This window comes from Kitasatospora sp. NPDC001603, assembly GCF_040298365.1.
Classification (GTDB): domain Bacteria; phylum Actinomycetota; class Actinomycetes; order Streptomycetales; family Streptomycetaceae; genus Kitasatospora.
Genome location: NZ_JBEPAA010000022.1, coordinates 1 through 55,741, shown reverse-complemented (window position 1 = coordinate 55,741; position 55,741 = coordinate 1). Strand labels below are relative to the sequence as shown.

General features: G+C 75.8%; 53 protein-coding genes (1 of these 53 cut by a window edge). 29 read left to right on the top strand and 24 right to left on the bottom strand.

Features of this window, described 5'->3' with window-relative positions:
• Positions 1-290 carry the 5' portion of a flavin-containing monooxygenase gene (locus ABT263_RS16455; RefSeq protein WP_352291117.1) on the bottom strand. The gene continues 1,345 nt to the left of window position 1, outside the view, so the window shows 290 of its 1,635 coding nt (coding positions 1-290); it begins with the start codon at positions 288-290; its stop codon lies beyond the left edge, outside the window.
• 189 nt (positions 291-479) lie between these two features.
• On the opposite strand from ABT263_RS16455, the gene ABT263_RS16450 reads away from it, so the two are divergent.
• From ABT263_RS16450 to ABT263_RS16425, 6 genes are all read left to right on the top strand, one after another.
• On the top strand, positions 480-1,331 hold the full coding sequence (locus ABT263_RS16450) for a MerR family transcriptional regulator (protein ID WP_502885811.1): 852 nt from the start codon (positions 480-482) through the stop codon (positions 1,329-1,331).
• A gap of 349 nt (positions 1,332-1,680) precedes the next feature.
• Complete coding sequence (locus ABT263_RS16445) at positions 1,681-3,051, top strand: MFS transporter (protein ID WP_352291115.1); 1,371 nt, start codon at positions 1,681-1,683, stop codon at positions 3,049-3,051.
• Between the two features lie 113 nt (positions 3,052-3,164).
• Positions 3,165-3,503, top strand: a complete 339-nt coding sequence (locus tag ABT263_RS16440; protein ID WP_329490535.1) for a type VII secretion target — start codon at positions 3,165-3,167, stop codon at positions 3,501-3,503.
• Positions 3,500-5,059, top strand: a complete 1,560-nt coding sequence (locus tag ABT263_RS16435; protein ID WP_329490534.1) for a hypothetical protein — start codon at positions 3,500-3,502, stop codon at positions 5,057-5,059. Before ABT263_RS16440 ends, ABT263_RS16435 begins: the two co-directional genes overlap by 4 nt.
• Positions 5,056-5,445 carry a hypothetical protein gene (locus ABT263_RS16430; RefSeq protein WP_329490533.1) on the top strand — a complete coding sequence of 130 codons (390 nt, stop codon included), beginning with the start codon at positions 5,056-5,058 and terminating at the stop codon, positions 5,443-5,445. The genes ABT263_RS16435 and ABT263_RS16430 overlap by 4 nt, the downstream gene beginning before the upstream one ends.
• On the top strand, positions 5,442-5,939 hold the full coding sequence (locus ABT263_RS16425) for a hypothetical protein (protein WP_352291114.1): 498 nt from the start codon (positions 5,442-5,444) through the stop codon (positions 5,937-5,939). The genes ABT263_RS16430 and ABT263_RS16425 overlap by 4 nt, the downstream gene beginning before the upstream one ends.
• Positions 5,940-6,074: 135 nt before the next feature.
• On the opposite strand, the gene ABT263_RS16420 is transcribed toward ABT263_RS16425, so the two are convergent.
• Both ABT263_RS16420 and ABT263_RS16415 read right to left on the bottom strand, forming a co-directional pair.
• Positions 6,075-6,476 (bottom strand): VOC family protein, encoded by a 402-nt coding sequence (locus tag ABT263_RS16420; protein WP_352291113.1) that lies wholly within the window; start codon positions 6,474-6,476, stop codon positions 6,075-6,077.
• A gap of 58 nt (positions 6,477-6,534) precedes the next feature.
• Complete coding sequence (locus ABT263_RS16415; RefSeq protein ID WP_352291112.1) at positions 6,535-7,341, bottom strand: (2Fe-2S)-binding protein; 807 nt, start codon at positions 7,339-7,341, stop codon at positions 6,535-6,537.
• Positions 7,342-7,515: 174 nt separating this feature from the next.
• Here ABT263_RS16415 and ABT263_RS16410 point away from each other — a divergent pair, with 174 nt between their 5' ends.
• From ABT263_RS16410 to ABT263_RS16365, 10 genes are all read left to right on the top strand, one after another.
• Entirely contained in the window at positions 7,516-8,514 is a 999-nt protein-coding gene (locus ABT263_RS16410; protein WP_352291157.1) for a FecCD family ABC transporter permease, read from the top strand.
• The gene (locus tag ABT263_RS16405; protein WP_352291111.1) at positions 8,511-9,563 is read left to right on the top strand and encodes a FecCD family ABC transporter permease; all 1,053 of its coding nucleotides are present in this window, start codon (positions 8,511-8,513) and stop codon (positions 9,561-9,563) included. The genes ABT263_RS16410 and ABT263_RS16405 overlap by 4 nt, the downstream gene beginning before the upstream one ends.
• Positions 9,560-10,408, top strand: coding sequence for an ABC transporter ATP-binding protein (locus ABT263_RS16400; RefSeq protein ID WP_352291110.1), 849 nt, complete (start codon positions 9,560-9,562; stop codon positions 10,406-10,408). Before ABT263_RS16405 ends, ABT263_RS16400 begins: the two co-directional genes overlap by 4 nt.
• Before the next feature lie 125 nt (positions 10,409-10,533).
• Positions 10,534-11,538, top strand: a complete 1,005-nt coding sequence (locus tag ABT263_RS16395; protein ID WP_352291109.1) for an ABC transporter substrate-binding protein — start codon at positions 10,534-10,536, stop codon at positions 11,536-11,538.
• A gap of 146 nt (positions 11,539-11,684) precedes the next feature.
• Positions 11,685-12,899 (top strand): ATP-grasp domain-containing protein, encoded by a 1,215-nt coding sequence (locus tag ABT263_RS16390; RefSeq protein ID WP_352291108.1) that lies wholly within the window; start codon positions 11,685-11,687, stop codon positions 12,897-12,899.
• Entirely contained in the window at positions 12,896-14,701 is a 1,806-nt protein-coding gene (locus ABT263_RS16385; protein ID WP_502885810.1) for an IucA/IucC family protein, read from the top strand. Before ABT263_RS16390 ends, ABT263_RS16385 begins: the two co-directional genes overlap by 4 nt.
• Positions 14,698-15,951 (top strand): MFS transporter, encoded by a 1,254-nt coding sequence (locus ABT263_RS16380; protein WP_352291107.1) that lies wholly within the window; start codon positions 14,698-14,700, stop codon positions 15,949-15,951. Before ABT263_RS16385 ends, ABT263_RS16380 begins: the two co-directional genes overlap by 4 nt.
• Positions 15,948-17,678, top strand: a complete 1,731-nt coding sequence (locus tag ABT263_RS16375) for an IucA/IucC family protein (RefSeq protein WP_352291106.1) — start codon at positions 15,948-15,950, stop codon at positions 17,676-17,678. The genes ABT263_RS16380 and ABT263_RS16375 overlap by 4 nt, the downstream gene beginning before the upstream one ends.
• A gap of 92 nt (positions 17,679-17,770) precedes the next feature.
• A complete protein-coding gene (locus ABT263_RS16370; protein WP_352291105.1) occupies positions 17,771-18,991 on the top strand; it encodes a type III PLP-dependent enzyme in 1,221 nt (406 codons plus the stop codon).
• A gap of 140 nt (positions 18,992-19,131) precedes the next feature.
• Positions 19,132-19,932 carry an inositol monophosphatase family protein gene (locus ABT263_RS16365; protein WP_329492330.1) on the top strand — a complete coding sequence of 267 codons (801 nt, stop codon included), beginning with the start codon at positions 19,132-19,134 and terminating at the stop codon, positions 19,930-19,932.
• Positions 19,933-20,002: 70 nt separating this feature from the next.
• Here ABT263_RS16365 and ABT263_RS16360 read toward each other — a convergent pair whose 3' ends face one another.
• The 4 genes from ABT263_RS16360 to ABT263_RS16345 form a co-directional block, all read right to left on the bottom strand.
• Positions 20,003-21,190 (bottom strand): cytochrome P450, encoded by a 1,188-nt coding sequence (locus ABT263_RS16360; RefSeq protein ID WP_352291104.1) that lies wholly within the window; start codon positions 21,188-21,190, stop codon positions 20,003-20,005.
• A gap of 163 nt (positions 21,191-21,353) precedes the next feature.
• Positions 21,354-22,112 carry a tRNA-dependent cyclodipeptide synthase gene (locus ABT263_RS16355; protein WP_352291103.1) on the bottom strand — a complete coding sequence of 253 codons (759 nt, stop codon included), beginning with the start codon at positions 22,110-22,112 and terminating at the stop codon, positions 21,354-21,356.
• A gap of 494 nt (positions 22,113-22,606) precedes the next feature.
• Complete coding sequence (locus ABT263_RS16350) at positions 22,607-24,160, bottom strand: pyridoxal phosphate-dependent decarboxylase family protein (protein WP_352291102.1); 1,554 nt, start codon at positions 24,158-24,160, stop codon at positions 22,607-22,609.
• Positions 24,157-25,554 carry a diaminobutyrate--2-oxoglutarate transaminase family protein gene (locus tag ABT263_RS16345; protein ID WP_502885809.1) on the bottom strand — a complete coding sequence of 466 codons (1,398 nt, stop codon included), beginning with the start codon at positions 25,552-25,554 and terminating at the stop codon, positions 24,157-24,159. The genes ABT263_RS16350 and ABT263_RS16345 overlap by 4 nt, the downstream gene beginning before the upstream one ends.
• A 145-nt stretch (positions 25,555-25,699) precedes the next feature.
• Between ABT263_RS16345 and ABT263_RS16340 the strand changes: the two genes are divergently transcribed.
• Positions 25,700-26,359 carry a class I SAM-dependent methyltransferase gene (locus ABT263_RS16340; protein ID WP_352291101.1) on the top strand — a complete coding sequence of 220 codons (660 nt, stop codon included), beginning with the start codon at positions 25,700-25,702 and terminating at the stop codon, positions 26,357-26,359.
• 48 nt (positions 26,360-26,407) lie between these two features.
• Here the strand turns inward: ABT263_RS16340 and ABT263_RS16335 are convergent, their stop codons facing one another.
• Positions 26,408-27,157 (bottom strand): response regulator, encoded by a 750-nt coding sequence (locus ABT263_RS16335; RefSeq protein ID WP_352291100.1) that lies wholly within the window; start codon positions 27,155-27,157, stop codon positions 26,408-26,410.
• The gene (locus ABT263_RS16330) at positions 27,154-28,785 is read right to left on the bottom strand and encodes an ATP-binding protein (RefSeq protein ID WP_352291099.1); all 1,632 of its coding nucleotides are present in this window, start codon (positions 28,783-28,785) and stop codon (positions 27,154-27,156) included. The genes ABT263_RS16335 and ABT263_RS16330 overlap by 4 nt, the downstream gene beginning before the upstream one ends.
• A 182-nt stretch (positions 28,786-28,967) precedes the next feature.
• On the opposite strand from ABT263_RS16330, the gene ABT263_RS16325 reads away from it, so the two are divergent.
• The gene (locus ABT263_RS16325; protein ID WP_352291098.1) at positions 28,968-30,365 is read left to right on the top strand and encodes a cation:dicarboxylate symporter family transporter; all 1,398 of its coding nucleotides are present in this window, start codon (positions 28,968-28,970) and stop codon (positions 30,363-30,365) included.
• A gap of 136 nt (positions 30,366-30,501) precedes the next feature.
• On the opposite strand, the gene ABT263_RS16320 is transcribed toward ABT263_RS16325, so the two are convergent.
• Positions 30,502-31,458, bottom strand: coding sequence for a hypothetical protein (locus ABT263_RS16320; RefSeq protein ID WP_352291097.1), 957 nt, complete (start codon positions 31,456-31,458; stop codon positions 30,502-30,504).
• Between the two features lie 45 nt (positions 31,459-31,503).
• A complete protein-coding gene (locus tag ABT263_RS16315; RefSeq protein ID WP_352291096.1) occupies positions 31,504-32,283 on the bottom strand; it encodes an RNA polymerase sigma factor in 780 nt (259 codons plus the stop codon).
• Between the two features lie 203 nt (positions 32,284-32,486).
• On the opposite strand from ABT263_RS16315, the gene ABT263_RS16310 reads away from it, so the two are divergent.
• Positions 32,487-32,858 (top strand): hypothetical protein, encoded by a 372-nt coding sequence (locus tag ABT263_RS16310; protein ID WP_352291095.1) that lies wholly within the window; start codon positions 32,487-32,489, stop codon positions 32,856-32,858.
• A gap of 104 nt (positions 32,859-32,962) precedes the next feature.
• On the opposite strand, the gene ABT263_RS16305 is transcribed toward ABT263_RS16310, so the two are convergent.
• A complete protein-coding gene (locus ABT263_RS16305; protein ID WP_352291094.1) occupies positions 32,963-33,766 on the bottom strand; it encodes an MHYT domain-containing protein in 804 nt (267 codons plus the stop codon).
• A 288-nt stretch (positions 33,767-34,054) separates the two neighbouring features.
• Positions 34,055-35,122: an RNA ligase (ATP) gene (locus ABT263_RS16300; RefSeq protein WP_329490510.1), complete on the bottom strand. Its 1,068-nt coding sequence runs from the start codon at positions 35,120-35,122 to the stop codon at positions 34,055-34,057.
• 434 nt (positions 35,123-35,556) lie between these two features.
• Between ABT263_RS16300 and modA the strand changes: the two genes are divergently transcribed.
• The 3 genes from modA (at position 35,557) to ABT263_RS16285 (ending at position 38,463) form a co-directional block, all read left to right on the top strand.
• Positions 35,557-36,411: a molybdate ABC transporter substrate-binding protein gene (gene modA, locus ABT263_RS16295; protein ID WP_352291093.1), complete on the top strand. Its 855-nt coding sequence runs from the start codon at positions 35,557-35,559 to the stop codon at positions 36,409-36,411.
• On the top strand, positions 36,408-37,277 hold the full coding sequence (locus tag ABT263_RS16290) for an ABC transporter permease (RefSeq protein ID WP_352291092.1): 870 nt from the start codon (positions 36,408-36,410) through the stop codon (positions 37,275-37,277). The genes modA and ABT263_RS16290 overlap by 4 nt, the downstream gene beginning before the upstream one ends.
• A 118-nt stretch (positions 37,278-37,395) precedes the next feature.
• Positions 37,396-38,463, top strand: coding sequence for an ABC transporter ATP-binding protein (locus tag ABT263_RS16285; protein WP_352291091.1), 1,068 nt, complete (start codon positions 37,396-37,398; stop codon positions 38,461-38,463).
• A 37-nt stretch (positions 38,464-38,500) separates the two neighbouring features.
• On the opposite strand, the gene ABT263_RS16280 is transcribed toward ABT263_RS16285, so the two are convergent.
• Both ABT263_RS16280 and ABT263_RS16275 read right to left on the bottom strand, forming a co-directional pair.
• Complete coding sequence (locus ABT263_RS16280) at positions 38,501-39,181, bottom strand: response regulator transcription factor (protein WP_352291090.1); 681 nt, start codon at positions 39,179-39,181, stop codon at positions 38,501-38,503.
• On the bottom strand, positions 39,178-40,425 hold the full coding sequence (locus tag ABT263_RS16275; protein ID WP_352291089.1) for a sensor histidine kinase: 1,248 nt from the start codon (positions 40,423-40,425) through the stop codon (positions 39,178-39,180). Before ABT263_RS16275 ends, ABT263_RS16280 begins: the two co-directional genes overlap by 4 nt.
• Before the next feature lie 131 nt (positions 40,426-40,556).
• Here ABT263_RS16275 and ABT263_RS16270 point away from each other — a divergent pair, with 131 nt between their 5' ends.
• From ABT263_RS16270 to ABT263_RS16260, 3 genes are read left to right on the top strand one after another with little or no spacing between them, the layout of a single operon-like run.
• Positions 40,557-41,465: an ATP-binding cassette domain-containing protein gene (locus ABT263_RS16270; protein ID WP_352291088.1), complete on the top strand. Its 909-nt coding sequence runs from the start codon at positions 40,557-40,559 to the stop codon at positions 41,463-41,465.
• Positions 41,462-42,277, top strand: coding sequence for an ABC transporter permease (locus tag ABT263_RS16265; protein ID WP_352291087.1), 816 nt, complete (start codon positions 41,462-41,464; stop codon positions 42,275-42,277). Before ABT263_RS16270 ends, ABT263_RS16265 begins: the two co-directional genes overlap by 4 nt.
• A 45-nt stretch (positions 42,278-42,322) precedes the next feature.
• Positions 42,323-43,069, top strand: coding sequence for a hypothetical protein (locus ABT263_RS16260; protein WP_352291086.1), 747 nt, complete (start codon positions 42,323-42,325; stop codon positions 43,067-43,069).
• A gap of 37 nt (positions 43,070-43,106) precedes the next feature.
• Here ABT263_RS16260 and ABT263_RS16255 read toward each other — a convergent pair whose 3' ends face one another.
• The 3 genes from ABT263_RS16255 to ABT263_RS16245 form a co-directional block, all read right to left on the bottom strand.
• Complete coding sequence (locus ABT263_RS16255) at positions 43,107-43,823, bottom strand: aminoacyl-tRNA hydrolase (RefSeq protein ID WP_352291085.1); 717 nt, start codon at positions 43,821-43,823, stop codon at positions 43,107-43,109.
• 97 nt (positions 43,824-43,920) lie between these two features.
• Entirely contained in the window at positions 43,921-44,532 is a 612-nt protein-coding gene (locus tag ABT263_RS16250; protein WP_352291084.1) for a hypothetical protein, read from the bottom strand.
• A 65-nt stretch (positions 44,533-44,597) separates the two neighbouring features.
• Positions 44,598-45,533: a hypothetical protein gene (locus ABT263_RS16245; RefSeq protein ID WP_352291083.1), complete on the bottom strand. Its 936-nt coding sequence runs from the start codon at positions 45,531-45,533 to the stop codon at positions 44,598-44,600.
• Between the two features lie 122 nt (positions 45,534-45,655).
• Here ABT263_RS16245 and ABT263_RS16240 point away from each other — a divergent pair, with 122 nt between their 5' ends.
• Positions 45,656-46,027, top strand: coding sequence for a YbjQ family protein (locus tag ABT263_RS16240; RefSeq protein WP_329490498.1), 372 nt, complete (start codon positions 45,656-45,658; stop codon positions 46,025-46,027).
• Between the two features lie 200 nt (positions 46,028-46,227).
• Positions 46,228-47,319 carry an NAD(P)-binding domain-containing protein gene (locus ABT263_RS16235; protein WP_352291154.1) on the top strand — a complete coding sequence of 364 codons (1,092 nt, stop codon included), beginning with the start codon at positions 46,228-46,230 and terminating at the stop codon, positions 47,317-47,319.
• Here the strand turns inward: ABT263_RS16235 and paaE are convergent.
• From paaE to ABT263_RS16205, 6 genes are all read right to left on the bottom strand, one after another.
• The gene (gene paaE, locus ABT263_RS16230) at positions 47,307-48,416 is read right to left on the bottom strand and encodes a 1,2-phenylacetyl-CoA epoxidase subunit PaaE (RefSeq protein ID WP_352291082.1); all 1,110 of its coding nucleotides are present in this window, start codon (positions 48,414-48,416) and stop codon (positions 47,307-47,309) included. The genes ABT263_RS16235 and paaE overlap by 13 nt on opposite strands.
• A complete protein-coding gene (gene paaD, locus ABT263_RS16225; RefSeq protein WP_352291081.1) occupies positions 48,417-48,923 on the bottom strand; it encodes a 1,2-phenylacetyl-CoA epoxidase subunit PaaD in 507 nt (168 codons plus the stop codon).
• A complete protein-coding gene (gene paaC, locus ABT263_RS16220; protein ID WP_352291080.1) occupies positions 48,917-49,798 on the bottom strand; it encodes a 1,2-phenylacetyl-CoA epoxidase subunit PaaC in 882 nt (293 codons plus the stop codon). Before paaC ends, paaD begins: the two co-directional genes overlap by 7 nt.
• A 17-nt stretch (positions 49,799-49,815) precedes the next feature.
• Positions 49,816-50,109, bottom strand: coding sequence for a 1,2-phenylacetyl-CoA epoxidase subunit PaaB (gene paaB / locus ABT263_RS16215; protein WP_329490494.1), 294 nt, complete (start codon positions 50,107-50,109; stop codon positions 49,816-49,818).
• A complete protein-coding gene (gene paaA / locus ABT263_RS16210) occupies positions 50,106-51,149 on the bottom strand; it encodes a 1,2-phenylacetyl-CoA epoxidase subunit PaaA (protein WP_502885808.1) in 1,044 nt (347 codons plus the stop codon). The genes paaB and paaA overlap by 4 nt, the downstream gene beginning before the upstream one ends.
• 518 nt (positions 51,150-51,667) lie before the next feature.
• The gene (locus ABT263_RS16205) at positions 51,668-52,999 is read right to left on the bottom strand and encodes a M20/M25/M40 family metallo-hydrolase (protein ID WP_352291078.1); all 1,332 of its coding nucleotides are present in this window, start codon (positions 52,997-52,999) and stop codon (positions 51,668-51,670) included.
• Between the two features lie 1,096 nt (positions 53,000-54,095).
• Between ABT263_RS16205 and ABT263_RS16200 the strand changes: the two genes are divergently transcribed.
• Both ABT263_RS16200 and ABT263_RS16195 read left to right on the top strand, forming a co-directional pair.
• Positions 54,096-54,398, top strand: coding sequence for a GNAT family N-acetyltransferase (locus ABT263_RS16200; RefSeq protein ID WP_352291077.1), 303 nt, complete (start codon positions 54,096-54,098; stop codon positions 54,396-54,398).
• Between the two features lie 205 nt (positions 54,399-54,603).
• Positions 54,604-55,599 (top strand): aldo/keto reductase, encoded by a 996-nt coding sequence (locus ABT263_RS16195; protein WP_352291153.1) that lies wholly within the window; start codon positions 54,604-54,606, stop codon positions 55,597-55,599.
• Positions 55,600-55,741 lie beyond the last annotated feature (142 nt).

Sequence of the window (55,741 nt, the reverse complement as noted above, 5' to 3'; positions counted from 1 at the left end):
TCGCAGGCGCAACCGGGGTAGCTGTTGTCCCGCCAGGTGCCGCCGACCGAGTCGGCGCGCTCCAGGATGACGAAGTCGGTGATCCCGGCGCGGCGCAGCCGGACGCCGGCGCCGATGCCGCCGAAGCCGGAGCCGATGACGGCCACCCGGACGTGCGGGGCGTCGGGTGCGGCCGGGGTGGCTTCCGGGGCCGGGGTGGTGTCCGGGGCGGTGTCGGCCGGGCCGGTCGAGGCGTCGAGCGGCGCCCGGTCGGACGCGTCGGGGCGGGGGCGCTTCGTGCTGGATGCCATGCGGCGTCCTCCTGAGGGTGGGGGCCGTGAGGTGCGCACTGCCGCGACGTGCCGTCGTGCGTCCTGCCATCGTGCCGTCATGCCGTCGCGATAACCATGCCAGCAATCACTGGCACGATTGGCAGAGTAGCCCCTGTCGCCGACGGGGGGAAGAAGCCCGGCCACGTCACTTCGGCGATCGCCAGTCCTATGCTGAGCGCCGTGGACAAGGTCAGAGCGGGTGCGGGCGACGGACGACGCGAGTACCGGGTGGAGGAGCTGGCCGAGGCGGCCGGCATCACCACCCGGACGCTGCGTTTCTACCGCGAGCGCAAGCTGCTCCAGCCGCCGCGCAAGGAGGGCCGGATCGCCTGGTACGGCGAAGCCCATCTGCACCGGCTGGGGGTGATCGCCGAACTGCTGGAGCGCGGCCACACCCTGGGCGGCATCGCCGAGCTGATCGGCGCCGGGGAGAGCGGCCGGGACGTCGCCGAGCTGATCGGCCTGGAGGCCGCGATCATCGCGCCCTGGTCGGACGAGACGCCCGTCCACCTCGACTGGGACGAGCTGAAGACCGCCTTCGGCGACCAGCTCACCGAGGAGAACACCGCCGAGTCCGTCGCCCAGGGCTACATCTCGGTCGAGGAGGACGGGATCACCCACGTCAGCCGGCGGCTGATGGACGCCACCACGGCCCTGGTCGCCGAAGGCGTGCCGCTCGCGGTCGTGCTGGAGGCCAGCCGCCGCGCCCAGGAGCACGTGGACGCGATCGCCGAGATCTTCACCGCGCTGGCCCGCGACCAGCTCCTGGGCCCGCTCGCCGCCGACACCCCGCTGCCCCCCGGTGAGGCGGCCCGCCTCACCGAGCAGATCCTCCGGGTGCGGCCACTGGCCCGGACGGTCACGGACGCCCAGTTCGCCCTGGCCATGGACCGGCGGGTGCACGCCGAGTACGACGGGCTGCTGCGCCAGCGCCGGGAGCAGCGGGAGGACGGCGGAGCGGACGACCGGCCGGACGCGCACGGCCAGGGCGACCCCGGCGCGCCCCGCGCGCAGGCGTAGCCGCACCCTCCCGCGGGCAGGGATCCGGGCGCCGCGCCGCCTTCCGGATCGGAGTCGCCCGATGCTCCCCGCGCTCACCCGCCGCACCGTGCTCACGCTCGCCTCCGGGCTCGCACTCGCCGCCTGCGGCTCGGGCGGGTCGCGCCGCTGCGGGCGACCCCCCGGCCGCCCTTGGGCGGTCCTCCAAGGTGACCGAACGCCGCGATCCGACTGCGCTGGGTGATCGTACGGTTATCCGGGTGATCGTCCGGGTCGTACGGTCGGAGCTCACCCGCGGGCCGCCGGTACCGGCTCGGGCCGGTGGTGGGAGGCGGGCGCCCACCCCGGCTCCGCGTGGGGGTGCAGCACGATGTCCGTGGTCACGAGGTTCCGTTCGGCGGCGCAGCTGACGGGTGGTGGGGTGCTGCTCTGGTCGCTGCTCGGCCGGCTGCCGAACGCGATGTGCCCGATCGGCACCCTGCTGCTGGTCACCCGGAACACCGGCAGCGTCTGGCGCGGCTCGGTGGTGGCCGGGGCGCTGGCCCTCGGTCAGGCGGTCGGCGGGCCGCTGGTCGGCCGGCTCGCGGACCGGCGCGGGCAGCGCACCGTCGGCCTGGTCACCGCGCTCGTCAACACGGTCGCGGTGCTCGCCCTGGTGGCCGCGTCCGAGGGAGGCCTGCCGCTCGCCGCGCAGATCGCGCCGGCCGCGCTGATCGGCCTCTCGGTCCCGCTGGTCGGGCCGCTGTCACGCAGCCGCTGGGTCCGGCTGGCGGGCGGGGACGCGGAGTTGACGTCCTCGATGCTCTCGCTGGACGGCATCGTGGACGAGGTCAGCTTCACCACCGGGCCGGCCCTGGTCGGTCTGCTCGCCACCCTGGTCTCCCCCGCCGCCGGGCTGCTCACCGCGGCGGCGCTGGTCGGCGTCGGCGCCACCCTGTTCGCGCTGCACCCGACCGCGCCGCCCGGTACCGGGCCGGACGCCCGGCGGCGCTCCGCCGAGCCCCTGATGAGCCCTCCGTACGTGCTGCTGCTCGCCGGGATGGCGCTGCTGGGCGCCTGCTTCGGCTCGGTGCAGGTCGGGGTCACCGCCACCACGGACGCGCTGGGCCGGCCCGGTGCGGCCGGGTTGATCTACGGCTTCATGGGATTCACCAGTGCCTTCGCGGGCATCGCCACCGCCGCGCTGCCGGCCCGTTGGGAACTGGCGGCCCGGTTGCGGGCCGGGACGGTCCTGCTGTTCGCCACCTCCGTCCTGCTGCTCTTCTCCGGCGGCGGCGTACTCGCCCTGGCCGGGGCCGTCGGGTGCCTGGGCATGGCCGTCGCACCTCAGATGATCACCATGTTCGGCCTGGTGGAGCGGACCGTGCCGACGGCGCGGCTCGGCGAGGCGATGGCGGCGCTGGTCAGCGCGATCATCCTGGCCCAGTCGGCGGGGACGTTCCTCGGCGGCTGGGCGGCCGGCCACCTCGCGCCAGAAGCGCCGTTCCGGATCACCGTCGTCGCCGCGGCGGCCGCCCTGCTGCTCGCCGCCGCGACGGCCACCGACCGCCGCTACCCGCGCCGTTCGGCGCTGCCGGTACCACTGCCGGCACCGGTACCGGTGAAGACGGACACCCTGGACCCGGCGGTCGAGCCGGTCCCGGCCCGTGGGGTGAAGACCGCACAGAACGCCCCGAATGTGCGGCCGTTGCGGGCCGGCCGTGAAGAAAGCGAGGAGCCGATCCGGCCCTCCCGGGCGTAATACCCTGTCCCCCACCACAGGTTAGGCTCTCTCCCCGGTGTCCGCGCCGTACCGTCGCGCGGGCACCGGTGGCAGGTGGACCGACGGACCGGAAGACGGGGGAACGGGGAAGCATGAGCGACGGAGCAGCGCCGGGCGGCGGCGGGGACGGATACGGCGTCAGCGTGGCCGGTCTGAGCGGCGTCACGGACCAACTGAACAAGACTGCGACGGACATCGCCGCGGCCAAGACCGCCTACGCGGGCTCGGTCTGCTACGCGGCCACCGCCTTCGGCGAGTTCGGCATGGACAGCGCGTGGTCCTCCTTCGACAGCGCCTGGTCGAAGGAGATCACCGTCACCCAGCGCGCGCTGGACGAGCTGTCCCAGAAGATGTCGACCACCACGGCCAACTACCGCAACGCGGAGAAGGCCATCACGGCCTCGCTGGTGCCGGCGGGCGGCGGCCGGTGAGCAAGGTCAAGGATCTGGAGAAGGCGCGGCACACCATCGAGAAGGTGAACTTCATGTTCGCCAACCTCCACCTGCTGGAGGGGATCGACCAGGCGCTGGCCGTGCCGGAGCCGGTCGGCGACGTGAGCGCCGTGCAGGCCCGCGCCAAGGACTACGGACAGGCGGCCGCCTCCTTCGGCCAGGCCTCGCAGGACCTCTCCGGGATCGCCACCAACCAGCTGCCCGCGGTCTGGAGCGGCTCGGTGGCCGAGCACGCGACGCAGGCGATCCACGCGATGTCGGAGGAGACCACCACCTCCCAGCAGACCCTCGCCCAGGCCGCCGTCCTGCTGGACACCTGGGCGAGCGAGCTGGACTGGGCGAAGAAGACCGACACCCAGGGCCGCGAACAGCTGCGGTCCGCCGGGGAGCGGGCCCGCCAGGACCCGGGCGGCTTCGACCAGGACGCGATGGCGACCGCGCTGGCCGGCGTCGACGCCCGGCTCGCGGCGGCCCGGCGGGTGGAGAGCACCGGCACCAGCACCGCCAGCAAGCTGAACCAGCTGGCTTCCGCGGCGCGCGCCTCGCGCGCCGGGATGGGCTCGATCGACCCGCTGGCCGCGGTGGTCCTGGCCACTGAGAAGAACCCCGGCGCGGGCGAGGACGGCGGCTACATCCTCACACCCAACCAGCTCGACCGGGCCAACCAGACCCTCGGTGTGATGACCGGCGCCGACCAGGCGGCGTTCCGCGCGCTGCTGTCCGGCGCGAAGTCCCCCGAGGAGGCGGCCTACCTCTGGAAGGCGCTGGCGGCCGGGCACTCGGTGTCCGACATCCAGCGGTTCGACGCCCAGATCCACCCGCACGGCGACGACCCGGCCTGGCTCGCCAAGCACCTCGTGCCGGCCACCAGCACCGGCGACACCGGCCGGGAGTCCTCGGACAACCTCGACGTCACCTACGGCGGCCAGAACGTCAACATCGACGGCTACGGCCTCTATTCGCAGCGCAACGTCAGCGACTGCGTGGCGGCCTCCACCGTGATCGCCCAGGCCAAGCTGGACCCGCTGATGATGTTCCAGCTGACCACCGGCGGCACCCCGGACGCCCCCGGCGCCGACTCCCCGGAGAACTTCGAGAAGCGGCTGCAGGACACGTACCTCAACGAGTACAAGGACGGCCAGCGGGTCGACGGGAACAAGAAGGTCTACCCGCAGGTGGACAGCGGGCTCGGGCCGAAGGCCCAGACCTACCTGGCCGACAAGGACCTCGGCAAGGCCACCGGCGCCGACTACGAGCACGTCGAGCTGGAGAGCGACGAGGACCGGCGGGCGGCGCTGGCGCGGATCGAGAAGTCCGTCGACGAGGGCCTGCCCGTCCCGATCACCGTGCGGAACGACGACTCGGGTCACCAGATGATGATCATCGGGCGGGACGGTGACAAGCTGCAGGTCTACAACCCCTGGGGCTTCACCTCCTGGGTGACCGAGGAGCAGTTCGTCAACAGCCAGCTCGGCGGACTGACCCCCGGTGAACACCCCCTCAACAAGTCGACCGCGCTGGAGCTGCCGAAATGACGAACGTCCGCCCCGACGCCGAACTGGCGGACCTCGACGTCGCCGCCGCCATCACCCGTGGCCTGCTGCTCACCGGCGGCCCGCGCCAGGCCCTGTTCACCGAGGCCGCCATCGCGGCCGCCCACCGCGCCGAGGCGGCGGGCATCGGCGCGTACCCGCTGGGGTTCCTGGCCCAGCACGTCCGCGCCGGCGGCTTCGCGGCGGCCCTCGCGCTGCCCGAGCCGGTCATCGGCGAGCCGGGCCGGACCGTCGTCCGCGAGTGGCTGCAGGCCGCCGCCGCGAGCGGCGCCGACCTCGGGCGCGAGCACCTGTTCGCGCGCTGGCTGGCGGAGGTCGCGGCGCTGATCGAGCTGCGGCGCAACGCCCGGGAGGCGGACGCCCGGTGACCGCCCGATCCCCGCGCCGCCCGCTCGCCCTCGCGGCCGCCGCCCTGCTGGCCCTGGCGCCGGTGGCCGGCTGTTCGTCCTCCGGCGGGCCGTCGTCGGACGACCGGCCGGACACCGTCCTCGCCCTGCCCGCCGACCTGGAGGCCGAGGCCGTGGCCGGCGGCAAGCCGGCCTTCGAACCGGCCGACGTCCACCTGGCCGTCGGCCGCTCGGTCGGCGTCAGCCTGACCTCCGCCCCGCTGCCGCACGGCTGGCAGCTGACCGGCGAGGGCGACCGGGCCGTCCTGCACCGGGACGCGGACGCCAAGTTGAGCAGCTGCCCGCCCGACTCCGCGGGCTGCGGCCACACCGTCCGCCAGACCTGGACCGCGACCGCCGCCGGCAGCACCACGCTCACCTGGCACTACGTCGACCGCGCCACCTGCCGCGAGCCGGGCGACGCCGCCTCCTGCAAGGTGCTGGCGGTCAAGGACGTCCGGGTCACCGTCGGCTGACCGCCGCCGGGGCCCGGGGAGGCCGGCCGGGCCGCCGAGGCCGGGGCGAGTCGGGAGCAACGGCGCTCATGGGGTGGGAAGTCGGCCGGGCCGACTTCCCACCCCGGCGGCGAAGCCCGGACCCGGCAGTCGGGGTCAGGCGCCCCAGGTCCGGCTGCAGAGCACCAGCCGGTAGCCGTCCGGGTCGGCGACGGTCACGCCGTACTCGTCCCAGTACGGGTTGTGCGCGGCGACCCGGGTGCCGCCGGCGGCCTCCAGCCTGGCCACGGCGGCCTCGTCGACCGGCGCGCCCAGGTAGACGACGAAGAGGTCGTCCACGGTCGGCGTCGGCTCCAGCGGGTGCTCCGGGTCGCGGGTGAGCTCGAAGTGCCAGCCGCCGCCGGCCGGGCCGACCATGATCAGGTCGTGCTCGCCGGACACCCGCTCGGTGGTGCGCCAGAGGACGTCGAGCCCCAGGCCGTCGACGTAGAACCGCTCGGCGGCGGCGAGGTCCCGGGAGGGGCGGGCGACCCGCACCCGCATCGTCGAATCGATCATCCGGCGAGCCTATCCGGGCACCTGACATCTCCTCAGCCCGGGGGCCGGGGCGCCCGCCTCAGAGCCGCCGCAGCCGCTCCTCGTCCGGCGTCCGGGGGCAGGTGATACAGGCGGAGTCCGGCCGGATCGCGTAGTAGAGGCAGCAGCCGAGCCGGGTGCGGGTCGGGTGGCCGCGCCCGTCCTCGCCGCGCAGGAGGCGGAAGTCGGCGGCGCCGAGCAGCGGCTGGGTGCCGCCGGGCAGCACCTCCCCGGCGGCCGCGACGGCGGCGGACTCCTCGCCGAGCATCCGGCCGAGGTACCAGACGGCGGAGGCCAGATCGTCCGTCACCATGCCCCACAGGGCGCGGGTGCCGCGTCGGGTGGCGCCCGCGAAGGCGGTGAGCAGCGGCTCGACGTGGGTGACGACGGAGGCGCGCAGTTCGGCGCGCAGTTCGTCGTCGCCCGGGAGCGTGCTGTGGGCGCGTGGACGGAGTGCGAAGTCACCCGTGGGGGCGTGCATCCAGAGGTCCGCGCCGTCGATGACGGGGACCCGGCGGGCGAGGTGCCAGGGGCCGGCGATCAGGACGCAGACCGACCAGAGGTAGTGGTGCAGCAGCCGGGAGGCGGTGACGTGGGGGCGCGGGGCCTTGCCGTGCTCGGCGGCGATCCGGGCCTCCTCACCGGCCAGCGCGTCGGCCAGCGCGGTCGGATCCGCCGCCAGTTCGACGGCGGAGTACCAGCCCTGAGCACGGGTGGGTGCGGCCTCGCCCGCGCCGAGCACGTCGACCCGCAGGGCCGGGGCGAGGTCCAGCAGCCGCCGGTAGTCCGCATAGAGAGGACAAGGGGCGCATGGGGCGGCGGGCACGGGTGTGGCCCCCAAGATCATCGGCACTCCCCGAGATCGGCTAAGGTGAGCCTCACCTTATACGCGATGCGCACGCCACGGGGGCCGAACTCGGCCTGGTCCGCACCAAGTCGCCAGGACTTGACGAGATAAGGATTGCCTAACCTAAGATCTCGCCCTGTGCTGAGAACCGACCCGCCGGCCGCCACGGCCCCGGTGGTCCCCCGACACCCGACGCCACGGCGGCCGCTCCTGCTGGCCGCCGGCGTCTGCGCGCTCGTGCTGTGCGCCGCGCTGAGCCTCGCTCTCGGCTCCCGCTCCATCCCGCTCTCCACCGTGATCGACGCTCTGACCGGCGCCGGGCACGGCGGCGACGCCGACGTGGTGACGGGCCTTCGGGTCCCCCGGACGGTCATCGGGCTGGCGGTCGGGGCGGCGCTCGGCGCCGCCGGCGCGGTCGCCCAGGGCGTCACCCGCAACCCGCTCGCCTCACCCGTCACGCTGGGGATCAACGCGGGCGCGGGCTTCGCCGTGGTCGCCGCGATCTACGCCCTCGGCCTCACCCGGCCGGTCGAGTACCTCTGGTTCGCCTTCGCCGGCGCGGCCGTCGCCGCGGTGGCCGCCTACGCGATGTCCCGCCGGGGCGGCGACCTCGACCCCGTCCGGCTGGCCCTCGGCGGCACCGTGCTCACCGTGGTGCTCACCTCCTGGACCTCGGCACTGATGCTGGCCAGTCACCGCACGCTGGACGAGGCGCGGTTCTGGCTGGCCGGCTCCATCGCCGGGCGCCACCTGGACACCCTGACGCCCCTGCTGCCGTTCCTGGCGCTCGGGCTGGTCGGCGCGTTCGCCGTGGCGCCCTCGCTCAACGCGCTCGCCCTCGGCGACGAGAGCGCCCAGGCGCTCGGCGTGCCGGTGGCCCGGATCCGGGTGCTCGGCGGTCTGACCGTCGTCCTGCTGGCCGGCAGCGCCGTCGCCGTCGCCGGACCGATCGCCTTCGTCGGGCTGGCGGCGCCGCACCTGGTCCGGCCGCTGCTCGGAAACGACCACCGCTGGCTGCTGCCGGGCTGCCTGATCACCGGTCCGCTGCTGCTGCTCGCGGCCGACGTGCTGGGCCGGCTGGTGGCCCGGCCGTCCGAGATCGAGGTCGGCATCGTGACGGCCTTCCTCGGCGCGCCGCTGCTCGCGGTGCTGGCCCGGAAGGTGGCCCGATGAGCGTCCTGACCCCGGCGGTGCCCGCCACCGCCGTCAGCACGGCGGCCCGGCGCCGGGCCCGCACCGCCGCCTGGTCGCTGCTCGCCGCCGCCCTGCTGGTCCTGCTGACCGGGATCGCGCTCGGCACCGGCCAGGTCGAGATGTCGGTCTGGGAGGCGCTGCGCGCCCTGGTCGGGCTCGGCGACGCCGGGAACGTGCTGGTGGTGCAGGAGTTCCGGGCACCCCGGGTGGTCTCCGCCCTGATCGCGGGCGCCGCGCTGGCGGTGGCCGGCTCGATGCTGCAACGGCTCTTCCGCAACCCCCTGGCCTCCCCCGACACCATCGGCGTCACCGGCGGCGCGTCGTTCGGCGCGGTGCTGATGCTCGCCACCGGCGCCTCGCAGGAGCTGATCCCGCTCGCCGCGCTCGGCGGCGGGCTGCTCGCCGCCCTGCTGCTCGGCGGTTTCGCCTGGCGGTCGCGGATGGCCGTCACCCGGCTGGTGCTGGTCGGCCTGGCGGTCCAGCAGGGCCTGGCCGCGGCGGTGAACCTGATGATCGTCCGGTTCCCCGCCGAGCTGGCCTCCTCGGCGATGCAGTGGACCACCGGCTCGCTCTACGGACGGGACTGGACCGAGGTGTGGATCGGCGGCACCGCCATCGCGCTCACCGTCGTCGCCGTGGTGCTCAGCCAGCGCCGGGTCGCCGTGCTCGACCTCGGCGACGACTCGGCCGGCGGCCTCGGCCTGAACCCGAACCGCGACCGGCTCGTCCTGCTGCTGCTCTCCATCGCGCTGGCCTCGCTGGCCGCCGCGCTCACCGGACCGGTCGCCTTCGTGGCACTCGCCGTCCCGCACCTGGTCCGCCTGCTGGCCGGGCCGCCCACCCTCGGCACGCTCGGCCTCACCGCGCTCGCCGGCGCCGTGCTGCTGCTCTCCGCCGACCTCCTGGTGCTCCATGTGATCCCCGTCCACGGCCTGCCGGTCGGTGCCGTCACCGCCACCCTCGGCGCGCCCTGGCTCCTGGCGCTGATGATCCGCCAGGGCCGGCTTCCCCAGAGGAGCGACCGATGACCCCCGACCTGGCGACCCCCTCCACGGCCCCCGACCCGGCGGGCAACCGCCTCGCCGCCCACGGCCTGCACCTGCGCTACGGCAACCGGGTGATCGTCGACGGCCTCGACCTGGAGCTGCCCGGCGGCGCCGTCACCGCGATCGTGGGCCCGAACGCCTGCGGCAAGTCGACCCTGCTGCGCGGCCTGGTCCGGCTGCTCGGCCCGGCCGCCGGCACGGTCACCCTGGACGGCTCGGACATCCACCGGATGTCCGCCCGGGCGCTCGCCAAGCGGATGGGCCTGCTCCCGCAGCAGCCCGTCACCCCCGAGGCGATCACCGTCGAGGCGCTGGTCCGGCTCGGCCGCTTCCCGCACCAGCGGCTGCTCACCCCCTGGTCCAAGGCCGACCAGGCCGCCGTCGAGGACGCGCTGGCCCGCACCGGCACCACCGACCTGCGTGACCAGCAGGTGGACCGGCTCTCCGGCGGCCAGCGCCAGCGCGCCTGGATCGCGCTCGCGCTCGCCCAGGACACCGACCTGCTGCTGCTCGACGAGCCCACCACCTTCCTCGACCTCCGGCACCAGCTGGACGTCCTCGACCTGGTCGCCGACCTGCACGCCGAGGCCGGCCGCACCGTCGTCATGGTGCTGCACGACCTCGGGCAGGCCGCCCGCTACGCGGACCACCTGGTGGTCCTCAAGGACGGCCGGCTGGCCGCCGCCGGACCGCCCGCCGAGGTGCTGACCGCCGACCTGGTGGAGGCCGTCTTCCAGGTGCCGTGCCAGGTCGTGCCCGACCCGGAGACCGGCACCCCGCTGGTCGTCCCGCGAGCCCGGACCGGGCGGGCCGCCGCCCGCTGCTGACCCGCCCGACCACCCCGCGGCCGGCCCCGCTCACCCGTGGGCCGCGCCGCCCCCGCCCTGCCCCGCCGTCCGCTGCCCGCAGCCGTCCGGCACCCCCGCCCCCGCACCAGAGACAAGGACCCGTCATGACCCGCTCCGCCCGCGCCCGCAGACTCCCCGCCGCGCTCCTCGCCGCCGCGCTCTCCACCACGCTGCTCGCCGCCTGCGGCAGCACCGGCGGCGACAGCGCCGAGCCCGCCGGGGACGCCGCCTCCGCCCCCGCCGCGGCGGGCTTCCCGCGCAGCGTCACGCACGCCGCCGGGACGGCCGAGATCAAGGCCCGGCCCAAGCGCGTCGTGGTGCTGGACAGCGGCGAGCTGGACGACGTCACCCTGCTCGGCATCACCCCGGTCGGCGCGGTGTCCCCGCACATGAAGACCGAGGGCGGTTTCCCGAACTACCTCAAGGACAAGATCAAGGACACCAAGGACGTCGGCCCGATGGCCGAGCCGAACCTGGAGCTGATCGCCTCCCTCAAGCCCGACCTGATCCTCTCCTCGAAGGTCCGGCACGCCAAGGTCTACGACAAGCTCAACGCCATCGCGCCGACCGTGCTCGCCGAGACCACCGGCTTCCCCTGGAAGGAGAACCTCGCCCTCTACGCCCAGGCCCTCGGCAAGGAGGCCGAGGCCAAGAAGGCGCTGACCGACTACGAGGCCCGCGCGGCCAGGCTCGGCGAGGCGATCAAGGCCAAGAACGGCGGCACCGAGCCGACCGCCTCGGTGGTCCGCTTCGTGGCAGGCCCGACCCGCCTCTACGCCAAGGCCTCCTACAGCGGCGTGGTGCTGAAGGACGTCGGCCTCAGCCGCCCGGCCGCCCAGGACGTGGACCAGAACATCATCGAGGTGAGCGCCGAGCAGATCAACCAGGCCGACGCCGACCTGGTCTTCGTCACCGTCGCCGACGACCCGACCAAGACCAAGCAGAGCGAGGTCCAGGGCACGCCGGTCTGGCAGGGCCTGAACGCCGTCAAGAACGCCAAGGTGTTCAACGTGCCGGACGAGACCTGGATGTCCGGCATCGGCGTCCAGGCCGCCGAGGCCATGCTCGGCGACATCGCCAAGGCCGCCGGCGTCGACGCGCCCAAGTAGCCGCCCGCCCCGGGTGCGCGGGGCGGAGGCCCACCGCCCCGCCCCGCCCCGCCCCGCGCCCCGCGTGGCCGCCCGCCCGGCCGCCCGCCCGCCCGGCCGCCCGGCCCCAGCCCTCGCCCCTCGCCCTCGTCACGGAGAGACCCGACATGCGGCTCTACCTGCTCGCCCTCAACCCCACCGACTCGGTCACCCAGGGCTTCCTCCCGGCCGCCGCACGGCTCGGCCTCGACGTCACGGTGCTCACCGACCACGCCGAGCCGCACCGGAACGCCTACGCCGCGCTGGTGCCCGCGCCGGAGGTGGTGGAGTGCGACGTCCGGGACTTCCGCGAGGTGATCGGGCTGATCTCCCGGCGGGAGGCCCCCGACGCGGTGTTCAGCAACAGCGACCACCTGCAGACCCAGACCGCCCTGGCCGCCGAGTACTTCGGGCTGCCGGCCAAGGACTGGAAGGCGGCCCTGCGGGCCAAGAACAAGGGCGAGCTGCGCCGCCACCTGACCGCCGCCGGCCTGGACGCCGTCCGCTCCTTCGAGCTCGACCCCGGCCAGGACCCCTCCGCGCTGCGGGAGTTCGACGTCCCCTTCCCGGCCGTGGTGAAACCGCGCGAGGGCGTCGCCAGCGAGGACGTCTCACTGGTCGGCGACCGCGCGGAGCTGGAGCTGCGCTGCGCCGAGATCCAGCGCCGGCGGCCCGGCGCGGCGCTGGTCGTCGAGGAGTTCCTGGACGGGCAGTTGTGCACCCTGGAGACGCTCGGCGACGGGAAGCGGCGGCACGTCCTCGGCGGGCTGCGGACCAGACTCTCCGCTCCCCCGCACTTCATCGAGGAGATGCTGGAGTTCGTCCCCGACCACCCGCGGCCGGTGGTCGAGCAGATCCTCGCGCAGCTGGACGCCGTCGGCGTCGGACTCGGCGCCTGCCACACCGAGTTCGTCGTGCAGCCGGACGGCCGGGCGCGCATCATCGAGGTCAACTACCGTGCCATCGGCGACCAGTGCGACCTGATGCTCGCCGAGATCCTCGACATCCCGCTGTTCGAGCACATCCTCGCCGCGCACCTCGGCCGTGAGCTGCCCGAAGGCCTCACGGAGCACTGCGCGGCCACCACGAAGCGGGCCCGCAACGAGGCGGTCTGCGCGGACCGGGCCGGCACCCTCACCGCCGCGCCCGGCCCGCACCACGAGGAGCGCGACGGCGTCCGGCTCAGCTACCAGCCGGTCCGCCCGCTCGGTGAGCGCCACGAGCTCCACCACACCAACCGGGACTACCTCGGCGTGATCTGGGCCGTCGGCACCGACCAGCAGGCCGTGGACGCCGCCGTCGCCCGCTTCGTCGCGGCCAACCGCTGGGAGATCACCCCGTGAGCGCCGCCACCCGCCCCGCCCCGCCGCGCGACGCCGGGCCCGGCACCCCCACCGCCGCCGAGCAGTTGGCGCTGCGGGTACTCTCCGCGCTGCTGCGCGAGGACGTGCTCGGACTGCGGACCCGCAGCACCCCGCAGGACCGCGCGGACGGCCGCTGGCTGCTGCTGGCCCCGGCCGGCCTCGCCCTGCCGGTGGTCGCCGAAGGCTTCCAGAGCGAGTACGCGGCCCGGCTCCCGCTGCTGGAGCTGGACGGCGCCCCGCTGACCGGGCTGGAGGCCGTCCTGACGGCCCTGACCGGCCTCGCCGAGGCGGCGGACCGGCCCGGCTGGGCGGCGTTCACCGAGGAGTGCCGGCAGACCCTCGCCACCATGGAGCTGCACGAGCGCACCCGGGCCGAGGTGCACACCGCCCTCACCGACCTCTACGGCGCGGACCCGGCCCGCTGGAGCGGCCCCGCCGCCGCCCTGGGGCACGACGCCCTGGCCGCCCACCTCGACCACCCGGTCTACCCCACCGCCCGCGGCCGCTCCGGTCTCACCGAGCCCCAGCTGCGCGCCTACGCACCGGAGTTCCACCCGGTCTTCGAACTGCGCTGGCTCGCCGTCCCGGCCGGTGCCCTCACCGTGCACGGCGACCGGCCGCTGCCCAGCTGGTGGCCCACCCCGAGCTGGCTCGGCCTCGACCTGGCGGGCGGTGACGACGCCTGGACCACCCTGCCCGTGCACCCGCTCACGGTGGGCGGGCCGCTCGCCGAGGCACTGCGGGCAGCCGGCCTCGACGGCCGCGCGGTCCTCGCCGACCGGCCCTACCTGACCGTCGTGCCCACCCTCTCCATGCGCACCGTGGCCGTCGCCGACGACCCCGGCCACCACCTCAAACTCCCGCTCGCCACCGCCACCCTGGGCCGGCTCAACCGCCGCACCATCAAGCCGGGGACGCTGGTCGACGGCGCCGCCGGGCAGCGGCTGATCGAGGCCGTGCTGGCTCGCGAACCCCGCTTCGCCGAGCGGATCCTGCACGCCGACGAGCAGAGCTGGGCCCACGCCGGCCACGAACTGCTCGCCGTCCTGCTCCGCCGCTACCCCGCCGACGCCGGCCTGGACCGCGCCGTGACCGTCCCGCTGGCCGCCCTGCTGGCCCCCGCCCCCGGCGGACGCCTGGTGATCGACCACCTGGCCGACCGCTTCCACGGCGGCGACCCGGTCGCCCTCTACGACGCCCTGCTGGACCTGCTGCTCGACTGGCAGGCCACGCTCTTCGGCTACGGCATCGCGCTGGAGTCCCACCAGCAGAACACCTCGGTGGTGTTCGACGAGGACGGCGGCCTGCGGCTGCTCTACAAGGACGACGACGGGCCGCGGATCCACACCGGACGGCTCGCCGCCACGCTGGGCGAACACGCCCCCGGCCCGGCGGAGTTCGACGACGCCCGGATCTTCGGCGACGGCGACCGGCCGCTGACCGACCTCTTCGCCACCATCACCGGCCACCTCTGCACCGGCTCCCTGGCGTTCGGCCTCGCCGCCCACGGCCGCGCCGAACTGGGCGACCTGCTCGCCCTGTTGCGCGGACGGCTGGCGGAGGCCACCGAACGGATCGGGGCGGCCGGCGCACCGCTGCGCGCCGCCCTGCTGGACGCCGAGCGACTGCCGGTCAAGGCGATGGTGACCGCCGGGACCCTGCTCACCAAGCAGCGCTCGGGCGCCGCAGACGTCAACAAGCACTACACCGACGGGCCCAACTACCTCCGTCCGGACGCCGTCGCGGCAGCACCGGCGGGCGGCGCCGGGGCCACCCGATGAGCGTCGACACCCTGCCACAGCACCCCGGCAGCACCGCCCGCCCCGAGGGGCTCGGCCGGCGCCAGGTGCACGCGGTGGCCGCCTGCTACTTCGTCGCCTCCTTCGCCGCCCTCGGCCTGCCGCCCTACCTGACGGCCATCCTCCCGGCCCTCGGCGACCCGCAGGGCCGCTGGGCGGGCGTGCTCTACATCGTTCCGACCGTGTTCAGCGCCCTCGGCGCCCCGCTCTGGGGCCGGCTCGCCGACCGGTTCGGCCGCAAACGGCTGCTGCTCCGCGCCCAACTCGGCCTCACCGTCTCGTTCCTGCTGGCCGGAGCCGCCGACAGCCTGCCCGCGTTCACGCTCGCGCTCGTCCTCCAGGGCTTCCTCGGCGGCACCTTCGCCGCCACCAACGGCTACCTGGCGGCCGCCCTGGACGGCTCGAAGCTCTCCCTCGCGCTGACCCTGATGCAGGGCAGCGCCCGGGCCGCGCTGGTCGCCGCGCCGATCCTGGTCGGCGCGCTCTCCCCGTGGATCGACCCGCACCGGCAGTACCTGCTGATGGCCGTCCTGCCGCTGACCGCGGCCCTGTTCCTGTCGCTCCTGCCGGAGCCCGACCCGGCCGCCCGGGGCGGCGGCCCGGCCACCGACACCGGCAGCGGCCCCGGCAGCGACCGGGCCCCCACCGCCGCGGCCGCCCGACCCGCCCCGATCGGCCTGCTCTACACCTTCGAGTTCGTGTTCGTCTTCGCCACCGTCATCTCGTTCCCCTATCTGATATCCCTGGCGCAGGAGCGGCTGCCCGGGGTCTCGGGCACGACGACCGGCATCCTGTTCGCCCTGCCGCACCTGTGCTACCTGGCGTTCGCCGCCCGTACGCACACCGCCTTCCTCGCCCGCCCGCACGCCGGCATCGCGCTGGGCTTCGGCTTCGTCGCGCTCGGCCTCGCCGGGCACGCCGCCGCGCACTCGCTGGTGGCGTTCGTCGCCGTCCGGCTGCTGCTCGGGGCCGGGCTCACCCTCGGCCTGGTCTGCCTCTCCGTGCTGGCCGCCGAGGCCGCCCGCGGCCGGGCACCGGGGCGGATGTTCGGCACCCTCGAATTCGTCTCCAAGGGCGGCGCGGTGGCCGCCGGCGCCGTCGCCGCGCTGGCCAACGGCCGCTTCGGCGCCGCCGCCCCCGTGCTGGTCGGCACCGCCGCCGCACTGCTGGCCGCCACCGCGGCCGCCACACTCGTCTTCCCGACCCGCATCCGCTGGAGTAGTCGCCGATGACACACGACCTGACCGACCACGAACTGCCCACCCCCGACGACGCGGTCGCCCACACCCTGCTCAACTGCCTGCTGCGGGAGGTCTCGGGACCGGAACACCAGACCGCGGTCACCGACGGTCGGCTGCTGCTGCGCCTGCCCCGCCGGGGCGTCCTGCTCCGGGTCGCGCTGCGCCGCACCTCGCTGCTCGGCGCGCACCGCTTCACCGGTCCGGTCGAGGAGGAACGGGCCGCGGGCTGGGTCCCGTTGGCCTGGCGGGAGCTCGCCGGACACGTCCAGGACGAGCTGGAGCTGCGCACCGGCACGGTGAACGAGGAGTTCCTCGACCAGCTGACGTCCAGTCACGCGGGCGTGCGCGCCGGGCTGGAGAACCGGCCGGCCCCCGGCCCGGACCGCTACCTGGAGTCCGAGCAGGCCCTGCTGTTCGGCCACCGCTTCCACCCCGCGCCCAAGTCCCGCTCGGCCGAGCGCGGCGACTGGCGCGCCTACGCCCCCGAGTCGCGCGCCGCGTTCCGGCTGCGGCACCTCGCCGTGCGGCGGGAGCTGATCGCGGAGTCCTCGCTGGACGCCTCGGCGACGGCGCTGCTGGACGGCCTGGGCCGGGCCCCGGTCGGCTACCGGCTGCTGCCCGTCCACCCCTGGCAGTACGAACTCCTCGCCGACCACCCGCTGCTGCGCGGCGCCCTGGAGCGCGGGGAGGTCGTGGACCTCGGGCCCGGCGGTGAGCCCTTCGCCGCGACCGCCTCGGTGCGCACGCTGCACGGCGCGGGCGCGTTCCTGAAGTTCAGCCTCAACGTGCGGATCACCAACTGCCTGCGCAAGAACGCGGCGTACGAGCTGACCGGCGCCGTCGCGCTGACCCGGCTGCTGGCCCCCGCGCTGGGCGACCTCGCCGAGCGGTACCCGAACGCCGCGATGCTGCGCGAACCGGCCTTCCGCACGCTGGCCCTGCCGGGCGCGGACGGCCTCCCCGACCGGTCCCTGTACGAGGGCTTCGGCCTGATCGTCCGCGAGGGCTTCGCCGGGGTGCTGCGGCCCGGCGTCACCCCGCTGCTGGCCGCCGCCGTCGCCGACGAGCACCCGACCAGCTCCGCGCACATCTCGCGGCTGCTCGGCGAGGACGCCGACGCCGACGAGGCGCTCGCCTGGTGGACGGACTACCTGCGGCTGCTCGTCCCGCCGGTGCTCGCCGCCTACTTCGACCACGGCGTGGTGCTGGAACCGCACCTGCAGAACGTGCTGATCGGAGTCGACGCCGCCGGGCGGCCCGCCCAGGTGCTCTTCCGCGACCTGGAGGGCACCAAGCTCGTCCCCGACCGCAACGCCGCGCTGCTCGCCGCGCTGCCGCCGGAGGTGGCCGGCCCGATGGCCTACGACGCCGAGCGCGGCTGGGACCGGGTGGTCTACTGCCTGCTGGTCAACCACGTCGCCGAGCTGCTGGCCGCGCTCGCCGACCGCCACCCGGAGGCGGAGGGCGCCCTGTGGGAGGCCGTCCGGGACACCCTGCAGGAGTACGCCGACGCGCACGGCCGCCCGCCCCGGCTGCGTGCCCTGCTGGCCGGGGTGCCGCTGCCCGCCAAGGCGAACCTGCTCACCCGCTGGGAGCGCCGGCCCGACCGCGAGGCGGGCTACGTCCGGCTGCCCTCGCCGCTGGCCGGCTCCGTCCTGGCGGAGGCCGCGCGGCTGCGCCTGCCGGCCGCCCGCACGCCGGCCTGGAGCAGCCGGTGAGCCCCGCACGCCGCCCGACCGCCGACCGGGTGCGGCGCAGGCCCGCCCGCCGCCCGACCGACCGCCGTCGCCGTCCCCACCTGGAGTCACCGATGACCGACGCCGTCCGCCGGCACGTCGCCGCGCTCGCCCCGGAGGCGCTGCCCGCGTACGTCTACGACCTGGCGGCGCTGCGTGCGCACGCCGCCGCCGTCCGGGCCGCGCTGCCCGCCCGCGTCGAGCTGTACTACGCCGCCAAGGCCAACCCGGAGGCGCCCGTGCTGGCCGCGCTGCGGGCCGCCGTCGACGGCTACGAGGTCTCCAGCGGCGGCGAGCTGGCCCACGTGCGGCAGGCCGTCCCGGACGCGCCGCTGGCCTTCGGCGGACCGGGCAAGACGCCCGCCGAGATCGTGGCCGCCCTGGACGCCGGGGTGCACCGCTGGCACGTCGAGAGCGAGCAGGAGCTGTACCGGCTCGCCGCCGCCCTGACCGACCGGCCGGACGCCGCGGTGGACGTCCTGCTGCGGGTCAACCTGCCGGTGGGCGCGGGCGCGCTGGACACGGTGGCGCTCGCGATGGGCGGCCGCCCGACCCCGTTCGGGCTGGACCCGGACCGCGCCGAGGCCTGCGCCCGGCTGCTGACCGACCCGGCCGGGCCCTTCGGCCCGCTGCTCCCCCGGCTGAGGCTGCGCGGCGTGCACGCCCACCTGGCGAGCGGGCTGGCGGCGGCGGAGCAGCTCGCCGTCGCCGGGCAGATCGTCGAGTGGTCGGCCCGCACGGCCCGGCGGCACGGGTTCGCGCTGGCGGAGGTCAACGTGGGCGGCGGCATGGCCGTCGACTACGCGGACCCCCGGGCCCGCTTCGACTGGACGGCCTTCGGCGAGGGCCTGGCGAAGCTGCTGGAGGGCCACCCGGGGCCGACCCTGCGGATCGAGCCGGGCCGCGCGCTGACCGCGTACTGCGGCTGGTACGCCACCGAGGTGCTGGACGTGAAGCAGAGCCACGGCGAGGACTTCGCGGTGGTCCGCGGCGGCACCCACCACCTGCGCACCCCGGCCACCCGGGGGCACGACCAGCCGTTCGCCGTGCTGCCGGTCGACGCCTGGCCGCACCCGTGGCCGCGCCCGGCCGTCACCACCGGCCGGGCCACCCTGGCCGGGCAGCTCTGCACCCCGAAGGACGTCCTCGCGCACGCCGCCCCGGCGGCGCGGGGCCTGCGGACCGCGGACCGGGTGCTCTTCGCGATGGCCGGCGCCTACGCGTGGAACATCTCGCACCACGAGTTCCTGATGCACCCCCGCCCGGGCTTCCACTACCTGGGCGAGGACGGCTGACGGCGCCGGGCGGCGGGACGGGAGCGCGTCCCCCGGCCCGCCGCCCACCGCCCGCGACGGGCGCTTCGGGGGCTGGCGCAGGTCAACACCGCACTGACGTGCGAAAGTGGTAGCCAGCGAAGGGAGCGCGCAACGTGCTGATGGACAGGGTGGCGGAGATTCTCGCCGAGGCGTGCGCCGAGGTGGTGGAGCCGCGGTTCCGCGCGCTGGCAGCCGGCGAGGTCATGGAGAAGGCCCCCGGCGAGGTCGTGACGATCGCCGACCGCGAGGCCGAGGTGATCATCGAACGGCGGCTGCGCGAGCTGCTGCCCGTCCCGGTGGTCGGCGAGGAGGCCGTGTCCGCCGATCCGTCGCTCGCGCTGGCCCTGCACACGGAGCCCGCCGCCTGGCTGGTCGACCCGGTCGACGGCACCTCGAACTTCATCGCCGGCCGCCCCGACTACGCCGTGATGGCCTCGCTGGTCCGGTCCGGGCAGACCGTCGCCTCCTGGATCTGGCAGCCGGCCACCGCCACCTGCTACACCGCCGAGCTCGGCTCCGGCGCCTGGTGCAACGGCGAGCGGCTGACCAGGCCCCTTGCGGCCGGCCCGCCGACCGAGTGGCGCGGCTCGCTGAAGAGCCGTTTCCTGGAGCCGGAGCTGCGCCGGACGCTGGAGGCGAACGCCGCGGCCGGCTTCGGCGAGATCACCCCGGGCCGCAACGCCGCCGGGATCGAGTACCCGGACCTCGTCGACGGCGCGCTGGACTTCATCCTCTACTGGCGCACCCTGCCGTGGGACCACGCGCCCGGTTCGCTGCTGGTCACCGAGGCCGGCGGGGTCTCCGCCCGGCTCGACGGCAAGCCCTACCGGCCGGAGGCCCCGGGCGGCGAGGAGGGCCTGCTGGTCGCCGCCGACCCGGAGTGCTGGGAGCGTGCCCGCGCCGTCCTGTTCGGCCGGTAGGGGCCAGGAGCTGGCCGGGCCTCCGGGCCGCACGACCGCCGGGCCGCACCGCCGGCCCGGCCGGCACCGGCTACCAGAGCACCGGGAGCCGCTCCGGCAGGCGCTTGATGAACCCGGGCCGCCACGCCAGCTGCTCGACCGGCAGGGCCAGCCGCAGGCCCGGCAGGCGCTCGACCAGCGCCGTGATCGCGATCTCGGCGTGCGTGCGGCCGAGTGCCGAGGCGGGGCAGAAGTGCCGGCCCGCGCCGAAGGCCAGGTGCGGGTTGTCGACCCGGTCGAAGTCGATCCGCTCCGGGTCCGGGAAGACGGCCGGGTCGTAGTTCGCCCCCTCGACCAGGACCAGCACCAGCTCCCCCGCCTTCACCAGCACCTCACCGACCCGGACGTCCGCCAGCGCGATCCGGGGCAGCGCGTCGCCGATCGACAGGTTGACCCGCAGCAGCTCGTCCACCGCCCGGCCGATCAGCGCGGGCTCCCGGCGCAGCCGCTCGGCCAGCTCGGGCTGCCGGGCCAGGTAGATGACGGCGTGCAACAGGAACGAGGAGGTGGAGACGGCGCCCGCGCCGAACAGCGAGAGCGCGACGGTGGCCAGCAGCTCGTCGTCGACCCGGTCCGCGGCGTCCGGCGAGCGCCGCAGTTCGGCGAACCGGCCCAGCAGGCCCTCGGTGGGCGCCGGCTGGGCCGCGAGCCGCTCCCGCACGTAGCCGAGGTCCTTGTACCAGTTGGGCGCGGAGCCCTCGAACGGCACCGGGCTGGTGAGGAAGGCGACGTCGATGCCCGCCATCAGCCGCCGCCAGTCCTCGGCGGGCAGGCCGAGCAGCCGGCAGTGCAGGGCGGCGGAGTAGGGCTCGGCGAAGCCGTCCCGCAGGTCGGCCGGGGCGCCCTGGCCGACCAGGGCGTCGATCAACCGGTGCGCCTCGGCCTGCAGCCAGCCGTCCAGCTCCTTGTCCGCGCGCGGCGAGAGGGTCTTCATGACGGCGTTGCGCAAGCCGGCGCCGTTGATCTTGCCCATGTTGTCGACCACCTCGGGCGGGATGGTCAGCGCGTACTGGCGGGGGACGCCGGGGTTGGCGGTGTCCTTGAGGCTGAAGCGCTCGTCCTCCAGCACCTGCTTGGCCAGCGGGTAGCTGCTGACCAGCCAGGCCGGGTCGCCGGTCATGGTGCGCACCGGGGCGACGGGCTGCTCGGCGCGCAGCCGGTTCGCCTCCTCGGGCAGGACGTCGCCCCGGCGGGAGAGCGGGAAGGTGAGGTCGGTCATGGGGGTACTCCCTGGGATCGGGCAGCGGGTACGGGGGCGGCCCCACGAGGGCGGGGCGGGTGTGCGGGCACCGGCCGGGGCACGGGCGCGCGGGCGGCCGGGCGGGGCGCGGCGCGGGTACGTGCGGGCGCGGCCGGGTCGGGCGCGGTCAGGTCGGGCGCGGTCAGGCCGCGCGGGTCCCGGCGACGGCGCCCGCGGCGGCCGTCGGCGCGGCCGGGCGGACCACCGCGTAGCCCTGGCCGGGCGCCGCCCGCAGACCCTCCGAGCGGCCGAACAGCACTGGGGTGAGCGGGAGTTGGAGGTGGTAGCAGCTCACCGAGGAGGGCACGCCGAGCAGCGCCGGAGTGTCCAGGAAGAACGGCAGCTCGGCGGCTATGTAGCGGATCCCGGCGGCCAGTTGGGGCTCGTTAGGCGCCAGCCCCTCGTCCAGCCGGGCGGCCAGGAAGCCGCGCGCCATCGCCTCGGCGGCCGCGCCGAAGTCCCGGTCGGCGCGGAGTGCGTCGAGGGCCTCCCGGTGCAACCGCCGGTAGACGGGGTGGCCGGCGAACTCGGAGAGCGCGTGCGCCCGGACGGCGTCGCGGTGGCCGGCCTCCTCGATGCCGCGGGCGATCCGGCGGGCGGTGGCCTTGATCTCCTTGGCGGCCCGCCGGTGCGCGTGTTCGGGGGTGTAACCGAAGGTCTCGTACTGCGTCCCGACATGCAGATCGGCATGGACGATGTCGATCCGCTCGAAGAACTCCAGCCCCCACCCGATGAGTTCGGCGATTCGGCGGTGACTGAAATAGCTGTTCCCGGGGCTGACACCGATGAGCAGGTGCTCACCGCGGCGCCAGATCTCGCGGCAGCGGTCGGAGAACGGAAGGGCCTCGTACCCGGTCGTATCGATGGGTGTGGCACGTTCACCCGGGAGGGTTTCGCGCATGCCTTGCCTCCGCTTCGCAGGAATGGTCACAGGACTGGCTTCAGGTGGTTCACGCGGTTTTACCGGGGATTCACAGAAGTGCATGACGGCAGCCGGAGTTCACCCGGAGTCGGGGGTGGGGTCACCGCATGCTGATGACGCGCGCCTGGTCAGGCGGCCTGCCCCGGGGAGTCGTGTGCTCTTGGTGGGGCGGCGACCACATGAAGTTACCGCCGCCGTTCGGGATCTCCGCAAGCCCTGCCGAGGGGTTGGCGGATTCTGATCACCAGGCGGCCTGAATCAGCCTGTACTCCTCCGGGAAGGTATGTCCACGGAGGCTTTCCGGGGGCGGCCGAATATCCCCCGGACAGCATGGCACGCCAGTGTGCATTCCTCCAACATCCGCCCCCGAAAAAGGCTTTGGCTTTGCCTCGGCAATTCGGCCGGACCCGGGGGCCGGCCGGCCGGACACCGCGGCCCACCGGTCGGACACGGCAGCCGGCCGGCCGCGGCGGTCAGCCGGCCGCGATGTCGCGCCCGGCCCGCACCACCCGGCCCAGTAGGACGCCGACCTCGGCGGCGGAGGTGTGCGGATTGAGCAGCGTCAGCTTCAGCCGGACCCGCCCGGGCCCCTCGCCCGGGAGTTCGGTCCGGCCGACGACGGCCCGGCCGGTGCGCAGCAGCTCCCGGCGCAGCTCGCCGTTGACCGCGTCCACGGTGGCCGGATCGGCGGCGCCGGCGCCCGGGCGGCCCGGCGGGAGGTAGCGGAACAGCACGGTGGTCAGGACGGGTTCGGCGTAGAGCTCCAGCGCCGGCTCCGCCCGGACGGCCTCGGCGGCGTCCAGCGCCAGCCGGTGGCAGGCGTCGACCAGCCGGCCGAGCCCGGCGCGGCCGAGGGTGCGCAGCGTGACGGCGATCTTGAAGGCGTCGGCCCGCCGGGTGGTGCGCAGCGAGCGGCCCAACAGGCTGGGGTAGCCGGCCTGTTCGTCGTCGGCCGGGTTGAGGTACTCGGCCCGGCGGGCGAGCGAGACATACGTCTCGGCGCGGCGGACCAGGAAGATCCCGGCGGCGGCGGGCTGCCAGCCGAGCTTGTGCCAGTCGAGCGAGACGGAGTCGGCGCGGGCGATGCCGTCGAGCAGCGGGGCGAGCCGGTCCGAGAGCAGCGCGCCGCCCCCGTACGCGGCGTCCACGTGCAGCCAGGCGCCGTAGCGGGCGGCGAGGTCGGCGGCGGCGTGCAGCGGGTCGATCGCACCGGTGTCGGTGGTGCCGGCGGTGGCCACCACGGCGATCGGGGTCTGTCCGGCCCAGCTCGCCCCGGCCAGGGCGCTCGCCAGCGCGTCCGGGTCCATCCGCTGGTCGCGGTCGACGGGGACGGGGACGACGGCGCGTTCGCCGAGGCCGAGCAGCGCCGCGGCGCGCTGGACGGAGAAGTGCGCGGCGCGGGAGGCGATGATCCGCGGCTCGACGCCGGCCGGGATCCCCTCCAGCTCGACGATGCCGTCGAGCTTCTGGTCGCGGGCCAGCATCAGGCCCATCAGGTTGGACTCGGTACCGCCGGAGGTGAGCACCCCGGCCGCGCCAGCCGGGTCGTAGCCGACCAGGGCGGCCAGCTCGGCGATCAGCGCCGTCTCCAGGGCCGTCGCGGCGGGGGCCTGGTCCCAGGAGTCCTGCGAGGGGTTCAGCGCGCTGACCGCGAGGTCGGCGGCGGCGGCGACGGCCAGCGGCGGGCAGTGCAGGTGGGCGGCGCAGGCCGGGTCGGCCGGGTCGGCGGCGCCGTGGGCGAGGAGTTCGGTGAGCCGGGCGAGCGCCTGCGGGCCGTGCGCGTCGGCCAGCTCCGCGCGGGCCAGCGCGGCGAGCTCCCCGGGTCGGCCGGCGGGCAGCGGACCGGCCCGGCGGGCGGCTCCGGCGGCCAGCGCGGCCAGCACCTCGGCGACCAGCGGGGCGAGCGCCGCGCCGCCGCCGGTGCCACCGGCCAGCGCGTCGGGGGCGGGGGCCGGGGCGGTTCCGGGCACCGCGGCGAGGCGGGCGGGCTCCCGGTCGGGGCGGCCGGGCTCGACCGGGGTCGTCACCGTACGGCCGCCGCGGCCGCCGCGATGGCGTCGGCCAGGCGGTCGAGCACGGCGGCGGCCTGCTCGTCGGTGATGGTGAGCGGCGGCAGCAGCCGCAGGACGGCGTCGTGCCGGCCGCCGAGTTCGACGATCAGGCCGCGGGCCAGGCAGGCCTCCCGGACCTTGACGGCGAGCGCGGGCGCGGCCGGGCGGGCCCCGCAGGCGTCCGGTTCGGCGGCCGGGTCGACGAGTTCGACGCCCAGCATCAGCCCCCGCCCGCGCACGTCGCCGATCACCGGGAGCTCACCGGCCAGCGCCCGCAGCCGCTCGACCATCCGGGCGCCGACCAGCTCGGCCCGCGCGGCCAGGCCGTTCGCGGCGACGTACCGCAGGGTGGCGGCGCCCGCCGCCATGGCGAGGGTGTTGCCGCGGAAGGTGCCGGTGTGCGCGCCCGGCCGCCAGCGGTCGTACTCCTCGCGGTAGACGACGACGGCGAGCGGCAGGCTGCCGCCGAGCGCCTTGGAGAGCACCATGGCGTCCGGGACGATCCCGCTGTGCTCGACCGCCCACATCGCACCGGTGCGGCCGACCCCGGTCTGCACCTCGTCGACGATCAGCGGGATGCCGCGCTCGGCGGTGATCCGGCGCATCGCGCGCAGCCAGCCGTCGGGGGCGGGGACGACGCCGCCCTCGCCCTGGACGGCCTCCAGGATCATCGCGGCGGGCCGGACCACCCCGCCCGAGGGGTCGTCCAGCAGCCGCTCGGCGTAGGTCGCGGCGAGCTCGGTGCCGGCCTCGCCGCCGACGCCGAACGGGCAGCGGTAGCCGTACGGGTAGGGCAGCCGGACCACCTCGCCGCCGCCCGGCAGGGGCTCCTTGACGGCGACGTTGCCGGTCAGCGCCAGGGCCCCGGCCGTCATGCCGTGGTAGGCGCCGGTGAAGGCGAGGGCGCCGGAGCGGCCGGTGGCGGTCTGCATCAGCTTGAGCGCCGCCTCGACGGCGTCCGTCCCCGCGGGCCCGCAGAAGTGCACCCGGGCCTGTCGGGCGAACTCCGGCGGCAGGCTCTCGAACAGGGCGGTGGTGAAGTCGTCCTTCTCGGCGGTGGCGAGGTCGAGCAGGTGCAGGGGCGCGCCGCTGTCCAGGGTGCGGCGGATCGCCTCCAGCACCACCGGGTGGTTGTGGCCGAGGGCGAGCGTGCCGGCTCCGGAGAGGCAGTCCAGGTAGCGGCGGCCGTCGGCGCCCTCGACCGTCATGCCGTGGGCGCGCACCGGGACGATCGGGAACGAGCGGGCGTAGGTGCGGGCGGCGGACTCGCGCACGCGCTGGCGGCGCAGGATGGCGTCGCCCGGGGCCTGGGCGGGGACGGCAGCGGGCCCGGTGGCGGGGACGGCGGCGAGCGTCAAGGCTGACTCCAAGAAGTTAGGTAAGCCTAACTTTACTTCCCTGGCCTGGCCGGACGGGCTCCGGGAGGCGAGAACCACCCGAGCGGGTGACGCGGGACCCGCCTCCCCAACGAGTGAACCGCCCGCCGGTTACGGCCCGCGCGCTACTCTCGCCCCCATGCCGCCCTCACCCTCCCCCGCCCCCGGCGCCCCCGACCCGGCCGGGCGCGACGCCGAGCACTCCGCCGAACTGGCCCGCACCCGCGCGTTCTTCGCCTCCCGCGCGGCCGGCTGGGACGCCAAGTTCCCCAACGACGGCCCGCGGTACGACGCTGCCGTCGCCACCCTCGGCCTGCGTCCGGGCGGTCGCGTCCTGGACGCCGGCTGCGGCACCGGCCGCGCCCTGCCCCTGCTGCGGGCGGCGGTCGGCCCCGACGGCCTGGTGCTCGGCGCCGACGTCACCCCCGAGATGCTGCGCGAGGCCGGCGCCCACCACCCCGGCACCGCGGCCCTGCTGCTCGCCGACTGCGCCCGCCTCCCGCTCCCGGACGCCGCCCTCGACGCCGTCTTCGCCGCCGGGCTGATCTCCCACCTCGACGATCCGGACCGCGCCCTGCGCGAACTCGCCCGCGTCACCCGCCCCGGCGCCGTGCTGGCCCTCTTCCACCCCGTCGGCCGGGCCGCCCTGGCCGCCCGCCACGGCCGCGCGATCACCCCCGACGACCTCCGCGCCGAACCCAACCTGCGCCCCCTCCTGACCACCACCGGCTGGCACCTGGACAGGTACACCGACACCGACGACCAGTACCTCGCCCGAGCGGTCAGGACCGCCGGCTAGGTGCCGCCGCCGGGGGCCGGCCGCCGGCGGGCGAGGGCGACGGGCGGATCATGCTCGTCCCGGTGTGACGCCCTTCCGCTCGCCGCCGCCCGTCCAGCGGTAGCAGAGCTCCGGGCGGCCGACGCTGCCGTACTGCGGTTCGCGGGCCGCCAGGCCGGTGTCGACGAGGTGTTCCAGGTAGCGGCGGGCGGTGATCCGGGAGACGCCGGCGGCGGTTCCGGCGGCCGCCGCGGAGATCCCGGTGCGGGCCTCCCGCAGCACGGTGGCGACGGTGTCCAGCGTGGGGGCGCTCAACCCCTTGGGCAGGGCGGTGCGTTCGGGGGTGCGCAGCAGGGCGAGCGCCTGGTCGACCTCGTCCTGGCCGGTGGCCTCGCCGGTGCGGCCCAGGGTGTCGCGGTAGCGGGCGTAGCGCTCCAGCCGGTCGTGCAGCGCGGCCGCGCCGAACGGCTTCAGCAGGTACTGGACCACGCCCGCCGAGACGGCCTGGCGGACCATCGCGAGGTCGCGGGCCGAGGTGACGGCGATGACGTCGGTGGTGTGGCCGGCCGCGCGCAGCGTGCCGCAGAGCTGGAGGCCGTGGCCGTCCGGCAGGTAGAGGTCGAGCAGGGTGAGGTCGACGGGCCGGCCGGCCGCCCGGGCGCGGTCCAGGAAGCGCAGCGCGTCGGCGCAGCTGTGCACCGTCCCGGCGGCGCGGAAGCCGGGCTCGCGCCCGACGTACAGGGTGTGGGCGGCGGCGGCCACGGGGTCGTCCTCGACCACCAGGACGGAGATCTCGGGCCGGTCCGGGGAGCGGTTCACGACGCCGCCGTCTCGGGCTGCCGGGCGAGCGGCAGCCGGACGGTGAGCACCGCGCCGCGGTCGCGGCCGACCTCGACCGTGCCGCCGTTGCGCCGGGCGGTCTGGGCGACCAGGGCGAGCCCGAGGCCGTGCCCGTGGCCGTCCTGCTTGGTGCTCCAGCCGCGCCGGAACACGTCGTCCACCGCGCCCGGGTCGATCCCGGCGCCGGTGTCGGCGACCCTCAGCAGCAGGTGGTCGCCGTCGACCCGGGCGGTGACGGTGACCTCGGGCTGGTCCGGGTGCCCGGCGGCGCCGGCGATCGCGGCGTCCACCGCGTTGTCGAGCAGGTTGCCGAGGACGGTGATCAGGTCGCGGGCGGCGAGCCCGGGCGGCAGCACGCCGTCGTCGATCCGGCTGTCCTCGGTGAGCGTCAACTCCACGCCCCGCTCGGCCGCCTGGGCCGCCTTGCCGAGCAGCAGGGCGGCCAGGACCGGCTCGCCGACGGCCGCGACGACGCGGTCGGTGAGCTGCTGGGCGAGTTCGAGTTCGGCGGTGGCGAACTCCACCGCCTGTTCGTGGCGGCCGAGTTCGATCAGTGAGACGACGGCGTGCAGCCGGTTGGCGGCCTCGTGCGCCTGTGCGCCCAGCGCCTCGGTGAAGCTCTTCACGGAGTCCAGCTCGCCGGTGAGCGACTGCAGTTCGGTGTGGTCGCGGAGGGTGACGACCCGGCCGAGGCCGGTGCCGATGGTGGAGGTGTTGAGCACCAGCACCCGCTCGGCGGTGAGGTGGACCTCGTCCCGGACCGGCTCCTGCCCGAGCACGGCGGCCACCAGGGCCGCCGGCAGCCCCAGCCCGTCGATCGGCCGCCGCTCCACCTCCCCCGCCAGCGACAGGAGTTCGCGGGCCGCGTCGTTGCAGAGCACCACCCGGTGCTTGCGGTCGAGCAGCACCAGCCCCTCCCGCACCGAGTGCAGGGTCGCCTGGTGGTACTCGTAGAGGTGGCTGAGCTCGGCCGGCCCCATGCCGTGGGTGTGCCGCCGCAGCCGGGAGTTGGCGAGGTAGGTGCCGAGCCCGCCGAGGGCGAGCGCGGCCACCGCGACGCCGACCAGCGCGAGCAGCGGCCCGCGCAGCTGCGCGGAGATGGACTGCACCGTGATGCCGGCGCTGACCAGCGCGACCACCCGGTGGTCCGCGTCCAGGACCGGGGTGACCACCCGCACCGACGGCCCGAGCGTGCCGGTGTACGTCTCGCTGCGGGTCTCCCCGGCGAGGGCCCAGTCGATGTGCCCGAGGAAGGTCTTGCCGATCTGCTCGGGCAGCGGGTGCGTCCAGCGCACCCCGGCGGTGTCCATCACGGTGATGAAGGAGACCCCGGTGTCCACCCGCACCTGCTCGGCGTAGGGCTGCAGGACTGCGGTCGGGTCCGGCCCGGCGACGGCCGCCCGCACCGACGGGGCGTCGGCCACCGAGCGGGCGACGGCGGTGACCTGGCGGCGGGCGGCGTCCTCCGTGCGGTCGGCGGTGAACAGGTAGGCCAGCACGGCGCCACCGGCCACCACGGCGGCGACGATCACCACCTGGACGACGAAGAGCTGTCCGGCCAGGCTGCGCACCGGCCGGCGCGGCGAGGGGAGGGTGCGCGCGGACATGCCTGACAGTGTGCACCACCGCCGGAACCCGGCCCGGCCCCCGCGGGCCCCGCCCGGTCCGCCGCAGGCCCGGGCGGGGTGTGAACTCTATGAACGCAAACGTGACCTCCGTCACGGCGCGGCCCATAGTCGGAGCGGCCCACCACCCGGGGCCGCCAGGACTGCAGGCGAAGGAGCCGCGGATGTCGATCACTGGAGCAGGGCCACAGGCCGGAGGCAGACGCCGGGACCGCACCCACTACCTCTACCTCGCGGTGATCGTGGCGGTGGTCGCGGGCGTGGTGGTCGGCCTGGCCGCACCGTCGTTCGCGGTGGAGCTGAAGCCGATCGGCACCGGCTTCGTCAATCTGATCAAGATGATGATCAGCCCGGTGATCTTCTGCACCATCGTGCTGGGCATCGGCTCGGTGACCAAGGCGGCGAAGGTCGGCAAGGTCGGCGGACTGGCCCTCGGCTACTTCCTCGCCATGTCGACCGTGGCCCTGGCCATCGGCCTGCTGGTCGGCAACCTGCTGGAGCCCGGCGGCGGGCTGCACCTGACCGCCGCGCTGGCCAAGTCCGGTCACGCCCAGGCAGCCGCCGGGGGCGCCCAGTCCACCGCCGACTTCCTGCTCGGGATGATCCCGACCACCGTGTTCTCGGCCCTCACCGAGGGCAAGGTGCTGCAGACCCTGCTGGTCGCCCTGCTGGCCGGCTTCGCCCTCCAGGCGATGGGCACCGCCGGCGCGCCGGTGCTGCGCGGGATCGAGCACGTGCAGCGGCTGGTGTTCCGGGTCATGTCGATGATCATGTGGGTGGCGCCGGTCGGCGCCTTCGGGGCGATGGCGGCGGTGGTCGGCGCGACCGGCACGGCCGCCCTGAAGAGCCTCGCCGTGATCATGATCGGCTTCTACCTCACCTGCGGGCTCTTCGTCGTCGTGGTGCTCGGCACGCTGCTGCGGCTGGTCGCCGGGGTGAACGTGTTCACCCTGCTGCGCTACCTCGGCCGCGAGTTCCTGCTGATCCTCTCCACCTCGTCCTCGGAGAGCGCGCTGCCCCGCCTGATCGCCAAGATGGAGCACCTGGGCGTCAGCCGCCCGGTCGTCGGCATCACCGTGCCGACCGGCTACAGCTTCAACCTGGACGGCACCGCGATCTACCTCACGATGGCCTCGATCTTCATCTCCGAGGCGATGGACAAGCCGATGTCGATCGGCGAGCAGCTGTCGCTGCTGGTCTTCATGGTGATCGCCAGCAAGGGCGCGGCCGGGGTCACCGGCGCCGGGCTGGCCACCCTCGCGGGCGGACTGCAGTCGCACAAGCCGGCGCTGGTGGACGGGGTCGGTCTGATCGTCGGCATCGACCGCTTCATGTCCGAGGCCCGCGCGCTGACCAACTTCGCGGGCAACGCCGTGGCCACCGTGCTGATCGGGCACTGGACGGGCGAGTTCGACCGCGAGCGGGCCCGGCAGGTGCTGGCGGGCGCGATCCCGTTCGACGAGCGGACGCTGGTGGACACCCACGGCGCGCCCGACGCGCCCGCCACCCCCGAGGTGCGGCCGGACCCGGTCCCCGCGCAGAGCGCCGCCCCGGCGGCCTGAGCAACCGCCACCGAGCCCCCCGGCCCGGCGCCCCGCCCAACCCCCCGAGCGGCGCCGGGCCGGGGATCCGCCCGTCCGCACCCGGTCGCCGCCCGGCGACCGGGTGAACGCCGTCCGCCGTCCGCGTCCGCCGACGTCAGAACTCGTCGGATCCGCTGACCGCCCAGCTCAGACCGCTCGCCGGATCCTCCACCGCGACGTGCAGATGGCGCAGCCCGTCCTCCGGTTCGCACCAGGTGAAGCAGCGCATCCGGGCCACCAGGGCGTTCACCTCGGCGCGGTTCGGCCCGCCCGCGCCGGCCATCGCGCCGAGCGCCCGCCACAGCGCCAGCCGGCCCTGTGCCGAGCCGTGCGCCCGGTCCACCACACCGGCCAGCAGCAGCACCGGGTAGGCCAGCGCGAACGGCAGGTACCCCCCGGTGACCCGCCGCCCCGGTGCCACCAGGGCGGCGGCCTGCGGGGCCGGCCCGCGGGCGCAGACCACCTCCACCCAGTCCGCCAGCGCGGCCAGCCCCCGGGTGGCCCGCTGCCCGCGCAGCCGGGTACCGGGCTCGGGCAGCAGGACGGGGCCGAGCCCCTCCCGGGTGGCGGGCAGCGTCAGCAGGGCGCTGCGCGAACCGCCGGCCGGCAGGTAGTCCCGGACCCGCACGCCCTCGCCCCAGCCGGCCGTCTCCCAGGGCTCCAGTTGCAGCGGGACGCCCTCCGGATCGGGCTCGGCCCCGTACGAGAGGTCCTCGCCGATCAGCACCCGGGTGTGCGCGACCAGCCGACGCACCGGGGCCGGACCGAGCAGCGGGGCCAGCCGCAGCCAGGAGTGCCGGGTCGCCAGCACCTCCCAGAGCGGGCCGGCGTCGTGGTCCGCCGTTCCGGCGGCGCTGCCCGGGCCGCCGTCGTGGTCGAACAGGCGGACGGCCAGCTCGGGCGGCGCGGCGTAGGCGATCAGGTGGCCGAGCGACGCGGTCTCCGCCGCCGCCCGCTGCTCGCCGTCGCGCGCCGCCGCGAGGGCCCGGGCGCGCCGGTAGTGGCCGAGCAGCTCGGACCAGCGGCCGTCCTCGGCCAGGGTGCGGAGCCGGTGTTCCTCGTACGCGATCACGATGGGCAGCGTACGGGCCGGGGCCCCGCATCAGCTGACTTGCCGTCAGTTCGGTGCGTCGGCGGCCCCTCCCCGCCGCCACCGCTGGGCGCACGGCCGCGCCTCGGGGCCGGAGCGGCCCCGGGCCGGGTCGCAGCGGCGGGCACGGTCGCGATCACGGTCACAGTCGCGGTCGCGGTCGCGGTCGCCCGGGCGTTCGACCGGGTTGCGGCCGGGGAGCCCGCCGGGACGCTGCCCCTCGCGCCCCCGGCCTCCCTCGCCACCGCGTCCGTGCTCGCGTTCGCCTTCGAGGACCGCCCGGAGCCGGGCCAGCGCCCGGCGCCGGGTGACCGCCAGCGTGGAGCGGTGCAGGCCGAGCAGCGCGGCGGCCTCGTCGACGCTGTACCCGTCGAGGTCGACCAGCTGCACCACCCGGGCCTGCTTGGCGGTCAGCCGGCCCAGCAGCCGGAGCACCTCCCAGCGCGCCAGCAGCTCCCCCAGCCCGCCGCCGAGCGGATCGGCGCAGGCCCGCTCGTCGGCCGCCCACTCGGGCGGCGGCACCCGGCGGCGTTCGCGCCGCCACTGGTCCCGGACGAGGTTCGCCATCGTGGTGAACGCGTAGGCGTAGGGCTGCGGATGGCCGAGGAACCGGTCGGGGCCGCGGGCGATCCGCAGATACGCGTCGTGGACGACGTCGTCGGCGGCGGCCCGGCTGCCGGTGAGCCCGACGGCCGCGCGGTGGAGCCGGGGCAGCAGATCCGTGAACACCCGGTTGAACTCGGCCGTGTCGGAGGCGGGTCCGGGATCCGGCTCCCGCCCGCCCCGGCACCCACCACTGGACTCCATGCCGCCCCCTCGGACATCGGCACCCCGGAGGCACGGTTGACGGCCCGGCCGACAACCAGCCTGTGACACAGGTCACATCATAGATTGTCGTCTCACGCTCCGCAGTCATTCGTGTGCAGTGCGTCATCGTCCGGGCGCAGTCGGGGACTTCCGGCTCCCGACGCCCGGCCGGGGCAGGCACCACGAGCGAGGAGAGAGCACCCATGTCAGGTTGTATCGCCAGGAACATCGCCAAGTTCGGGATGGTGGCCGCGGCCGCCCTCGGCGCGGTCGGCGCCACCACCCTGCCGACCACCGCCGCGCCGGCCGCCGGCGACCAGTCCATCTCCGCCGGTCCGGGCGCGTCCGCCGAGGCCGTCACCGCCTCCTACCGCTGCACCATCACCGCCGACTACGGCTGGCGCTGGGAGGGCAACTGCCGGGTCTACTCGGGCGAGCTGCGCACCATCACCTACTGCGCCAACGGCACTTCCACCACCGGGCTCTGGATCGGCGCCCGGACGCAGCCGTGGGCGGTCTGGGGCAACTGCTCGGGCTCCAGCTGGACCAGGATCGTGTTCCAGACCCGCGGCTGACCCGTTCCGCACACCGGCGCGGGGGCGCCACCCGTCCGGGGGTGGCGCCCCCGAACCCTTCCGGCCGGCCCGTCGCGCCCGGCGGGCCGGCGGCCGGGACGGCGTCAGGCCGCGCGGTCGTGCCGCCCCGGCCCGGGGCGCGCGGGCGCCGCCGGGAACTCCTCGATGGTCAGCTCACCCGCCTCCCGGTGGACGGCGCGGTCCGGGGCCGGTGGCGCGAGCGCGGCGAAGGCGGCGGCGAGGAAGAGGAAGGACCCGGTCCCGACGGCGAGCGGAAGGACGAACTCCATCGGGCCGGTCCCGTCGAGCCCGGCCCGGGCGGGCACGGCGGCCGTCCGCGCGCAGTGCAGACAGCTGACGGCGAGCCCCATCACCAGGGAGGCGGCCGTCTCGGCCGCCGCACTGCGGAGGGTGACGACAGCCCAGAGCGAGCCGGTGGCCGCCCCGACCGCGACCAGCACCGAGAGCGCCACCGTGCCCGGGTCGAAGCGCAGGCCGCCGCGGGTCCGCAGGGCCGCCAGGTCGAGGTAGTGCACCGCGGCGATCCCGAGGCCGGTGATCACGCCGCCGGCCAGGAGCGCGGGGCCGCGGCGGCGCCCGTACCCGACGGCGCACACCCCCGGACCGGTGACCAGGACGGCCACCGGCAGGCCGAGCACCGCCGCCGGAACGCCGTGGCACGCTTCGGCGCCGTCGGGGGTGAAGCCGGACATCGCGACGACGTCCATCGTCCAGATGCCGGAGCCGATCGCCGCCGCCGCGGTGAGCAGCCGGTTCCGCCGGGCGGCGCCGGTCGCCGCGAGGCCGCGCAGGGTGCGGCGCAGGCCGAGCGCCGCGACGGCGCAGGCCACCACGCACGACAGCGCGGGCGTCACCCAGCCGGAGCCGAGATGGCTCGTCGTGCCCATGGGACCTCCGGTCGAGCGGTCGGGGCCCGGGGCGGTCCCCGCCGCGCCCCGGGCTCCCTGGACCGGGCGGACTCCGCACGGCCGGCGGGCGGGTGACCGGTCCGGAAGGGCCGATCACCCGTCATATGCCGTCCGCACGTGCGCTTCCGGTCCGGGGTGCGTGGGACGCTATCGGGACCTCGAAAGAAGTCACCCGAAGATATGGAAAGCTACCCGCACCCTGGGGAGGCTGTGCTCGAATGAGCCGGTCCTGTGCCGCCCCGACCGGCGGTCGGCCGACGAGCCCTCCTACTCGTACTCGGTGCCGCCCTTGCGGGTCAGATAGGCGTCGCCGACCACCTTGGCGATCGCCCGGCCGCCCACCACCGGGCTGTACCGCTCGGCCACCGGACGGACCACCACGCCCTCGCGCACGTGCAGTTCGCGCCCGGAGACCGTCTCGCGCCCCTGGGCCAGCGCCAGCACGGTGTCCGGGTCGAACGGGCCGCGCCACAGCTCGGGCACCACCGGCAGCTCACCGCCGAGCAGTTCGGCCGCCGACAGCCAGCGCAGCTGCCCGTCCACCACCGCCGAGACGTCGAACGCCGCGTAGCCGGGCAGCTCGGTGCGGCCGGACTCGCCGTACGTGAGGTCCTGCACACCGGCGCCGAACACCTCGCCGAAGATGCCCACCCGCTCGGCGCCGAGCCGCTCCGCCAGCCGGGCGGCCACCGCCGGTATGCCGTGCGCCCGGACGGCCCGCCAGTAGAGGTTACGCCCGTCCTCGGCCAGCGCCAGCCCCTGGGCGCCGATGCCCTTCGAGGCCACCTGCACCTCTCCCCCGGCGGCGTGGTAGGTGACGAGGCAGCAACTGCCGTGCAGCTTCTCGGTCAGCACGACCGGCTCGCCGGGCTCGAAGATCCCGGGGAAGCGCTTGAGGTTCTCGATGTCCACCCACGGCAGCAGGTCCGGCGCGCGGACCACCTCGCCGTTCATCGCCGTGGGGATCGGCGGCCGCCACTTCACCACGCCCAGCCGTTCGGCGAAGTCCTCGCCGCGCTCGGCGGCGGCCGCCAGATCGGTGCCGGCCAGCGCACCGGGCCGGCAGACGATGCCCTGCGACAGTTCGCCGCGCAGCCGGACGGCCTTCACCCGGTCGGCGCCGCTCCCGGCCAGCCGCCCGGTCAGGCCCAGCTCCTCGATCAGCGGCGCGGGCAGCACGGCCTGCTCGGGGATGTAGACGGCGTAGTCGCCGGTCCGGTACGCGCCCTTGGCCACCACCGCCCGGTAGAGCCCGACCTGTGCCAGCTCCAGGGCGTCGGCGTTCGGGTGCGCCAGGACGGTCAGCCGTTCGGCGGTGACACGCAGTGTGGACACGGGTGGGCTCCTCCCCTTGGCCCGGCCGGTCGGCCGGTGGTCCGTGCGGGCGCGGGTGCGTACGGGCGGACCGCTGCCCGGCCGGGTTGGCCGGGCGCGCTCACGCCCGGTGAGCACTCTCGCTCCTCACGCTGCTCGCGCGCGACGGGTTTTCCCGGCCGGCGCGGGGATCCCCCGCTCGACGCCCGCCCGCCGCAGGGGGCCGGACGGCGGGCTCGGCAGGGGCGCGCAGCGGCGTCTGCCCCCGCGCCGAGGGGCCGGCCGACCGCCCGGTTTGAGCCTTCCCACAGCCGGGGCACGAATTCCGGCGGCACCTACCTGTGCAATGAGACAGGCACTTTCCGCTCGCATTTGCGGCACTATGATCGGCGTAATGGCCGCACCTGCGGCAGCATCCCCGCGCCCCTGCCGGCGCGCCCAGGAGGGGAATACCGATGAGCATCCGTGTCGTGCGCTCCCGCAGACTCGCCGTCGCCGCCGCAGCGGCCCTCGCCCTCAGCCTCGGGGCCACCGCCTGCGGCAGCGACGGCGGCGACAAGGCCTCCGGCGGCTCGTCCACCGCGGCCCCGGCCGCCGGGGCGTCCGCCCCGGCGTCGACCGGCGCCGCCAAGGTGTCCGGCCCGATCACCGTCTTCGCCGCGGCCTCACTGAAGGAGACCTTCACCGACCTCGGCAGGACGTTCGAGGCGGCCAACCCGGGCGCCAAGGTCACCTTCAACTTCGGCGGCAGCTCCAGCCTCGCCACCAGCATCAACTCCGGTGCCCCGGCGGACGTGTTCGCCGCCGCCAGCCCCGCGACCATGAAGACGGTCACCGACGCGGGCGGCGCCACCGGTGAGCCGAGGACCTTCGTCAGGAACACGCTCACCATCGCCGTGCCGAAGGGCAACCCCAAGCACGTCGCCGGGTTGAACGACCTCACCGCCCCCGGGGTCAAGGTCGCCCTCTGCGCGAAGGAGGTGCCCTGCGGCGCCGCCGCCCTGACCGCGCTCAAGGCCGCCGACGTCAACCTGACCCCGGTCACCCTGGAGCAGGACGTCAAGGGCGCGCTCACCAAGGTCGAGCTGGGCGAGGTCGACGCCTCGCTGGTCTACCGGACCGATGTGAAGGCCGATGCTGCGAAGATCGACGGCGTGGACTTCCCCCAGGCCGCCAAGGCCGTGAACGACTACCCGATCGCCGCCCTCGCCAAGGCGCCGAACAAGGACGGCGCCGCCGCCTTCGTCGCCTACGTCCAGTCGCCCGAGGCCCAGCAGGTGCTCACCGCGGCGGGCTTCCAGGCACCATGAGCCGCCGCACCACCGCCGGCTCCGGCGTCCGCGCCGCCTCCGGCGCCGAGCCCCCGCGAGCGGGCACGGCGCACCGGCGGCGGCGCGGGCGGCGCGTCCCGGTCGCGCTGCTGCTCCCGGCCCTGCTCGGGCTGGCGTTCCTGACCCTGCCGCTGGTCGGCCTGCTGGTCCGGGCCCCCTGGAGCACGCTGCCGGAACAGCTCACCAGTACCGAGGTGTGGGACGCGCTGCGGCTCTCGCTGTTCTGCGCGACGGCGGCCACCGGGGTGTCGCTGGTCCTCGGGGTGCCGCTGGCCTGGGTGCTGGCGCGGACCGAACTGCCCGGCCGCCGGCTGGTCCGGGCGCTGGTCACGCTGCCGCTGGTGCTGCCGCCGGTGGTCGGCGGGGTGGCGCTGCTGCTGGTGCTCGGGCGGCGCGGCATCGTCGGCTCCTGGCTGGACTCCGCCTTCGGGATCACCCTGCCGTTCACCACCACCGGTGTGGTGATCGCCGAGGCGTTCGTCGCGATGCCCTTCCTGGTGATCAGCGTCGAGGGCGCGCTGCGGGCCGCCGACCCACGCTACGAGGAGGCGGCCGCCACCCTGGGCGCCTCCCGGCTGACCGCCTTCCGCCGGGTCACCCTGCCGCTGATCGCCCCCGGCATCGGGGCCGGCGCGGTGCTGGCCTGGGCCCGGGCGCTCGGCGAGTTCGGCGCGACGATCACCTTCGCCGGCAACTTCCCGGGCCGGACGCAGACCATGCCGCTCGCCGTCTACCTGGCCATGGAGTCGGATCCGGAGGCGGCGATCGCGCTCTCGCTCGTCCTGCTGGTGGTCTCCATCGCCGTCCTGGCGGGCCTGCGCGACCGCTGGCTGTCCACCCCGTGACCGGCGCCCCGGCCGGCGGCCGCGCCGAGCCCTCCGCCGACGCCCTGCCCACCCGCGCCCTGCCCGCCACCGCCGTGGGCGCCCCGCCGCCCCGCACCTCCCCCGGGACACTGCCACGATGACCGCCGCGAAGCACGCCCTCGACGCCCGGCTGCGGGTGGACCGCGCCGCCTTCAGCCTCGACCTCGCGCTCACCGCCGCCCCCGGCGAGGTGGTCGCCCTGCTCGGGCCGAACGGCGCCGGCAAGTCCACCGCGCTGCGGGCCCTCGCCGGGCTGCTCCCGCTCACCGCGGGCCATCTGCGGCTGGACGGCCGGGTGCTGGAGGACCCGGCCGAGCGGCTGCACACCCCCGCCGAGGAACGGCCGGTCGGCGTGGTGTTCCAGGACTACCTGCTCTTCCCGCACCTCAGCGCACTCGACAACGTGGCGTTCGGCCCGCGCTGCCAGGGCCGGCCCAAGCGCGAGGCCCGGGCCGAGGCGGCCGGCTGGCTGGAGCGGATGGGCCTGGCCGAGCACGCGGGCACCCGCCCCGGCCGGCTCTCCGGCGGCCAGGCCCAGCGGGTCGCGCTCGCCCGGGCGCTGGCCGTCCGGCCCCGGCTGCTGCTGCTCGACGAGCCGCTGGCCGCCCTGGACGCCCGCACCCGGCTCGACGTCCGCTCGCAACTGCGGCGCCACCTGGCCGAGTTCGAGGCAGTGGCGGTGCTGGTGACGCACGATCCGCTGGACGCCATGGTGCTGGCCGACCGGCTGGTGGTGATCGAGGAGGGCCACGAGGTGCAGTCCGGGAGCCCCGCCGAGATCGCCCGGCGGCCGCGCACCGACTACATCGCCCGCCTGGTCGGTCTCAACCTGTACCAGGGCCTCGCGGACGGCCGCCGGGTCACGCTGGCCGACGGCACCGAGCTGGCCACCTCCGAGGAGCTGACCGGCCCGGCCTTCGTGGCCTTCCCGCCGGCCGCCGTGACGCTGCACCGGGAGCGGCCGCACGGCAGTGCGCGCAACGTCTGGAAGCTGGAGATCGCGGGGCTGGACCTGCACGGCGACCAGGTCCGCGCCGACCTGGCCGGCGCCCTCCCGATGGCGGCCGACCTCACCCCCGCCGCCGCGGCCGAACTCGACCTGGCGACCGGCACGTCCGTCTGGGCCTCGGTCAAGGCCGTCCAGACCCACGCCTACCCGGCCTGAGCGGGCCGCCGCCCGGAGCCGCCCGGCCGGCGCCCGGCTACTCCGAGGGCTCCACGAACCCGGACTCGTACGCGGCGATCACCGCCTGGGTGCGGTCCCGCGCCCCGAGCTTCGCCAGCACGCTGCTGACGTGCGTCTTCACCGTCTGCACGCCGAGGAAGAGCTGCTCGGCGATCTCACCGTTGGTCAGCCCCCGGGCCACCAGGCGCAGCACCTCGGCCTCGCGCTCGGTCAGCGCGGCGCGGGCCATCGTGTCCCGGGCCGCCCGGTTGCCCTGGCCGGCGGCCAGGCGGCGGATCGCGGTCGGGAAGAGCAGCGACTCACCCGCCGCGACCAGCCGGACGGCGTGGGCGATCTCCGCCGGGCGGGAGCGCTTCAGCAGGAAGCCGTCGGCCCCGGCGCGCAGGGCCTGGTAGACGTAGTCGTCGTTCTCGAAGGTGGTGACGACCAGGATCTTCGGCGGCTGCCCGCCGGAGCCGTCCGGCCCGCCGGGCGGCGCGGACCCGACGAGCGCGCGGGTCGCCGCGAGACCGTCCAGCCGGGGCATCCGGACGTCCATCAGCACCACCTGCGGGCGCAGTTCGCGCGCCATCGCGACCGCCTCGGCGCCGTCGGCGGCCTCGCCGACCACCCGCAGGTCGCCCTGCGCCTCCAGGACGGCCCGCAGCCCGGCCCGGACCAGCTCCTCGTCGTCGGCCAGCAGAATGTCGATCATCACGCGCCCAAGCGTAGGGGCATCCGCACGGCCAGCACCCACTGTCCGGCCTCCGGCCCCGCCGCGGCCTCGCCGCCGAGCAGGGTGGCCCGTTCGCGGATGCCGCGAAGTCCCTTGCCGCCCCGGCGTGGTGTCGCGCGGACGGCGGACGACGCCAGCGCGTTGGTGCAGCGCAGCTCCAACTGCCCCTCCCGCACCGCGATCCGGACGGTGATCGGCTCACCCGGCGCGTACTTGAGGGCGTTGGTGACGCCCTCCTGGACGATCCGGTAGCCCTCCCGGGAGAGCACCCCGGGCAGTTTCGCCGCCGGTACGCCGATCCACGCCTCGACCGGGCTGCCGGCCGAACGCGCGGTGTCGAAGAGGGCGGGCAGCTGCCCGATGCCGGGCCGCTCGGTGGCCGGGCCGTCGGCGCCGTCCGCGCCCTCGAAGGCCCCGCCCGTACCGGCGGGGTCGCGGGTCTCGCGGAGCAGGACGAGCGTGCGTTCCAGGTCCTCCATCGCCTGCCGGCCGGTCTCCTCGATGACTTCGAGCGCCTTGGCGACGAACGCCGGGTCGCCCACCTCCCGCGCCGCGCCCGCCTGGATGACCGTCACCGTCAGCGCGTGGCCGATGGAGTCGTGCAGCTCCCGGGCCAGCCGGTTGCGCTCCAGCAGGCGTTCGGCCCGCAGCTCGGCGGCGGCCAGCCGCTCGGCCGGGGACGGCCCCAGCAACCGCACGGCCATGGCGAGTTGGAGACGGCCCGCCCAGACCACCAGCCAGCCGAGGGCGAACATCAGCACCGGTGCCAGCAGCGGGTACCAGGTGAACCCCTCGCGCGCCGGGAGCCGGAGGCCGAAGAGGTCCGGCTCCGGCCGGACGAGCAGCCCGACGGCGGCGGCCGGCACCAGGACGGACGGGAAGCCGACGGCCGTCCCGAGGGCCACCCGCCCGATCAGCCAGGCCGCCGTACGGCGCCGGTCGGCGAAGCCGCGGGCCGGCTCGGCCGCGATGTCCTGCTCCCGCGCGGGCATCAGCAGCAACCGGGCCTGGACACCCTCCGCCCGGCGCATCGCGGGTACCAGGGCGGCCGCCACGAGCAGCGCGACGTCCAGCGGGACGGCCAGCGCGAGCAGCCCGCCGAGGCTGCGTCCCTCCGTCCCCGGGAAGACCAGCAGGACGACGCCGGCGAAGACCAGACCGATCAGCAGATGGAGCCACCTCGCGTAGGTGGCGGCGCTCAGCAGCGGCGCGAGGATCCTGGGCATCCGGCCATCCTGCCAGGCCAGGGGCACGGGCGGCCTCCCTCCCGGGAGGGAGGCCGGTCCCCTCCCCGGCGGGATCCGCCGCAGCCTCCGCTCCGGTCGAATAGGGCCATCGACAGAGAGGGAGGGCAGCCGTGATCCAGGTTCAGGGCCTCACCAAGGAGTACGACGGCACACGCGTGGTCGACGGCCTCGACTTCGAGGTCCGGCCCGGTGTGGTGACGGGCTTCCTCGGGCCGAACGGCGCGGGCAAGACCACCACCATGCGACTGGTCCTCGGCCTGGACCGGCCGACCGCCGGCCGCGCGCTGGTCGGCGGCCGCCCCTACGCCGAACTGGCCGACCCGCTGCGGCAGGTCGGCGCGCTGCTGGACGCCCACGCCCTGCACGGCGGCCGCACCGCCCGCGGCCACCTGCGCTGGCTGGCCGCCGCGGGCGGCCTGCCGGAGCGCCGGGTGGCCGAGGTGCTCGGCCAGGTCGGTCTCGCCGACGCGGCCGGGCGCCGGATCCGCAGCTTCTCGCTCGGCATGCGCCAGCGCCTCGGCGTGGCCGCCGCGCTCCTCGGCGATCCGCCGGTGCTGATGCTCGACGAGCCGGTCAACGGCCTCGACCCGGAGGGCATCCGGTGGATCCGCACCCTGCTGCGCGAACTCGCCGCCGAGGGACGGTCGGTGCTGGTCTCCTCGCACCTGATGACCGAGATGGCGCTCACCGCCGACCACCTGGTGGTGATCGGCCGGGGCCGGCTGCTGGCGGACGCCGCCACCTCCGACTTCCTCGACCGCCACGGCCGCACCCGGGTCCGGGTCCGCGCGGTGGACCCGGTGAAGCTGGCCGCCCTGCTGGCCGGCTCCGGCCTGGCCGCCGAGGCGGTGGACGGCGGCGCCTGGGAGGTCACCGGCGCCGAGCCGGAGCGGATCGCCGCACTGGCGGCGGCCAACGGCGTGGTGCTGTACGAGATCGCCGTCCAACAGGACTCGCTGGAGGAGGCCTTCATGCGGATGACCGCCGACAGCGTCGAGTACCGGGCGGTGGCGGCATGAGCGCCACCGGCACGCCCGTCCGCACCGGCTCCCCCGTCCGCACCGGCACGGCGCCGGCCCCGGGGTCCGCCCCGACGGGCTTCGGGCAGGTCCTGCGGTCCGAGTGGATCAAGCTCGTCACCCTGCGCTCGCTCTGGCTGACCCCGCTCCTGGCGGTCCTGCTGACGGCCGGGCTCGGCACCGCCACCGCCGCGGCGCTCGGCGACGAGGACGCCAGCCTGATCGACGACCCCGGCATCGGGATCCACTACGGCCTCAACTTCGGCCAGGCCGCCCTGACCTGCTTCGGCGTCCTGCTGATCGGGCAGGAGTTCAACACCCGCATGATCGGCGTCTCGCTCACCGCCGTCCCCCGGCGCGGGCGGCTCTACGCCGGGAAGCTCACCCTGGGCGCGCTGGTGGCCCTCGTCGTCGGCCTGCTCGGGACGGCCGGCTCCTTCGCCGGCTACGCCGCCTACGCCGCCGGTGCCTGGGACGGCCCCGGCCTGCTCCGCAGCGCCACCGCCGGGGTGCTGTACCCGGTGCTGCTGGTGGTGACCTGCGTCGGCCTGACCGCCGTGCTGCGCAACCTCACTGCCGCGATGGGCCTGCTGGTGCCGACGGTCTTCCTGCTCTCCCCGCTGCTGGCCGGCGTGCCGGGGGTCCGCCGCGTGGTGCAGTTCCTGCCCGACCGGGCCGGCCAGTACGCGCTGCACTACGCCGACGATCCGCAGGTCGTCTACGGGCACTGGACCGGTCTGCTGATCATGGCCCTCTGGGCGGCCGCGGCCGCGTACGGCGGCCTGCGCGCGCTGCGCCGGGCCGACGCCTGACCGCCACTCCCCACCACCGGACCTGCCGGAAAGGACGCCCCCGCGATGACCACCGCCGCCGTACTCCGCTCGGAGCGGCTCAAGTTCACCACCCTCCGCTCGCAGTGGAGCACTCCGCTCGTCGCCCTCGCGCTGACCGTCGGCATCACCGCCGCCGTCAACGCCGCGTACGGGCAGGTGGACCACACCCCCGGCGAGGACCCGTCCATCGGGATCTACTACGGCCTGCAGTTCGGCCATGTCGCGGTGGCCTGCGTGGGCGTCCTGCTGATCGGGCAGGAGTTCAACACCCGCATGATCGCCGCCTCGCTCACCGCCGTCCCCCGGCGCGGGCGGCTCTACGGCGCGAAGCTGGCCCTCGGCGCCGGGCTCGGGCTGCTGCTCGGGCTGGTCTCCACGGCCGGCTCGTTCCTGGCCACCGCCGCGACCGTGGGGGTGGACCTCACCGTCCCCGGTACCGGGCGCAGCTTCCTCGCCGGGGTGCTCTACCACCCGCTGCTGATCGTGCTCTGCCTCGGGCTGACCGCCGTCCTGCGCAACCTCAGCGCCGCGCTCGGCCTGCTCACCCCGATGCTCTTCCTCGGCACCACCGTGCTGACGGCGATCCCCGGGGTGCGCGAGGCGGCGCAGTTCCTGCCCGACCGGGCCGGCTTCCACGCGATGCGCACCCAGGCGGACCCGACGGTGCACTACGGCCACTGGACCGGTCTGCTGATCATGGCCCTCTGGGCGGCCGCGGCGGCCTGCGCCGGTCTGCGCTCGGTGGGCCGGTACGCGGTCCGCGCCGGGTGACCGGTGGGCGGTCGCCCGGCCCGCCCACCGGCCCCGGTCAGCCTCGCCGCAGCGCCGGGTGCTCCGCGACCACCGTGCAGCTCCCCGGGGCGATCTCGGTGAACCCCGCGTCCTGGACCAGCGGCAGACCGCTCGCCACCAGCTCCGCCCAGGCCTGCGGGGTGGCCGTCCGGACCGCCAGCGCGAAGCCGGACTCCGCCCACTCCTTGCGCTGCGCGTCGTCCAGCCGCCACCAGGCGAGCTGGGCGGCGTGGCCGGTCTGGGCCATCGTCTTGCCGGCGCTCATCTCCAGCTCCGGGTTGAGCCAGAGCACCGGCAGGCCCGCCCCGGGCTCGGCGACCGGACCGCTCTCCTCCAGATCGGTGCCGGAGACCTGGAGCTTGGCGAGCTCCTTGGGCCAGCCGTCGAGCGGGACCGGCGGGAACACCCGCACCTCCGCCTCCCGGCCGGCCACCGTGATGCCCGGCAGCTCGCCCGCCCGGCGCCACTCGCCGCCCCGGGCGCGCCGGACGACCTTGCGGATCCGGGCGTCCTCCCAGGCCTCGACCCGCTCGGCCCACTCGCCGTCCGGCGCGGTGACCCGGGGGTCGGAGAGCAGGGTGAGCACGGCCCGCGCCGAGGTCTCCAGCGCGTCGGTCCGCCCGGGCGGGGTGGCCCGCTCCAGCCGGACGACCAGCGGCAGCACGTACTGCGGCCGGGCGTCGCGGTCCTCGGGAGCAGGGGCGGGGACGGGGGCGTCGAACGGAGAAGTCACCCGTCCAGCATGCCAGCCCGCACGCGGCGGTGATCACGCCAGGTCGGCCGGGACGCACCGCCGGGCCCGGGGCTCCCGCCGGGGGCCGGCGGGCGGGTCAGCGCAGGCGCTGCCGCAACTCCTCGACGGCGGTCCGGATACCCGCGCTGTACGCGTCCTGCGGCAGCGCGTCGAGGCTCCGCACGGCGCGCTCCAGCTGCTCGCGCGCCGCCTCGGGCTCGCCGAGCTTGAGGTGGTCGGAGGCCAGGTTGAGGTGCAGGGCCGGGTAGAACGCCCGGACCTGGAGGGCGGCCGCGTAGGTCTGCGCGCGCTCGGCGGTCAGCGAGTCGGCGGCGGCCAGGGCCCGGCGGTCCCACTCCAGCTCGGCGTGCGGATCGTCCTGCAGATCGGCCAGGTAGTGGGCGAGGACGCAGCGGTGGAAGACGTCGCCGCGTTCGCCGAGCTCGTGCCAGAGCCGCTCGAAGCTCTCCCGGGCCTGCGCCCGCCGCCCGCGCTGGGCGGCCTCGACGCCCTCCAGGCCCAGCGTGAGCCGCTCCAGCACGCGGTCGTCGGCACCGGCGGCGTCGTGGGCACCGGCATCGGAGGCTCCGGCGGCGGCTCCGAAGGCGCGGGCGCCGGAGACGGCGGTACCCAGGGCGGCGGCCGCACCGGCGTCGGCGAGGCCCGCGCCGGCGGCGGGCCCGTCAGGACTGTCGGACAAATCGGACATGCCCGCAGCCTAACCGGCCGCCGCGCACCCCGCCCCACCCGGCCGGGCCGCCCCGACCCGCGCCGTCAGCGCCGGTAGCCGCGCTGCGGATCCCGCTCCTCGGCGTCCTCGTACACCAGGAACCAGCCCTCCGGGTGGGTCGCCGCGAGCAGCAGTTCGGTGCGCTGCTCGGTGCTCAGCTCCGGATCGCCGTCGTCCGGCCCGAAGACGCCGAAGAGCTCGTCGTGGCAGCCGTCCCAGTCGTAGTCGTAGAGGTCGGCCGGCAGGTCGCCCATCATGTCGGCGACCGACTCCGGCTGCGCGCCGAGCAGCGAGCGGGCGTCCACCAGGGCCATCCGCAGCGCGATCTCCTCGGCCAGGTTCCGCGGCAGCGGCCACTCACCGAGCGCGAGGTCGTCGGCGAGGTCGTCGAAGGCGCGGGCCATCGCCCGGCGCCAGTTCCGGTGCTGGCGCCAGGTGCGCTGCGGCAGCCGGGCGAAGACCGTCCAGTCCGTCTCGTCGCCGTCGCCGACCGGCTCGTCCTCGTGCTCCTCCAGGTCGTCGTACGCGGCGTCGGCCAGGCCCAGCAGTTGGGCGTGGAGGAGGCAGGCCGTGCGCGGGGTCAGCGTCCAGTCGCCGGCCCCGCCGCCGCCGTCCTCGTCCTCGCCGCCGTCCAGCGGGAACAACTCGGCGAAGTCCGGCGCGAAGTCCTCGGTCACGCTGATCTCCAGCGTGCCGCCGATCGCCTCGACACCGGCGATCGCGGCCACCAGCCGGTCCGGGTGCAGCAACGCGCCGAGCGCCGCGTTGGCGTCCTCGGACACCTCGCGCAGCAGCTCACGGCGCTGACCCGCCGGGTCGACGCCCGCGAAGTCCAGCTCCTCGACGGCCGCGATCGCGGCCGCCCGCAACGCCGGCCAGTCGGTGATCCGCAGGCCCAGCACCACCGTCGCCTCGATCTCCTGCGCGCCCGAGTCCTCCGCCGCGCCCGGCCCCTGTGGATGATCGCTTCGCTCGCCCATGGGGCTACGGTACGGCCTTTCCGCCGACCGATCACCGGTCCGTCCGGCATCTCGGCGCCTTCTCCGCCGGTTCCCGGCCATGCCTCTGCCCACCGGCGGTACGCAGCACGCAGGATGGCCCCATGGCTAACATCGACGAATTCGGCGGCGGGCAGCGCCCGGACGCCCAGGTCCTGGTCGTGACCACCAACGACATCCCCGGCTTCCGGGTCGACCACGTCATCGGCGAGGTCTTCGGCCTGACGGTCCGCAGCCGGCACATCGGCAGCCAGATCGGCGCCTCCCTGAAGTCACTGGTCGGCGGCGAGCTGCGGGGTCTGACGAAGACCCTGGTGGAGAGCCGCAACGAGGCGATGGAGCGCCTGGTCGAGCAGACCAAGGCACGCGGCGGCAACGCGGTCCTGATGTTCCGGTTCGACGTGACGGAGGCGCTGGACGCGGGGACCGAGGTCTGCGCCTACGGCACCGCCGTGGTGATCTCCCCGCTCACCTGAGCCGGCCGCCCGAGCCCCTGGCCGCACCCACCGCCGGGTCCCGGCGCGAGGGTCCTCCCCCGCGCCGGGAACACTCCCCGCCCGCGGGATGTTTCACCGGCGTGACTGTTTACGGTGCAACCAACCTGGGGGCGGTCGAGCCCGGGGCCGCCCCGCTCGCCGCCGGCGCCGCCCCGGGGGCCGACCGGACCAGCCGACGGGTGGACGCCCTGGTGGTCGGGGCCGGGCAGGCCGGTCTGTCCGCCGCCTACCACCTGCGCCGCCGCGGCTTCGCCCCCTACCGGGAGGACGCCGACGGCGGCTTCGTCGTCCTCGACGCCGGCTCCGCCCCCGGCGGCGCCTGGGCGCACCGCGCGCCCTCGCTGCGGATGGCCACCGTGCACGGCTTCCACGACCTGCCCGACTTCGAACTGCCCGAGCCCGACCCGGACGCGCCCGCGCGCGAGGTGGTCCCGGGGTACTTCACGGCGTACGAGGCGAAGCACGCGCTCCCGGTGGTGCGCCCCGTCCACGTCCGGGCGGTGCGCTCCGAGTCCGACCGGCCGGACGCCCGCCTGCTGGTCGGGACGGACGCCGGTACCTGGTCCACCCGGGCGCTGATCAACGCCACCGGCACCTGGACCCGCCCCTTCGTGCCGCACTACCCCGGCCACTTCGCCGGGCGGCAGCTGCACTACGCCGAGTACCGGGGGCCGGCGGAGTTCGCCGGAAAGCGCGTCCTGGTGGTCGGCGGCGGAGCCTCGGCGGTCCAGGTGCTGTCCGAGGTCGCGGCCGTCGGCGAGACGGTCTGGGTCACCCGCACCCCGCCCGTCTTCCACGAGGGCCCGTTCACCCCCGAGTACGGCCGCGCGGTGGTCGCCAAGGTCGAGGAGCGGGTCCGCCAGGGGCTGCCGGTGCGCAGCGTGGTGAGCGTGACCGGGCTCGGCCCGTCCGTCGCCTACCGCCGGGCCGAGGAGCTCGGCGCCCTGCACCGCCGGCCGATGTTCGACCGCCTCACCGAGCACGGCGTCGCCTGGGGCGAGCGGGAGCTGGCGGTCGACGCGATCGTCTGGGCCACCGGGTTCCGCCCCGAGGTCGGCCACCTCGCCCCGCTCGGCCTGCGCTCCCCCGGCGGCGGGATCGCCCTCACCGGCACCCGGGCCACCGTCGACCCGCGCGTCCACCTGGTCGGCTACGGCCCGTCCGCCAGCACCGTCGGTGCCAACCGGGCGGGCCGGGCCGCCGTCCACGACATCATCGCGCTGCTCGGACCGCCGGCCGGGGCGGCCGCGGTGCCCGCTCAGCGGTCGTAGTCGACCGTCACCCGGTCGGTGAGCGGGCGGGCCTGGCAGGTCAGCACGTAGCCGGCGGCCAGCTCCTTCTCCTCCAGCGCGAAGTTGCGGCGCATCTCCACCTCGCCCTCGGTGACCAGGGCGCGGCACGTACCGCAGACCCCGCCCTTGCAGGCGAACGGCAGGTCGGGGCGGGAGCGCTGGGCGCCGTCCAGGACGGACCGGTCGCGCGGCAGCGTGAGCGTGCTGCCGCGCCCGTCGAGGACGACGGTCACCTCGCTGTGCGCGACGCCGTCCGCCGGACCGGACGGCTCGGTCCGCTCGGCGGCCGGCTCGTCCTCGGCGTGGAACAGCTCCTGGTGCACCCGCGCGCTCGGCACGCCCAGCCCGGCCAGCAGCTCCTTGGCGCCGGTGACCATCCCGAACGGCCCGCAGAGCCACCAGTGACCGACCGCCGGCACGTCCACCAGTGCGCTCAGCAGCGCCTCGACCCGCTCCGGGTCCAGCCGCCCGCTGAGCAGCTCGGCGTCCCGGGTCTCCCGGGAGAGCACGTGCACCAGCTGGAACCGGCCGAGGTAGCGGTCCTTCAGGTCGGCCAGCTCGTCGGCGAACATCACGGTGTCGCTGCGCCGGTTGCCGTAGAGCAGCGTGACGGTGGAGGTGCGGTCGGCGGCCAGGACGGAGGCGGCGATGGAGAGCATCGGGGTGATGCCGGAGCCGGCCGCCAGCAGCACGTGGTCGGCGGGCTCGCCGAGCGTCGGGGTGAAGAGCCCGGACGGCGTCAGCACCTCGACCTCCTCGCCCGCCCGCGCCTCCCGCACCAGCCGGCGGGAGAACAGCCCGCCGGGCACCTCGCGGACGGCGATCCGCAGCGGGCCGCCGACGGGGGCGCAGATCGAGTACGAGCGGCGCTCGTCGGTGCCGTCCACCACCTGGCGCAGCGTCAGCGTCTGTCCGGGGCGGAACGCGAACTCCTCGGCGAGCGCCTCCGGCACCTCGAAGGTCACCGCGACGGCGTCGTCGCAGAGCCGCTCCACCTCGGCGATGCGCAGGTGGTGGAAGGCCGGACGCCGGGCGGCCGGGGCGGGGCCGGGGGCCGGGGCGGGGCTGGCGGCCATTCAGATCTCCTTGACGCGTTCGAAGGGCTCGCGGCAGTCGCGGCAGCGCCACAGCGCCTTGCAGGCGGTCGAGCCGAAGCGGGACAGCTCCTCGGTGTCGGTGCCGCCGCAGAGCGGGCAGGCCACCACACGGCGGGTCGGGCCGAGGGCCAGCAGGCCGGGGGACGACCGGTGCGCCGACGTCCGGTCGGGCGGCGCGATGCCCGCCTCGGCGAGCTTGCGGCGGCCCTCCTCGGTGATCAGGTCCGTCGACCACGGCGGGTCCAGCCGCAGCCGCACCCGGACGTCCGGGTACCCCGCCGCGTGCAGGCGGCGGTCCACATCGGCCGCCATCTCGGCGACGGCCGGGCACCCGGAGTAGGTCGGGGTCAGCCAGGCGGTCACCGTCGGACCGCCCTCCTCCACCTCGGCCAGCACCCCGAGGTCGGCCAGGGTGAGCATGGGCAGCTCCGGATCCGGGACGCTCGCCGCGACCTCCCAGGCCCGGCCGCGCGTGGTCGTCACCATGTCGCCCCCGGGTGCGCGCGGGCCACCACCTGGAACTCGGCCAGCAGCGGACCGAGCGCCTCGGTGTGCACGCCGTCCCGCCCCGCCCGGCCGCCGACCGTGGCCAGCCCCGGCACCTCGGGCACGGTCAGCCCGGCCTCGGCGAGGACGGCGGCCAGCGAGCGCAGCACCGGCTCGCGCAGGCCGGCCGGGTCCACGCCGACCCGCAGCTCCACCGGATGCGCCGTGAACAGCTCCTCCACCAGCGGCCAGACCGCGTCCAGACCGGCCTGCATCCGCAGCGCCGAGTACGGCGTCCCGTCGCCGAGCCGCAGCGTCCAGGCGGTGGCGTACTCGCGGTGGTAGGCCAGCTCCTTGACGCCCCGGGCGGCGACCGCCGCCAGCACGGGGTCGCGGTGCGTAGCCAGCGCCTCGTACAGCGCGCCGCGCGCGGTCGCGAAGACCAGCAGCCGGGCGACCGAGAACGCGAAGTCCCCGTTCTCCGCCTCGACCAGCCGGACGTTGCGGAAGTCGTGCTCCTCGCGCCAGTACGCCAGGTCGTCCTCGGTGCGGCCGGAGCCGTCCGCCTGGCCGGCCCGGGTGAGCAGCTGGCGGGCCTGGCCGAGCAGATCGAGGCCCAGGTTGGCGAGCGCGACCTCCTCCTCCAGCTCCGGCGCCCGGGTGCACCACTCGGTGAGCCGCTGGGCGAGGACGAGGGCGTCGTCGCCCAGCATCAGGCAGTACGCGGCGAGGTCGGCGCCGTCCAGGCCGGGCGGCACGGCGGTGTCCACCCCGAGCAGCGGGTCGGCGAAGCCCGTCCCGTACGCCCAGCGGCCTTCGCCCTCGGGCTCGTCGGACGCCTCGGAGAGGCTCAGGTAGACGTGGTCGTCTGTCATGGTCGTGCTGCTCCCCGTCAGATGTGCGGGACATCCTCGGGGATGTCGTAGAAGGTCGGGTGGCGGTACACCTTGTCGCCGCTGGGGGCGAAGAAGGGGTCGCGCTCGTCCGGGGTCGAGGCGGTGATCGCGGCGGAGGGGACCACCCAGAGGCTGACGCCCTCGTTGCGCCGGGTGTAGAGGTCACGGGCGGCGAGCAGCGCCATCCGGTCGTCGGCCGCGTGCAGCGAGCCGACGTGGACGTGGTTCAGTCCGCGCCGGGGGCGCACGAACACCTCGTAGAGCGGCCAGCCGGCCTTGGACTCGGTCACTTTCCGTTCTCCTCGCTCTGCGCGCTCGGCGCTTCGGGTCCGGCCGTCGGGGCCGGGGAGGTGGCGGCCGGGGCGGCCGGGCGGCTCTCCGCCCGGCGCTTGCGCGCGTAGGCGGTGGCCGCCTCGCGGACCCAGGCGCCGTCCTCGTGGGCCGCGCGGCGGCGGTCCACCCGCTGGGCGTTGCACGGGCCCTGGCCCTGGATGACCCTGGTCAGCTCGGACCAGTCCGGCTCGCCGAAGTCCCAGCAGCCCCGGTCCTCGTTCCAGCGCAGCGCCGGGTCCGGCAGGGTGACCCCGAGGTGGTCCGCCTGCGGGACGGTCATGTCGACGAAGCGCTGCCGCAGCTCGTCGTTGGTGTGGCGCTTGATCCGCCAGCCCATCGAGCGGGCGGTGTTCGGCGACTCCGCGTCGGAGGGACCGAACATCATCAGGGACGGCCACCACCAGCGGTCCACCGCGTCCTGGACCATCCGCCGCTGGGCGTCGGTGCCGCGCATCAGCGTCATCAGCAGTTCGTAGCCCTGGCGCTGGTGGAAGGACTCCTCCTTGCAGATCCGGACCATCGCCCGAGCGTACGGGCCGTAGCTGCAGCGGCAGAGCGGTACCTGGTTGCAGATCGCGGCGCCGTCGACCAGCCAGCCGATCACACCGACGTCGGCGAAGGTGAGGGTCGGGTAGTTGAAGATCGAGGAGTACTTCTGGCGGCCGGAGATCAGCTTCTCGGTCAGCTCCGCCCGGTCCACGCCGAGGGTCTCGGCGGCGGCGTAGAGGTAGAGGCCGTGGCCGGCCTCGTCCTGGGCCTTGGCGAGCAGGATCGCCTTGCGGCGCAGCGACGGGGCGCGGGTGAGCCAGTTGCCCTCGGGCTGCATGCCGATGATCTCGGAGTGGGCGTGCTGGGCGATCTGGCGGATCAGGGTGGCCCGGTAGGCGTCGGGCATCCAGTCCCGGGGTTCGATCCGCTGCTCGGCGGCGACGACCGCCTCGAACCGCTCCTCCTGCGTCTGCGCGGAGGCCGGTTCGGCCACCTCTGTTGTCACCACTCGCCCCTCTCGCGTCCTGTCCCTGCGGTCCGCGCCCGGTGGCCGGTGCCCCGGTGGCCGGTGCCCGGGCGCGATCCGCTCGCGTCCCCCGCACCGGCGCCCCGTGCACCGGCCACCGGCAGCGCGGTGTGCCGGGCTCGGCCGCCGCCCTCACGGCAACCGACTGACCGTTCGGTCGGTACCATTGTGCGCGGTGAGGCGGCGCCCTGACAAGGGAACCGGGCCGCCCGGGGTCCGCCGGGACTCGCTCCCGCGCCGGGGACCGCCCCGGACGGGGGTGCGGGTGGCGGCCACCGTCTCCCCGAGGGCCTCACCGGGGCCCCGCTGTGACCTCGCCGGGCCCCGCTGTGACCTCGCCGGGCCCCGCTGGGCAGCGACCCGTCCGTCGCGGCACGTCACGGCGACCCCGACACGGGAACCGCTCACCGCAACCGGCCCCCACAGCGGTGGGCCCGCCGTCCGGGGTCGGACGACGGGCCCACCCGGCCCGGCCCGCCGCTACCGCGACGGGGGCGCGCTCACCCCTCCGACCGGTCCCGCAGGCGCGGCAGCGGTACGGCGAGGAGCGCCGCCAGCAGCGCGATCCGGGGCGCCAGCTGATCGATCCGGATGTGCTCGTGCCGGGCGTGCGCCCCGGCCCCGACCGCGCCGAAGCCGTCCAGCGTCGGCAGGCCGCGGGAGCCCGGCAGGTTGGTGTCACCGGCACCGCCGGCCGGGCCGCCGTCCAGCTGCTGCCCGAGCACCGCCGCGAGCGACCGGACGTGCCGCAGCAGCGGGTTGGCGGTGCGTTCCGGCCAGGCCGGCCGGCTGGACAGGACCTCCGTCCGCACCCGGGCCCCCGGCCGCAGCGCGGTGAGCCGGGCGAGGCTGTCGAGCGTGCGGCGCTGCGCCTCACCAGTGGAGAAGCGCAGGCCCAGCTCGGCCTCGGCCCGGCCGGCGACCACGTTGGCGCGGGTACCGCCGCTGATCCGCCCGGCGTTGAGCTCGGTACCGGGCCGGCGGGCGAGGTCACGGACCGCGACCAGCTGGTCGACCAGCTCGTCCACCGCGGAGACCCCCTCGCCGGCGTCGTTGCCGGCGTGTGCCTCCCGCCCGGTGACGGTGAGCCGCACCCGGGTGCTGCCCCGGCGGGCGGTCTTGAGCCGGCCGTCCGGGTGCGGCGGTTCGAGCCCCAGGACGGCCGCCGCGCCGCGCAGTTGGCGCTCGACCAGGCGCCTGCCGTCCGGGCTGCCGACCTCCTCGTCCGAGACCACGACCAGCCGGACGGTGCGGTGCGGGCGCTGACCGAGGTCGGCCAGCAGGGCGAACGCGCCCTCCAGGACGGCGAGTCCGCCCTTCATGTCGACGACGCCGGGGCCGCTGAGAGTGCCGTCCTGCTCGGTGACCGGCCAGTCGTTCAGGATCCCGGCCGGCCAGACGGTGTCGTGGTGGCCGACCACGAGGAGGTGCGGCAGGCTCTCGTCCTGGCCGTCCCACTGGAGCACCAGGTGATCACCGGCGGGGCCGGGCTCGCGGTGGGCGGTGGCGCCGGTCGCGCCGAATCCGGCGGCCAACTCCTCGGCGAGGGCGTCGAGTCGGGGCGCGTCGCCACTGGGCGACTCGATACGGGCGAGGTCCGCGCAGCGGCGTCGGACGGCTCCGGCCAGCGTACGGGCGCGGGAGCTGAGGGCCTGGGGCAGTCCGGGAAGGGCGGCGGTCAGCCCGGCGTGGGGATCACCGTCGGCGGCCGCCGGGGCGGGCGGCTCCACGGGCGACGCCTGGGCGGAGGCGGTGGGGCGGGCCGGCGGGGCGGGCTCGGGCCGGGGCGGTGTCGCGGCCGGCGTCGCGGCCGGCGCCGGGGTGGACCGCACCGCCTGCACCGCCTCCGCGATGGCCGCGGCCTTGGGTGTGGTTGTGGTTGGGCCTGGGGCCGTGGCTGCGGCTACGGCTGCGGCTGCGGCTGCGGCTGTGGCCGTGGCCGCGGCTGTGGCGAGAGTCACAGGGGCGACGGTGGCCGAGGGGGGGCCGGCGGCCGCGGTGGTCACGGTCGACGCGGCGGGCGGCCGGACGGTTTGAGGACTCAACGCTCGCCTCCGCGGCCGCCGCCGGTATTCAGCGGCCGGACCGGCCGACCGGACCAGCCCGGGTGCCCGGACCAGCCGGGGCGTGCGGCCCCGGCCCGGCGTACGACCTGCCAGGTCGGCCCGTCTGGCCCGAGTGCGGTGGAACGGCTGGGCGGCATGCTTGGCATTGCGTCCTCCTCGCTCGATCCGGAGGCCCCGGTCGACCCGGAGCCCCCGTGGACGGCGGCTTCGATGCGGCGGGCGCAGCAACGGCACCGCCACGGGGAAGCCGAGATGTGAGCCTAGAAGAACCGTTCGGCTTCCTGCGAGGTGGCCCTGCTCCCAGCGCGCCGGAGGGGCGGGCCCTGCCTCGGGCACCCGTCGGAGAACGGCGGCGGGCGCACGGCGCGCGGGCCTGGATCGGCGCGCGAGCGCGGTCGCCGGATCGCGCCCATCTCCACCATGGACCCGGCGCCCGGGTTCGGCAGCCCAAACGCCCAAGGCGCGGGTTTTCCACGCCGGATGGGTGACCCCGGCTCAGCGCCCGGTACGAGGAAGCGGGCCGTCGGCGCGGCCGTCCGTCGCGACGCGGCGGCGGCGGAGGCACCCGTGGTGCGGCCCGTCGGCCGGGTGGCCGTCGCTGCGGAGGCGACCGGGCGAGAGCACCGGGGCGGCGCGCCCGGGGCGGCCCGGGGCGACCCGGCACCGGCCCAAGTGCGGTGCCCGGGCGCCCGGTTGCCCCCCGTCGGGAGCGACTCGCGGTCCACCGGACGGCGGGGCCGTCCGGCGCGGAGACGGCGCGGCCGCGGCAACACCGGGCCGACCGACGGGCGGTGCGGCCGCCGGAACTCGATGATGGACCGGGGCCGGCCCCGGCTCCGCGACCTACCGCGAGGAGCCTTCGATGACCGTCACCGTGCACGACGCCGAAGCCGGGAACCGCTTCGAGGCCCGGGTCGACGGCACCCCGGCGGGCTTCGCCGAGTACATCCGCAGCGACCGGCTGGTGGTCTACCCGCACACCGTGGTCGAGCCGGCGTTCGGGGGTCAGGGGGTCGGCAGCGCGCTGGCCCGGGCCGCGCTGGACGACGCACGCGAACGGGGCCTGGCGGTACTGGCGACGTGCCCGTTCATCAAGGGCTGGATGCTGCGCCACCCCGAGTACACGGATCTGGCCTACGAGAACCGCAGCCGGGTGAGCGACTGACGAATGACAGGTGACGGCTGACAGATAGCAGGTAACAGGTGACGACGGACGGATGACGGATGACGACTGACAGATGACGGCTGACAAACTTTGAAATCTGTCAGCCAAGTGCCATAGTGGAACCCGGCAGGCCCGCGCCCCGCGCGGCCGCCGGCCCCTCCACCCCCTCACTCCGCCGGAGCACCCCGTGACCACGACCTCCCGGATCCCGCAGCGCCCGCTCGGCGCCACCGGCCCCACCACCTCCGCCCTCGGCCTCGGCTGCATGGGCATGTCCGACCTCTACGGCCCGGCCGACGAGGCCGAGAGCATCGCGACCGTGCACGCCGCACTCGACGCGGGCATCACCCTGCTCGACACCGGCGACTTCTACGGCATGGGCCACAACGAACTGCTGATCCACGACGCACTGCGCGGCCGGGACCGCGCGAGCGTGCAGATCAGCGTGAAGTTCGGCGCCCAGCGCGCCCCGGACGGCCAGTGGCTCGGCTACGACGCGAGCCCGGCCGCCACCAAGACCGCCCTCGCCTACACGCTGCGCCGGCTGCGGACCGACTACGTCGACGTCTACCGCCCGGCCCGGCTGGACCCGAGCGTTCCGATCGAGGAGACCGTCGGCGCGATCGCCGACCTCGTCAAGGCCGGTCACGTCCGCCACATCGGCCTCTCCGAGGTCGGCGCCGACTCGCTGCGCCGGGCCGCCGCCGTGCACCCGATCAGCGACCTGCAGATCGAGTACTCACTGCTCTCGCGGTCCATCGAGGCCGAGATCCTGCCCACCGCCCGCGCGCTGGGCATCGGCGTCACCGCGTACGGCGTGCTCTCGCGCGGGCTGCTCAGCGGGCACTGGGACAACGAGCGCGCGCTGGCCGGCTCGGACTTCCGCGGCCACAGCCCCCGCTTCCAGGGCGACAACCTGGCCCACAACCTCGACCTGGTCGAGGCGCTGCGCGCGGTCGCCGAGCAGCGGGGCGCGAGCGTCGCCCAGGTCGCGATCGCCTGGGTCGCCGCGCGCGGCGAGGACATCGTGCCGCTGGTCGGCGCCCGCCGTCGCGACCGGCTCGCCGAGGCCCTCGGTGCGCTGGACGTCGCCCTCACCCCAGTCGACCTCGCCGCCATCGAGGCCGCCGTCCCCGCCGGGTCCGCCGCCGGGGACAGGTACGCTGCCGCTCAGATGGCCCACCTCGACAGCGAGCACTGACCGGCACCACGGCGGTCGCCGGTTCGCGGCCGGGGCGGGGCCCCGCCCCCGCCCCCCCCCCCAGCCCCCCCCCCCACCCCCCCCCCCCCCCCCCCCCCCCCCCCCCCCAAGACAGAAACACCCCCAGAAACAGGCACCCCAC

Excerpts from the sequence above, each read along its gene's own strand:
- ABT263_RS16400 (WP_352291110.1), top strand. The coding sequence starts at position 9,560 with ATGACCCCCGACCTGGCGACCCCCTCCACGGCCCCCGACCCGGCGGGC.
- ABT263_RS16290 (WP_352291092.1), top strand. The coding sequence starts at position 36,408 with ATGAGCCGCCGCACCACCGCCGGCTCCGGCGTCCGCGCCGCCTCCGGC.
- ABT263_RS16365 (WP_329492330.1), top strand. The coding sequence starts at position 19,132 with ATGGACAGGGTGGCGGAGATTCTCGCCGAGGCGTGCGCCGAGGTGGTG.
- ABT263_RS16250 (WP_352291084.1), bottom strand. The coding sequence starts at position 44,532 with ATGTCCGATTTGTCCGACAGTCCTGACGGGCCCGCCGCCGGCGCGGGC.
- paaC (WP_352291080.1), bottom strand. The coding sequence starts at position 49,798 with ATGACAGACGACCACGTCTACCTGAGCCTCTCCGAGGCGTCCGACGAG.
- ABT263_RS16370 (WP_352291105.1), top strand. The coding sequence starts at position 17,771 with ATGACCGACGCCGTCCGCCGGCACGTCGCCGCGCTCGCCCCGGAGGCG.
- ABT263_RS16390 (WP_352291108.1), top strand. The coding sequence starts at position 11,685 with ATGCGGCTCTACCTGCTCGCCCTCAACCCCACCGACTCGGTCACCCAG.
- ABT263_RS16395 (WP_352291109.1), top strand. The coding sequence starts at position 10,534 with ATGACCCGCTCCGCCCGCGCCCGCAGACTCCCCGCCGCGCTCCTCGCC.
- ABT263_RS16275 (WP_352291089.1), bottom strand. The coding sequence starts at position 40,425 with ATGCCCAGGATCCTCGCGCCGCTGCTGAGCGCCGCCACCTACGCGAGG.
- ABT263_RS16440 (WP_329490535.1), top strand. The coding sequence starts at position 3,165 with ATGAGCGACGGAGCAGCGCCGGGCGGCGGCGGGGACGGATACGGCGTC.
- ABT263_RS16450 (WP_502885811.1), top strand. The coding sequence starts at position 480 with ATGCTGAGCGCCGTGGACAAGGTCAGAGCGGGTGCGGGCGACGGACGA.
- ABT263_RS16265 (WP_352291087.1), top strand. The coding sequence starts at position 41,462 with ATGAGCGCCACCGGCACGCCCGTCCGCACCGGCTCCCCCGTCCGCACC.
- ABT263_RS16380 (WP_352291107.1), top strand. The coding sequence starts at position 14,698 with ATGAGCGTCGACACCCTGCCACAGCACCCCGGCAGCACCGCCCGCCCC.
- ABT263_RS16375 (WP_352291106.1), top strand. The coding sequence starts at position 15,948 with ATGACACACGACCTGACCGACCACGAACTGCCCACCCCCGACGACGCG.
- ABT263_RS16430 (WP_329490533.1), top strand. The coding sequence starts at position 5,056 with ATGACGAACGTCCGCCCCGACGCCGAACTGGCGGACCTCGACGTCGCC.
- ABT263_RS16305 (WP_352291094.1), bottom strand. The coding sequence starts at position 33,766 with ATGGGCACGACGAGCCATCTCGGCTCCGGCTGGGTGACGCCCGCGCTG.
- ABT263_RS16200 (WP_352291077.1), top strand. The coding sequence starts at position 54,096 with ATGACCGTCACCGTGCACGACGCCGAAGCCGGGAACCGCTTCGAGGCC.
- ABT263_RS16355 (WP_352291103.1), bottom strand. The coding sequence starts at position 22,112 with ATGCGCGAAACCCTCCCGGGTGAACGTGCCACACCCATCGATACGACC.
- ABT263_RS16420 (WP_352291113.1), bottom strand. The coding sequence starts at position 6,476 with ATGATCGATTCGACGATGCGGGTGCGGGTCGCCCGCCCCTCCCGGGAC.
- ABT263_RS16360 (WP_352291104.1), bottom strand. The coding sequence starts at position 21,190 with ATGACCGACCTCACCTTCCCGCTCTCCCGCCGGGGCGACGTCCTGCCC.
- paaE (WP_352291082.1), bottom strand. The coding sequence starts at position 48,416 with ATGGCCGCCAGCCCCGCCCCGGCCCCCGGCCCCGCCCCGGCCGCCCGG.
- ABT263_RS16310 (WP_352291095.1), top strand. The coding sequence starts at position 32,487 with ATGTCAGGTTGTATCGCCAGGAACATCGCCAAGTTCGGGATGGTGGCC.
- ABT263_RS16340 (WP_352291101.1), top strand. The coding sequence starts at position 25,700 with ATGCCGCCCTCACCCTCCCCCGCCCCCGGCGCCCCCGACCCGGCCGGG.
- ABT263_RS16260 (WP_352291086.1), top strand. The coding sequence starts at position 42,323 with ATGACCACCGCCGCCGTACTCCGCTCGGAGCGGCTCAAGTTCACCACC.
- paaD (WP_352291081.1), bottom strand. The coding sequence starts at position 48,923 with ATGGTGACGACCACGCGCGGCCGGGCCTGGGAGGTCGCGGCGAGCGTC.
- ABT263_RS16245 (WP_352291083.1), bottom strand. The coding sequence starts at position 45,533 with ATGGGCGAGCGAAGCGATCATCCACAGGGGCCGGGCGCGGCGGAGGAC.
- ABT263_RS16240 (WP_329490498.1), top strand. The coding sequence starts at position 45,656 with ATGGCTAACATCGACGAATTCGGCGGCGGGCAGCGCCCGGACGCCCAG.
- ABT263_RS16445 (WP_352291115.1), top strand. The coding sequence starts at position 1,681 with ATGTCCGTGGTCACGAGGTTCCGTTCGGCGGCGCAGCTGACGGGTGGT.
- modA (WP_352291093.1), top strand. The coding sequence starts at position 35,557 with ATGAGCATCCGTGTCGTGCGCTCCCGCAGACTCGCCGTCGCCGCCGCA.
- ABT263_RS16405 (WP_352291111.1), top strand. The coding sequence starts at position 8,511 with ATGAGCGTCCTGACCCCGGCGGTGCCCGCCACCGCCGTCAGCACGGCG.
- ABT263_RS16415 (WP_352291112.1), bottom strand. The coding sequence starts at position 7,341 with ATGATCTTGGGGGCCACACCCGTGCCCGCCGCCCCATGCGCCCCTTGT.
- ABT263_RS16315 (WP_352291096.1), bottom strand. The coding sequence starts at position 32,283 with ATGGAGTCCAGTGGTGGGTGCCGGGGCGGGCGGGAGCCGGATCCCGGA.
- ABT263_RS16330 (WP_352291099.1), bottom strand. The coding sequence starts at position 28,785 with ATGTCCGCGCGCACCCTCCCCTCGCCGCGCCGGCCGGTGCGCAGCCTG.
- ABT263_RS16325 (WP_352291098.1), top strand. The coding sequence starts at position 28,968 with ATGTCGATCACTGGAGCAGGGCCACAGGCCGGAGGCAGACGCCGGGAC.
- ABT263_RS16285 (WP_352291091.1), top strand. The coding sequence starts at position 37,396 with ATGACCGCCGCGAAGCACGCCCTCGACGCCCGGCTGCGGGTGGACCGC.